This window comes from Nocardia albiluteola (genome assembly GCF_018860155.1).
In the GTDB taxonomy this organism is placed as follows: Bacteria; Actinomycetota; Actinomycetes; order Mycobacteriales; family Mycobacteriaceae; genus Nocardia; species Nocardia albiluteola.
On record NZ_JAHKNI010000008.1, the window covers coordinates 57,672 to 111,830 of the forward strand.

Annotated in this window: 61 protein-coding genes and 3 pseudogenes (2 of these 64 running past the window's edge); 33 read left to right on the forward strand and 31 right to left on the reverse strand. The window is 67.5% G+C overall.

Features of this window, described 5'->3' with window-relative positions; all coding sequences use genetic code 11:
* Together KO481_RS23530 and KO481_RS23535 are read right to left on the reverse strand one after the other, a co-directional pair.
* Positions 1-498, reverse strand: the start of a protein-coding gene (locus tag KO481_RS23530) for an ArnT family glycosyltransferase (RefSeq protein ID WP_308166758.1). 1,551 nt of this gene lie to the left of the window's left edge; only the first 498 of its 2,049 coding nucleotides appear in the window; the start codon lies at positions 496-498; its stop codon lies beyond the left edge, outside the window.
* A gap of 64 nt (positions 499-562) precedes the next feature.
* Complete coding sequence (locus KO481_RS23535) at positions 563-1,045, reverse strand: hypothetical protein (RefSeq protein WP_215919745.1); 483 nt, start codon at positions 1,043-1,045, stop codon at positions 563-565.
* Positions 1,046-1,270: 225 nt separating this feature from the next.
* On the opposite strand from KO481_RS23535, the gene KO481_RS23540 reads away from it, so the two are divergent.
* Together KO481_RS23540 and ald are read left to right on the forward strand one after the other, a co-directional pair.
* Positions 1,271-1,627, forward strand: a complete 357-nt coding sequence (locus KO481_RS23540) for a hypothetical protein (RefSeq protein ID WP_215919746.1) — start codon at positions 1,271-1,273, stop codon at positions 1,625-1,627.
* A 520-nt stretch (positions 1,628-2,147) separates the two neighbouring features.
* Positions 2,148-3,257 carry an alanine dehydrogenase gene (ald, locus tag KO481_RS23545; protein WP_215919747.1) on the forward strand — a complete coding sequence of 370 codons (1,110 nt, stop codon included), beginning with the start codon at positions 2,148-2,150 and terminating at the stop codon, positions 3,255-3,257.
* A gap of 62 nt (positions 3,258-3,319) precedes the next feature.
* Here ald and KO481_RS23550 read toward each other — a convergent pair whose 3' ends face one another.
* Entirely contained in the window at positions 3,320-3,817 is a 498-nt protein-coding gene (locus tag KO481_RS23550) for an Lrp/AsnC family transcriptional regulator (RefSeq protein WP_245401409.1), read from the reverse strand.
* 114 nt (positions 3,818-3,931) lie between these two features.
* Here KO481_RS23550 and KO481_RS23555 point away from each other — a divergent pair, with 114 nt between their 5' ends.
* From KO481_RS23555 to KO481_RS23570, 4 genes are all read left to right on the forward strand, one after another.
* A complete protein-coding gene (locus KO481_RS23555) occupies positions 3,932-4,387 on the forward strand; it encodes a MarR family winged helix-turn-helix transcriptional regulator (protein ID WP_215919749.1) in 456 nt (151 codons plus the stop codon).
* A 24-nt stretch (positions 4,388-4,411) separates the two neighbouring features.
* A complete protein-coding gene (locus tag KO481_RS23560; protein WP_215919751.1) occupies positions 4,412-5,815 on the forward strand; it encodes an MFS transporter in 1,404 nt (467 codons plus the stop codon).
* Between the two features lie 131 nt (positions 5,816-5,946).
* Positions 5,947-6,150 (forward strand): hypothetical protein, encoded by a 204-nt coding sequence (locus tag KO481_RS23565; RefSeq protein ID WP_215919752.1) that lies wholly within the window; start codon positions 5,947-5,949, stop codon positions 6,148-6,150.
* 32 nt (positions 6,151-6,182) lie between these two features.
* The gene (locus KO481_RS23570) at positions 6,183-7,361 is read left to right on the forward strand and encodes a damage-control phosphatase ARMT1 family protein (RefSeq protein ID WP_245401410.1); all 1,179 of its coding nucleotides are present in this window, start codon (positions 6,183-6,185) and stop codon (positions 7,359-7,361) included.
* A gap of 34 nt (positions 7,362-7,395) precedes the next feature.
* Here the strand turns inward: KO481_RS23570 and KO481_RS23575 are convergent, their stop codons facing one another.
* The 5 genes from KO481_RS23575 to KO481_RS23595 form a co-directional block, all read right to left on the reverse strand.
* Complete coding sequence (locus KO481_RS23575) at positions 7,396-8,433, reverse strand: LLM class flavin-dependent oxidoreductase (protein ID WP_215919756.1); 1,038 nt, start codon at positions 8,431-8,433, stop codon at positions 7,396-7,398.
* Between the two features lie 44 nt (positions 8,434-8,477).
* Positions 8,478-8,990 (reverse strand): SRPBCC family protein, encoded by a 513-nt coding sequence (locus tag KO481_RS23580; RefSeq protein WP_215919758.1) that lies wholly within the window; start codon positions 8,988-8,990, stop codon positions 8,478-8,480.
* Positions 8,991-9,069: 79 nt separating this feature from the next.
* Entirely contained in the window at positions 9,070-9,570 is a 501-nt protein-coding gene (locus KO481_RS23585) for a winged helix-turn-helix transcriptional regulator (RefSeq protein WP_215919760.1), read from the reverse strand.
* Between the two features lie 53 nt (positions 9,571-9,623).
* Positions 9,624-9,887, reverse strand: a complete 264-nt coding sequence (locus KO481_RS23590; protein WP_245401411.1) for a sigma-70 family RNA polymerase sigma factor family protein — start codon at positions 9,885-9,887, stop codon at positions 9,624-9,626.
* Positions 9,888-9,961: 74 nt separating this feature from the next.
* Positions 9,962-11,710, reverse strand: coding sequence for a sensor histidine kinase (locus KO481_RS23595; protein ID WP_215919762.1), 1,749 nt, complete (start codon positions 11,708-11,710; stop codon positions 9,962-9,964).
* 206 nt (positions 11,711-11,916) lie between these two features.
* Between KO481_RS23595 and KO481_RS23600 the strand changes: the two genes are divergently transcribed.
* The gene (locus KO481_RS23600) at positions 11,917-12,408 is read left to right on the forward strand and encodes a pyridoxamine 5'-phosphate oxidase family protein (protein WP_443678000.1); all 492 of its coding nucleotides are present in this window, start codon (positions 11,917-11,919) and stop codon (positions 12,406-12,408) included.
* Here KO481_RS23600 and KO481_RS23605 read toward each other — a convergent pair.
* Together KO481_RS23605 and KO481_RS23610 are read right to left on the reverse strand one after the other, a co-directional pair.
* Complete coding sequence (locus KO481_RS23605) at positions 12,396-13,043, reverse strand: response regulator transcription factor (RefSeq protein WP_215919764.1); 648 nt, start codon at positions 13,041-13,043, stop codon at positions 12,396-12,398. The two genes, KO481_RS23600 and KO481_RS23605, sit on opposite strands and share 13 nt — an antisense overlap.
* A gap of 249 nt (positions 13,044-13,292) precedes the next feature.
* Positions 13,293-13,625 carry a hypothetical protein gene (locus KO481_RS23610; protein ID WP_215919766.1) on the reverse strand — a complete coding sequence of 111 codons (333 nt, stop codon included), beginning with the start codon at positions 13,623-13,625 and terminating at the stop codon, positions 13,293-13,295.
* Positions 13,626-14,233: 608 nt separating this feature from the next.
* Here KO481_RS23610 and KO481_RS23615 point away from each other — a divergent pair.
* Both KO481_RS23615 and KO481_RS23620 read left to right on the forward strand, forming a co-directional pair.
* Positions 14,234-15,733, forward strand: coding sequence for a flavin-containing monooxygenase (locus KO481_RS23615; RefSeq protein WP_215919768.1), 1,500 nt, complete (start codon positions 14,234-14,236; stop codon positions 15,731-15,733).
* Between the two features lie 121 nt (positions 15,734-15,854).
* The gene (locus KO481_RS23620; protein WP_215919770.1) at positions 15,855-16,277 is read left to right on the forward strand and encodes an organic hydroperoxide resistance protein; all 423 of its coding nucleotides are present in this window, start codon (positions 15,855-15,857) and stop codon (positions 16,275-16,277) included.
* A 96-nt stretch (positions 16,278-16,373) separates the two neighbouring features.
* On the opposite strand, the gene KO481_RS23625 is transcribed toward KO481_RS23620, so the two are convergent.
* On the reverse strand, positions 16,374-17,705 hold the full coding sequence (locus KO481_RS23625) for a glycoside hydrolase family 1 protein (RefSeq protein WP_215919772.1): 1,332 nt from the start codon (positions 17,703-17,705) through the stop codon (positions 16,374-16,376).
* A 163-nt stretch (positions 17,706-17,868) separates the two neighbouring features.
* On the opposite strand from KO481_RS23625, the gene KO481_RS23630 reads away from it, so the two are divergent.
* Together KO481_RS23630 and KO481_RS23635 are read left to right on the forward strand one after the other, a co-directional pair.
* On the forward strand, positions 17,869-20,145 hold the full coding sequence (locus KO481_RS23630; protein ID WP_215919773.1) for a molybdopterin-dependent oxidoreductase: 2,277 nt from the start codon (positions 17,869-17,871) through the stop codon (positions 20,143-20,145).
* A gap of 164 nt (positions 20,146-20,309) precedes the next feature.
* Positions 20,310-20,999, forward strand: a complete 690-nt coding sequence (locus KO481_RS23635; protein ID WP_215919774.1) for a TetR/AcrR family transcriptional regulator — start codon at positions 20,310-20,312, stop codon at positions 20,997-20,999.
* Here KO481_RS23635 and KO481_RS23640 read toward each other — a convergent pair.
* Both KO481_RS23640 and KO481_RS23645 read right to left on the reverse strand, forming a co-directional pair.
* Positions 20,987-21,535, reverse strand: coding sequence for a hypothetical protein (locus KO481_RS23640; protein ID WP_215919775.1), 549 nt, complete (start codon positions 21,533-21,535; stop codon positions 20,987-20,989). The genes KO481_RS23635 and KO481_RS23640 overlap by 13 nt on opposite strands.
* Positions 21,536-21,648: 113 nt before the next feature.
* The gene (locus KO481_RS23645; protein ID WP_245401412.1) at positions 21,649-22,116 is read right to left on the reverse strand and encodes a MarR family winged helix-turn-helix transcriptional regulator; all 468 of its coding nucleotides are present in this window, start codon (positions 22,114-22,116) and stop codon (positions 21,649-21,651) included.
* 203 nt (positions 22,117-22,319) lie between these two features.
* Between KO481_RS23645 and KO481_RS23650 the strand changes: the two genes are divergently transcribed.
* The 3 genes from KO481_RS23650 (at position 22,320) to mgrA (ending at position 24,260) form a co-directional block, all read left to right on the forward strand.
* On the forward strand, positions 22,320-22,640 hold the full coding sequence (locus tag KO481_RS23650; RefSeq protein WP_215919776.1) for a DMT family transporter: 321 nt from the start codon (positions 22,320-22,322) through the stop codon (positions 22,638-22,640).
* Positions 22,641-22,690: 50 nt separating this feature from the next.
* Positions 22,691-23,107, forward strand: coding sequence for a DMT family transporter (locus KO481_RS23655; protein ID WP_215919777.1), 417 nt, complete (start codon positions 22,691-22,693; stop codon positions 23,105-23,107).
* Between the two features lie 109 nt (positions 23,108-23,216).
* Entirely contained in the window at positions 23,217-24,260 is a 1,044-nt protein-coding gene (gene mgrA, locus KO481_RS23660; RefSeq protein ID WP_215919778.1) for an L-glyceraldehyde 3-phosphate reductase, read from the forward strand.
* Positions 24,261-24,284: 24 nt separating this feature from the next.
* Here the strand turns inward: mgrA and KO481_RS23665 are convergent, their stop codons facing one another.
* Positions 24,285-24,452 carry a hypothetical protein gene (locus tag KO481_RS23665; RefSeq protein ID WP_215919779.1) on the reverse strand — a complete coding sequence of 56 codons (168 nt, stop codon included), beginning with the start codon at positions 24,450-24,452 and terminating at the stop codon, positions 24,285-24,287.
* Positions 24,453-24,736: 284 nt separating this feature from the next.
* Between KO481_RS23665 and KO481_RS23670 the strand changes: the two genes are divergently transcribed.
* A complete protein-coding gene (locus KO481_RS23670) occupies positions 24,737-25,456 on the forward strand; it encodes an oxygen-binding di-iron domain-containing protein (RefSeq protein ID WP_215919780.1) in 720 nt (239 codons plus the stop codon).
* Positions 25,457-25,552: 96 nt separating this feature from the next.
* Here KO481_RS23670 and KO481_RS23675 read toward each other — a convergent pair whose 3' ends face one another.
* On the reverse strand, positions 25,553-26,764 hold the full coding sequence (locus KO481_RS23675) for a site-specific integrase (RefSeq protein WP_215919782.1): 1,212 nt from the start codon (positions 26,762-26,764) through the stop codon (positions 25,553-25,555).
* A 205-nt stretch (positions 26,765-26,969) separates the two neighbouring features.
* Entirely contained in the window at positions 26,970-27,521 is a 552-nt protein-coding gene (locus tag KO481_RS23680; RefSeq protein ID WP_215919784.1) for a helix-turn-helix domain-containing protein, read from the reverse strand.
* Between KO481_RS23680 and KO481_RS23685 the strand changes: the two genes are divergently transcribed.
* On the forward strand, positions 27,506-27,706 hold the full coding sequence (locus KO481_RS23685; protein WP_215919786.1) for a DUF5808 domain-containing protein: 201 nt from the start codon (positions 27,506-27,508) through the stop codon (positions 27,704-27,706). The genes KO481_RS23680 and KO481_RS23685 overlap by 16 nt on opposite strands.
* Positions 27,707-27,823: 117 nt before the next feature.
* Here KO481_RS23685 and KO481_RS23690 read toward each other — a convergent pair whose 3' ends face one another.
* Positions 27,824-28,144: a YbjQ family protein gene (locus KO481_RS23690; RefSeq protein WP_215920368.1), complete on the reverse strand. Its 321-nt coding sequence runs from the start codon at positions 28,142-28,144 to the stop codon at positions 27,824-27,826.
* 286 nt (positions 28,145-28,430) lie between these two features.
* Between KO481_RS23690 and KO481_RS23695 the strand changes: the two genes are divergently transcribed.
* Both KO481_RS23695 and KO481_RS23700 read left to right on the forward strand, forming a co-directional pair.
* Positions 28,431-28,955 (forward strand): ArsR/SmtB family transcription factor, encoded by a 525-nt coding sequence (locus tag KO481_RS23695; RefSeq protein WP_215919788.1) that lies wholly within the window; start codon positions 28,431-28,433, stop codon positions 28,953-28,955.
* Positions 28,956-28,978: 23 nt separating this feature from the next.
* A complete protein-coding gene (locus tag KO481_RS23700) occupies positions 28,979-30,403 on the forward strand; it encodes an alpha/beta hydrolase family protein (RefSeq protein ID WP_215919790.1) in 1,425 nt (474 codons plus the stop codon).
* A 63-nt stretch (positions 30,404-30,466) separates the two neighbouring features.
* Here KO481_RS23700 and KO481_RS23705 read toward each other — a convergent pair whose 3' ends face one another.
* Positions 30,467-31,840, reverse strand: a complete 1,374-nt coding sequence (locus KO481_RS23705) for an FAD-dependent monooxygenase (RefSeq protein ID WP_215919792.1) — start codon at positions 31,838-31,840, stop codon at positions 30,467-30,469.
* A gap of 35 nt (positions 31,841-31,875) precedes the next feature.
* Between KO481_RS23705 and KO481_RS23710 the strand changes: the two genes are divergently transcribed.
* Entirely contained in the window at positions 31,876-32,562 is a 687-nt protein-coding gene (locus tag KO481_RS23710) for a TetR/AcrR family transcriptional regulator (protein WP_215919794.1), read from the forward strand.
* A 91-nt stretch (positions 32,563-32,653) separates the two neighbouring features.
* Positions 32,654-32,983, forward strand: coding sequence for a PH domain-containing protein (locus KO481_RS23715; protein WP_215919796.1), 330 nt, complete (start codon positions 32,654-32,656; stop codon positions 32,981-32,983).
* A 19-nt stretch (positions 32,984-33,002) separates the two neighbouring features.
* Here the strand turns inward: KO481_RS23715 and KO481_RS23720 are convergent, their stop codons facing one another.
* Complete coding sequence (locus tag KO481_RS23720; RefSeq protein WP_215919798.1) at positions 33,003-34,214, reverse strand: pyridoxal phosphate-dependent aminotransferase; 1,212 nt, start codon at positions 34,212-34,214, stop codon at positions 33,003-33,005.
* A gap of 93 nt (positions 34,215-34,307) precedes the next feature.
* Between KO481_RS23720 and KO481_RS23725 the strand changes: the two genes are divergently transcribed.
* Positions 34,308-34,886: a winged helix-turn-helix transcriptional regulator gene (locus KO481_RS23725; RefSeq protein WP_215919800.1), complete on the forward strand. Its 579-nt coding sequence runs from the start codon at positions 34,308-34,310 to the stop codon at positions 34,884-34,886.
* 54 nt (positions 34,887-34,940) lie between these two features.
* Here the strand turns inward: KO481_RS23725 and KO481_RS23730 are convergent.
* The 4 genes and pseudogenes from KO481_RS23730 to KO481_RS23745 form a co-directional block, all read right to left on the reverse strand.
* Positions 34,941-35,794, reverse strand: a pseudogene (locus KO481_RS23730) (class I SAM-dependent methyltransferase).
* Positions 35,787-36,143, reverse strand: a complete 357-nt coding sequence (locus tag KO481_RS23735) for a VOC family protein (RefSeq protein ID WP_215919802.1) — start codon at positions 36,141-36,143, stop codon at positions 35,787-35,789. Before KO481_RS23735 ends, KO481_RS23730 begins: the two are co-directional and overlap by 8 nt.
* On the reverse strand, positions 36,140-36,319 hold the full coding sequence (locus KO481_RS23740; RefSeq protein WP_215919804.1) for a ribbon-helix-helix protein, CopG family: 180 nt from the start codon (positions 36,317-36,319) through the stop codon (positions 36,140-36,142). The genes KO481_RS23735 and KO481_RS23740 overlap by 4 nt, the downstream gene beginning before the upstream one ends.
* A gap of 76 nt (positions 36,320-36,395) precedes the next feature.
* Positions 36,396-36,842: a nitroreductase family deazaflavin-dependent oxidoreductase gene (locus KO481_RS23745; RefSeq protein ID WP_215919806.1), complete on the reverse strand. Its 447-nt coding sequence runs from the start codon at positions 36,840-36,842 to the stop codon at positions 36,396-36,398.
* 108 nt (positions 36,843-36,950) lie between these two features.
* Between KO481_RS23745 and KO481_RS23750 the strand changes: the two genes are divergently transcribed.
* Positions 36,951-37,571, forward strand: coding sequence for a TetR/AcrR family transcriptional regulator (locus tag KO481_RS23750; protein ID WP_215919808.1), 621 nt, complete (start codon positions 36,951-36,953; stop codon positions 37,569-37,571).
* 99 nt (positions 37,572-37,670) lie between these two features.
* Complete coding sequence (locus KO481_RS23755) at positions 37,671-38,678, forward strand: alpha/beta fold hydrolase (protein WP_215919810.1); 1,008 nt, start codon at positions 37,671-37,673, stop codon at positions 38,676-38,678.
* On the opposite strand, the gene KO481_RS23760 is transcribed toward KO481_RS23755, so the two are convergent.
* Positions 38,641-39,750 (reverse strand): FAD-dependent monooxygenase, encoded by a 1,110-nt coding sequence (locus tag KO481_RS23760; RefSeq protein WP_215919812.1) that lies wholly within the window; start codon positions 39,748-39,750, stop codon positions 38,641-38,643. The genes KO481_RS23755 and KO481_RS23760 overlap by 38 nt on opposite strands.
* 95 nt (positions 39,751-39,845) lie before the next feature.
* Here KO481_RS23760 and KO481_RS23765 point away from each other — a divergent pair, with 95 nt between their 5' ends.
* Positions 39,846-40,277 carry a MerR family transcriptional regulator gene (locus KO481_RS23765; protein WP_215919814.1) on the forward strand — a complete coding sequence of 144 codons (432 nt, stop codon included), beginning with the start codon at positions 39,846-39,848 and terminating at the stop codon, positions 40,275-40,277.
* 6 nt (positions 40,278-40,283) lie between these two features.
* Here KO481_RS23765 and KO481_RS23770 read toward each other — a convergent pair whose 3' ends face one another.
* Positions 40,284-41,171, reverse strand: coding sequence for an alpha/beta fold hydrolase (locus KO481_RS23770; RefSeq protein ID WP_215919816.1), 888 nt, complete (start codon positions 41,169-41,171; stop codon positions 40,284-40,286).
* A 152-nt stretch (positions 41,172-41,323) separates the two neighbouring features.
* On the opposite strand from KO481_RS23770, the gene KO481_RS23775 reads away from it, so the two are divergent.
* From KO481_RS23775 to KO481_RS43250, 4 genes and pseudogenes are all read left to right on the forward strand, one after another.
* Positions 41,324-41,890 carry a dihydrofolate reductase family protein gene (locus KO481_RS23775; protein WP_215919818.1) on the forward strand — a complete coding sequence of 189 codons (567 nt, stop codon included), beginning with the start codon at positions 41,324-41,326 and terminating at the stop codon, positions 41,888-41,890.
* Between the two features lie 453 nt (positions 41,891-42,343).
* Positions 42,344-43,891 (forward strand): serine hydrolase domain-containing protein, encoded by a 1,548-nt coding sequence (locus KO481_RS23780; RefSeq protein WP_245401415.1) that lies wholly within the window; start codon positions 42,344-42,346, stop codon positions 43,889-43,891.
* A 90-nt stretch (positions 43,892-43,981) separates the two neighbouring features.
* Positions 43,982-44,776: a CPBP family intramembrane glutamic endopeptidase gene (locus KO481_RS23785; RefSeq protein WP_215919820.1), complete on the forward strand. Its 795-nt coding sequence runs from the start codon at positions 43,982-43,984 to the stop codon at positions 44,774-44,776.
* Positions 44,776-44,886, forward strand: a pseudogene (locus KO481_RS43250) (MerR family DNA-binding transcriptional regulator); the annotation flags it as partial. The gene KO481_RS23785 and the pseudogene KO481_RS43250, both read left to right, overlap by 1 nt.
* 120 nt (positions 44,887-45,006) lie before the next feature.
* Here KO481_RS43250 and KO481_RS44410 read toward each other — a convergent pair.
* A pseudogene (locus KO481_RS44410) lies at positions 45,007-45,159 on the reverse strand (Tn3 family transposase); the annotation flags it as partial.
* 8 nt (positions 45,160-45,167) lie between these two features.
* Here KO481_RS44410 and KO481_RS23800 point away from each other — a divergent pair.
* The 4 genes from KO481_RS23800 (at position 45,168) to KO481_RS23815 (ending at position 47,202) form a co-directional block, all read left to right on the forward strand.
* Positions 45,168-45,347, forward strand: a complete 180-nt coding sequence (locus KO481_RS23800; RefSeq protein ID WP_215919822.1) for a hypothetical protein — start codon at positions 45,168-45,170, stop codon at positions 45,345-45,347.
* Between the two features lie 25 nt (positions 45,348-45,372).
* On the forward strand, positions 45,373-45,783 hold the full coding sequence (locus KO481_RS23805; protein ID WP_215919824.1) for a nuclear transport factor 2 family protein: 411 nt from the start codon (positions 45,373-45,375) through the stop codon (positions 45,781-45,783).
* Between the two features lie 521 nt (positions 45,784-46,304).
* Positions 46,305-46,595, forward strand: coding sequence for a hypothetical protein (locus tag KO481_RS23810; RefSeq protein WP_215919826.1), 291 nt, complete (start codon positions 46,305-46,307; stop codon positions 46,593-46,595).
* Entirely contained in the window at positions 46,588-47,202 is a 615-nt protein-coding gene (locus KO481_RS23815) for a TIGR03086 family metal-binding protein (protein WP_215919827.1), read from the forward strand. Before KO481_RS23810 ends, KO481_RS23815 begins: the two co-directional genes overlap by 8 nt.
* A 139-nt stretch (positions 47,203-47,341) precedes the next feature.
* Here the strand turns inward: KO481_RS23815 and KO481_RS23820 are convergent, their stop codons facing one another.
* From KO481_RS23820 to KO481_RS23840, 5 genes are all read right to left on the reverse strand, one after another.
* Positions 47,342-48,265: a recombinase family protein gene (locus KO481_RS23820; RefSeq protein ID WP_215919829.1), complete on the reverse strand. Its 924-nt coding sequence runs from the start codon at positions 48,263-48,265 to the stop codon at positions 47,342-47,344.
* A gap of 51 nt (positions 48,266-48,316) precedes the next feature.
* Complete coding sequence (locus KO481_RS23825) at positions 48,317-51,109, reverse strand: aminotransferase class I/II-fold pyridoxal phosphate-dependent enzyme (protein WP_215919831.1); 2,793 nt, start codon at positions 51,107-51,109, stop codon at positions 48,317-48,319.
* 157 nt (positions 51,110-51,266) lie between these two features.
* Positions 51,267-51,536: a hypothetical protein gene (locus KO481_RS23830; protein WP_215920433.1), complete on the reverse strand. Its 270-nt coding sequence runs from the start codon at positions 51,534-51,536 to the stop codon at positions 51,267-51,269.
* A gap of 60 nt (positions 51,537-51,596) precedes the next feature.
* On the reverse strand, positions 51,597-52,346 hold the full coding sequence (locus KO481_RS23835) for a dienelactone hydrolase family protein (RefSeq protein WP_215919833.1): 750 nt from the start codon (positions 52,344-52,346) through the stop codon (positions 51,597-51,599).
* Between the two features lie 36 nt (positions 52,347-52,382).
* Positions 52,383-53,843, reverse strand: a complete 1,461-nt coding sequence (locus KO481_RS23840) for an MFS transporter (protein ID WP_215919835.1) — start codon at positions 53,841-53,843, stop codon at positions 52,383-52,385.
* A gap of 143 nt (positions 53,844-53,986) precedes the next feature.
* On the opposite strand from KO481_RS23840, the gene KO481_RS23845 reads away from it, so the two are divergent.
* Positions 53,987-54,159 carry the 5' portion of a MarR family winged helix-turn-helix transcriptional regulator gene (locus tag KO481_RS23845; protein ID WP_215919837.1) on the forward strand. Its footprint extends 322 nt past the window's final position, so the window shows 173 of its 495 coding nt (coding positions 1-173); it begins with the start codon at positions 53,987-53,989; its stop codon lies off the right edge, out of view.

The following is a 54,159-nucleotide window of genomic DNA, read 5'->3' on the forward strand; positions in this document are numbered from 1 at the left end:
CGCGTCGGGATTGTTGAACCGGAACATCATCGCCACCACGGGCGTGACCGCCAGTACCGCGCCCGCGAGCAGACCCGCGCCGCGGCTGTCGGTCGCCCGGGTGACCGCGCCGTACATCAGCGCGACGGCGGCGACCGCCATCAGGGCCTCGGGGATCAGCATGCTGGCGCTCGAGAAGCCGAACAGCTGGCCCGAGATCCCCATCACCCACTGCGAGACGGGCGGCTTGTCGACGGTGATGAAGTTGCCCGGATCCAGCGATCCGAACAGCAGGGCCTTCCAGTTCTCCGAACCCGCCCAGGCCGACGCGGCGTAGAAGCCGTTGCCCATCGCGTTGACGGTGATGTTCCACAGGTAGGCCGCGGCCGTGCCGAGCAGTAGCACGGCGAGCCCGATGCGCTCCCACAGGAGGGCGGGGCCGAGTACTCGTCCGGGAACGTCAGCGAGGGGAGGGGAGGTCGATTCGGGCATGGCCGTATCGGCAGTGGTCGCTGTCACCGAGCCAGCTTGTCCGGCCGATCGGTGAGAATTCTGGCCTGGGCCTGTGAGAACGCTGTGAATCTCAGCGGAAAATATCGTTGATGATGTCGTCGCCGATGCCGAATCCGGCGCCCATCGCCATCGCGCTGCCGAACGAACTACCCAGGAATCGGTGCAGCATGCCGCCACCCTGCTGCGGGTATTGCTGCGGGTAGCCGGGCTGGGGCTGAGCGTAGCCGGGCTGCGGGTAGCCGGGCTGCGGCTGGTATTGGGGCTGCGCCGGATACTGCTGCTGCGGGTAACCGGCCGGTGCGATCTGCGCGACCTGGTTGACGTGGTTGTCGACCAGCGCGTGCACCGACTGCATCACCTGCGCGGCCTGCGCCTCCTCCTGGTGCACCGACAGCGCGGCCTCCTTGAGGTCCAGCAGCCATTCGCGGGCGTTCTGATCCCCGGCAGCCGCGGCTGCCTGAAGTTTGCCCGCCAGGGTCTGGAACATCTGCGCGGTCTGCTGCGCCTGCTGCTGCAGGGCGTTCCAGTCCCGATCAACGGTGTCGGCATCCATATCGGCGATGCTACGCCGCAGGTTGCTGAATCGAGGCCGCAAAATGAGACCCGTGCCGGCGGTGTCGGAAGAACACCCGGCCGGGGACATCGAGGGAGACGCCGATGCGAAATGGTGGCGTACGAATCGGCATCCGGTCGCGGGACGCGCGCAGCGGCGCTTATATTGACCCGGAGACAACCCGTTGGGGGATTGCCGAATTCACCACTCACCGAAGGAGACCCGTTGCGCCGCATCCTGTTCACCGTGCCCGCGATCGTCGCACTCGCCGCCGTACCCGGCCTGGCCGCCGCGAATGGGCTCGGCGCCTCGGGCGTCCGGGTGCAGGCACTGGAAATGGGCCAGAACTTTCCGGTGACCGGCCTGGGTGCCTCGGTGACCCCGTGCTCCGGCGGCCGGGCCGCCGCGACGGTGACCACGGGCGCGGACGGCGCGGCGACCGCATCGGTCCCACTCGGCTGCTACCGGGTCGTGGTCACCACGGTTCCCGCGGGCTGCTCGCTCGACGGTCCGAATACCATCCAGGTCGGCACCTTCCCGGGGGTCACCCCGTCGGCCGTCTTCCACGTCCGCTGCGCGTAGCGCAAACGAGCGAGGGAGCCCGGACATCGGATCCGGACTCCCTCACCGGTGCCGGAACACCCTCGGACGCAACACTTCGTGCGCGCGGTGTGAGGCCCTACTGCCGGGCGATGTCCGAGAGCCAGCCGTGCAGCCAGGTGGTGGTGGCGCCGGAGTTGTCGACCACGTACGACGGATAGGCCTGGTGCACCGAGGATTCCAGGATTCCGGCGCACGCGCTCGCAGATCTTGATAGCCGGATGTCAGCCAAAACCTGCGGCGTTGCACGGGCGACGGGCCGACAACTCGCGACGGCCGGATGTCCGCCGCGGCACCGCGCCGGGGACGCCAGGGGTTCGGCCGAAGAAGGTTCGGCCGAACCCGATCGTCGGCGACCATTGTCGAGGATTCGGATAGAGAAATGGACAGTTTGAGAATTAAATTCACTATTCTAGCGCTCAGCCTGCAGATTCTTCATACTCGCTGTCGAAAGGTGGCATCCATCACCACCACCACCACCACTCGATGACGAGGAGAACCCATGAAGATCGGCATCCCCCGCGAGGTGAAGAACCACGAGTACCGCGTGGCGTGCACCCCGGCCGGGGTTCGCGAGCTGACCGCGCGCGGGCACGAGGTGTATCTCGAGGCCGGGGCGGGCGTCGGGTCGGCCTTCGAGGACGACGCGTACAAGGTCGCCGGTGCGCGCGTGCTCGATACGGCCGACGCGGTCTGGGACACCGCCGATCTGGTGCTGAAGGTGAAAGAGCCGGTGGCACAGGAGTATTCCCGGATGCGCGCGGGGCAGGTGCTGTTCACCTACCTGCACCTGGCCGCGTCGGTAGAGTGCACCGACGCGCTGCTGAAGTCGGGCATCACGTCCATTGCGTACGAAACCGTCACCGGCCGTGACGGATCGCTGCCGCTGCTGGCCCCGATGAGCGAGGTGGCCGGTCGGCTGGCCCCGCAGGCGGGCGCCTACCACCTGATGCGCAGCGGCGGCGGGCGCGGCGTGCTGATGGGCGGCGTGCCCGGCACCCGGCCCGCGAACGTCGTGGTGATCGGCGCGGGCGTGGCGGGGCGCAATGCCGCGGCCATCGCGGTCGGCATGCACGCCGAGGTGACCGTGCTGGATCTGAACATCGCGCCGCTGCGCGAGCTGGACGCGCAGTACCGGGGACAGGTGCGCACGATCATCTCCAACGCCCACGAGGTGGAAAGCGCGGTGCGCGAGGCGGATCTGGTCGTCGGTGCGGTGCTGGTGCCCGGCGCGAAGGCCCCCAAGCTGGTCTCGAACGAGCTCGTCTCGCAGATGAAGCCGGGCTCGGTGCTGGTGGACATCGCGATCGACCAGGGCGGCTGCTTCGCCGATTCGCGCCCGACCACCCACGACGATCCGACCTATCGGGTGCACAACTCGGTGTTCTACTGCGTGGCCAACATGCCCGGTGCGGTGCCCTATACCTCGACCGTCGCGCTCACCAATGCCACGCTGCCGTACGTGGTTTCGCTGGCCGACCGCGGCTGGCGCGCGGCGACGGCGGCCGATCCGGGCCTGGCCGCGGGCCTGAGCACGCACGCCGGTGAGCTGCTGTCCGAGTCGGTCGCGGCCGCGCACGGCTACGACTTCCGCACGGAGGCGGTCGCCTAAGCGCCGCAATGGATTTCGTCCGCCCGCGTCATCGCGGTCGCAGCTGCCGGGCCCTGGGGGCCTCAGCGCTGGGGCCACAGGCGCGGGCGGACGTGCTCGAAGATCAGGATCGTCTCGGTGCGCTCCACGGCCGGATGCGCACTGAGGTGTTCCAGCACGAACAGGCGCAGCCCCTCGGAGTCGGCGGTGGCGACGTGCACGAGATAGTCGTCCGCGCCGGCGATGAAGTACACGTTCAGGACCTCGTTCAGCGCGCTGAGCTGTTCGCCGAACTCGGCCAGGTGCGGGCGCGCGTTGGGCTGGACCCGCACCGCGATCATCGCCTGCAGGCTGCGCCCGACCGCGACCGGATCGATATCCGCGTGAAAGCCCCGGATCACCCCGCGCTCGACGAGCGCCCGCACCCGGCCGAGGCAGGTGGACGGCGCGATCCCGGCCGCGGCGGCCAGCGCGTTGTTGGTCATCCGCCCGTCCCGCGACAGCTCGTCGAGCAGGATGTGATCGATCTCGTCGAGGGGGACGGGCGTCCGCGGGACCGCGGGCCGGTCGGATGTGCGCATACTCGACACGGTACCGAAGATCATTCGGCACAGCTCGAGGACGATGAAGATTATTCGCGGACGAACTGCACAGGCAAACTGGACAGTTCAGACTGAATAAAGTATGGTCGAGGCATGGACCAGAAACCCGGCGACGTCTCCGAGTCCGCCGCCCGCGCCTCGCGTGAGCTCCGGACCCTCGTCGGCCGCCTGCGTCGTCGCCTCATCGAGCTCTCCGACAATCGCGAACTCACCCCGACGCAGACCGCGGTGCTCTCGCGGCTCGGCAAGCACGGAGACGCGTCGGCCAGCGAGCTGGCCGCGGCCGAGCGGGTGCGCCCACAGTCCATGGCCGCCACCCTCGCGGTGCTCGAGCAGCGGGATCTGATCCGGCGCCGCCCCGATCCGGAGGACGGCCGCAAGCAGCTGGTATCGCTGAGTCCGGCGGGCCGCGAATTCTTCGACGATCGTGCGCGAAGCGGGCGGGAGTGGCTGACCGGGCAACTGGAGTCCCGCTTCACCGAGCCCGAGCGGCAGACCGTGCTGGAGGCGCTGGCCCTGCTGGAACGGTTGATTCAGCCCGACCAGTAAAGGGGTGGGCCCTTGCCTCCCGTCATGGACCGTGTCGTCGCGCCGCTGCGCCGTTTGCGCGGCGGCGAGGACGGATTCGATCGCCGACTGATCGCCCCGATGATCCTGGGGTCGATCCTGAACCCGGTCAACTCCTCGATCATCGCGGTATCCCTGATCCCGATCGGCCGCGCATTCGGCGCGCCGCCCGCTCAGACGGCCTGGCTGATCTCCGCGCTGTACCTCGCGACCGCCGTCGGCCAGCCGGTCGTCGGCCGTCTGGTCGATCTCTACGGGCCGCGCAAACTATTCCTGATCGGCACCACGCTGACGGGCATGGCCGGACTGCTCGGCACCCTGTCGCCGAACCTGGGCGTACTGATCGCGGCCCGGGTGATCCTCGGATTCGGTACCTGCGCGGGCTATCCCGCCTCGATGTACCTGCTGCGCACCGAGTCCGAGCGGACCGGACGCAACAGCCCGGCCGGCATTCTGACCGTGCTGGCCGTAGCGAATCAGACCATCGCGGTGATCGGCCCGTCGCTGGGCGGGCTGCTGATCGGCCTCGGCGGGTGGCGTGCCACCTTCGCGGTGAACATCCCGCTGGCGATCGCGGCGTTCGTCACCGCGCGGCTGCGGTTCCCGGATGTGGTTGCCCCGCAGCGAGGGTCGCGTTCGGGGATGCGGATCGACCTGCCCGGAATCGTAGCCTTCGCGGCGATGCTGGTCTCGATGCTGCTGTTCCTCATGACACCGCGGCTGTCGAATCTGTATCTGCTCGCGATCGCCGCGGCGGCCGCGCTCGCGCTGGTGGTGCGGGAGTTGCGCACCGTGGAGCCGTTCATCGACCTGCGGGTGCTCGGCGGTAATCCGGCGCTGGTGGCCACCTACCTGCGCACGGTGCTGGCGGCCACGGTGTCGTACTGCTTCCTCTACGGATTCACCCAGTGGCTCGAGGACGGCCGCGGCCTGAGCGCCTCGACCGCGGGCCTGGTGCTGCTGGCCACGTTCGTCACCGCGATCCTGGTGTCCACCACGACCGGTCGGCGGCCCCAGATCCGCGGCAAGCTGATCGTCGGTGCGGTGGTCCAGGTCGCGGGGTGCGCGCTGATGCTGACCCTGCACGCCCGCAGCGCGCTCTGGATGCTGATCGGGCTGGCGTTGGTCGTGGGCGTGCCGCAGGGCCTGCTGAGCCTGGCCAACCAGAACGCGGTCTACCACCAGGCGGATTCGGCTCGGATGGGTTCCTCGGCCGGGCTGCTGCGGACGTTCATGTATCTCGGCGCGCTGGCCGCATCCAGCGCCGACGGCATGGTCTTCGGGCACTCGGCCGATACCGCCGGACTACACCGCCTGGCCATGTTCACGCTGGTGGTCTCGGGTCTGCTGCTGGTGCTCACGGTGGCGGACCGATCGCTGCGGCGGGTGGGCGCGGCCGAGAAGGGCTGAAAATGCCACGAGATTAGCTGAATGCTCGCTAAGCTCGGTGTGTCTCGATGATCGAGACGGCTCCATGGGGCGGGTCGCGATTGCCCCCGCGGCCCGCTTCGCCATGTGTACGGACATTCTGCGGGAGGAAAATGCAGGCGCCGGCCGATCCGAGATCAGCTGCTGTGCGGCTACTTTGGCAGATTCGGGCGGCGGGGTACACCGTCGAGGAATTCATCGCGCTGCTGCGGGTCGATCCGTTCTTCGATACCGCGCCCCTCGCGCCGGTCCAGGACTTTTGGACCATTCCTCCGTCGCACAGCGAGTGTGCTGATCAATTGCCGAAGCGCGGTTAGGTGCCTGGACGTCGATGAGACAGGATCGATTCATGACCGATGCGCCGCCGATCCTCGCCGGAATTCCGGGCACGTTCCCGCACAGCGTGTTCCACGAGCGCCATCCGCTGCTGATCGAGCAGGTGATCGCGGGGCGGCCCTACGCGCCCGCGCAGCGCGCGGCGCTGCACCGCCTGCTCGGCGAGAGCACCACGGGCGTGATCGAACACCTCGACACCGCCGCGCCGGACCTGTCGCACTGGCTGGCCTGGGGCCGGGAGATGTGGGGCCGCCCGTGGTCCGAGGCATCGTTCCTGTGGGCGGAGAGCTACTTCTACCGCCGCCTGCTCGAGGCCGTCGGCTACTTCGACGACGGGGTGTGGCGCGGCGTGGATCCGTTCGCGCCCAAGAAGTACGCGGAACTGCGCACACCGGAGACGGCCGCGGAGGTGTCCGCGCTGGCCCGGGTGTCGGGCGCCCCCGACCACGCGGCGCGTCAGGCGCTGCTGGCCGCGGCGCTGTGGGGCAATCGGGCCGATCTGGGTTTTCTGCTCACCGCGGCGCGGGACGGCGCGGAGGTCACCGAGCCGGCGCCATCGGAGCGGGGCGTGCTCGCCGACGACAGCGCGGCGCTGTGGGCGGCCCTGGAGGCGGCGAGCGACCCGGCGGTTGCGCTGATCGCCGACAACGCGGGCCGCGAACTGCTGCCCGATCTGGTGCTCGCCGATCACCTCCTGGACACGGGCCTGGCCGCCCAGGTGGTGGTGTACCTCAAGCCGCAGCCCTACTACGTCTCCGACGCCACCATGGGGGATCTACTGGCCGTGCTGCGGCTGCTTTGCGCGGCCGCCGACCCGCAGGCGCGGTTGATCGGCGAGCGGCTGTGGGCGGCGCTGAGCGACGATCGGCTGGTGCCGCGCACCCACGAATTCTTCTGCGCCCCACTGACCTACCATGAGCTGCCCGGGGATCTTTTCGTCGAACTGTCCGGTGCGGAGATGACGATCCTCAAGGGGGACCTGAACTACCGCCGCCTCGTCGGCGACCGCTACTGGCCGCCCACAACGCCTTTCGGTGAGCTGGTGGGTTACTTCCCGTCCCCGGTGACCGCGTTGCGCACACTGAAATGCGATGTTGCGGTCGGGTTAGCGGAGGGCAGGGCGGAAGAACTCGATGCGGCGGACCCCAATTGGCGTACCAGCGGCGACTACGCCGTGATCCACTGTGCGTGATCCCGGACAACGCGGCCTCGTTCCGGTGTGTGGCTCAGCCGATTTCGCGGACCAGCTCGATACCGCGCCCGAGTGTCGCGAGCTTGTCGTCGAGGGTCTCCCCGGCGGGGTACATGCGCACGGTGTCCACGCCCGCATCACGCCAGACCCGAAGGCGTTCGCGCACCATCGGTTCGGTGCCGATCAGAGTGGTGGCCAGCACCATCTCGTCGGTGACGAGGGCGGCGGCGCCCTCGCGATCCCCGGCCTGCCAGCGGTCCCGGATCTCGCCGGTGACCCCGGACCAACCCTGGCGGCCGTAGGCGGCGTTGTAGAAATTCGTTCCGGCGCTGCCCATCCCGCCGATACTGAACGCCAGTTCCATCGTTCGGCCCCGGATGTGCTCGCGCATCCGGTCCTCATCGTCGAAGAGCGCGATTTCGGCGCCCTGGCAGATGTCCAGATCGGCGCGGGTGCGCGCGGAGGCGGTCAGCCCGGCATCGAGATGGTCGAAGTAGGCGTGTGCCCCCTCGGGCACGAAACTGGTGCCCAGCCAGCCGTCCGCGATCTCGCCGGTCAGTTCCAGCATGCGGGGGGAGAGGGTAGCGAGGTAGATCGGGATGTCCGGGTTGGCGGCCTTGGACAGCCGCATCGGGCGGGCCTCGCCGGGCAGCGGGATCTGGAATTGCTTGCCGGAGAACGAGATCTTCTCGCCCGCGAACACCTGGCGCACGATCTGCACGGTCTCGCGCATGCGGGTCAGCGGACGCTCGAAGCGCACTCCGTGCAGCCCCTCGATGACCTGTGGCCCCGAGGCGCCCAGGCCCAGCAGGAAGCGCCCCCCCGACAGGTCCGCGAGTGTGAGCGCGGCCTGCCCGATCGCCACCGGGGTGCGCGTGCCGAGCTGAATGATGCCCGATCCCAGCAGGATCCGTTCGGTTCGGGCGGCCAGATAACCCAGGACCGACGGGGCGTCCGAACCCCACGCCTCGGCGACCCAGCAGACGTCCAGGCCCATCGCCTCGGCCTCGACCACGAAATTCAGTGTGTCCCGGGCATTGTCGGAGACCTCGACGGTCGTCGCGGTCCTCATTCGGGGATGGTGAGCCGCGGAGCTTGCGGAGTCGGCGGGGTGGGTCAACACCGTGCCTCCGCGCGGGCCTTGATCGCGGCGAGCGTGCCGGTCATAGCGGTCTCGAACTCCCGCATCCGGACGAAAACGATCTTCTCCTCCTTGTCCGGCATCGCGTCGATTGCCCGCGAGAGGCCCGAGCGGGCCGGGCCCATGCGCACCCACTGCCGCAGCATGGTCCCGCTGTCGCGCGGGTCGAGGGTGAAACGCCATGTCGCGGTGGGATTCTCGGGATCGCTGACCGCCCAGGCGAAGGTGTGGAGGGGATCGCATTCGATCACATGGGAAGTCGTCGACCATTCGCCCAGCGACGGGTGGGCGCTGCTGCCGAGGAAGGTGTTGCCGATCGCGGGGCGGGTAGCCCCGCCCAGCCAGTGCGCGGACCGCAGCTCATCGCTGAACTCCGGCATGAGCGTGATGTCCGAGACGATCTCCCACACCCGCTGCGGTGGGGCGTCGATCCAGGTCTCGACCTCGACGGTCGGACCGTCGGCGTACTTCGCGCCGGTCCACTCCATGCTGATCACCTCTCTCGCGGCATGCGCTCCCGAGATAGTCTCGTAATTAGACTTAGCATGTCAACCCCTGTTTATACGCCTAGTCGGCGGCGAAACGCCGCGCGATATCCGGTCGCGTGGCCAGCTGCTGCGGATATCCCGGACCGATCCGCATCCGGGATTCCGTGGCCGGGAGTTCCTCCCCGCAGTGCTCGCACACCACCCGCGCCCGGGTGTCGTGCCCGCAGCGCGTGTGGTGGACCACGACGGGCGGCCCGTCGTCGCTCGCCAGCCAACGGTCTCCCCACCGGGTCATGGCCAGCAGCACGCTCCAGAAATCCGCGCCCATCTCGGTGAGCACGTATTCGTACCGCACCGGTTCGTTCTGGTACGCGCGCTTTTCCAGCAGCCCCTCGGCGACCAGGCGCCGCAGGCGCTCGGCGAGGGTGGTGCGCGGAATGCCCAGCTGCTCCTGGAACTCGTCGAAGCGGCGGATGCCGTAGAAGCATTCGCGGAGCACCAGCGGCGTCCACCAGTCCCCGAGCAGATCCATGGTGCGCGCGACCGAACAGGGCCAGCGGGCGAAGGAGGTCCGTCTCATCATTCGAGAATACCGGGTCCAGGAATGAAACTTCGCTGGTTGACGGCGTTGATTCAGCGGTCCGGCAGCGACCGAGGCAGTCCGAACCAGGGCAGGGCGGTGTTGTCGAAACGGACCATGCCGCTGATCCGATCGCCGGTGAGGGTCAGGACGTAGAAGCCGGTGCCATGGCTGCCACCGCGCACTCCACGCAGATGTGCGCCGAATGCGGGCTGGCCGTTGGCGCGGGCCGGCACGAGGTCGAAGCGGCGACCCGCGCCGAACAGGGTGCCGCACAGGCGCGCAACGACGTCGCGGCCCTCGTATTCGAATGGCATCGGCGGCATGGAGACGAAGACGTCGTTGCCTATACCTTCGCGGATACACGAAATCGCCTGCGGGGTCCGCGGTATCAGCGCAGCGGCACGGACCAGTACACGCGGGTGCCGGCCGATGGTGCGGTGCTTGCCCGCACCTCGAATCGCCCACCCGATTGCTCGGCCCGGCGGCGCAGACCGTCCAGCCCGCCCGGCTCGGGCCCGCCGCCGTCGTCGGTGACGATCACCGTCAGATCGTCCGCCACGCCGATCTCGACGTCGATCCCCGTCGCCCCGGACTGCCGTGCGGCATTGCGGACCGCCTCGCGCACAACGGCTTCCACATGCTCGGCCAGCTCGCCGCCGACCACCGACAGCGGCCCGTTGACCCGCAGCGCGGTCCGGAGTTCGCCGTAGGCGCCCTCGCGCCGAATCGTCATCTCGAGGCGTTCGCGCAGCTGGGTGCTTTGCTGGTCGCCGCCGTGCAGTTCGAAGATGGAAGTGCGGATCTCCTGCACCACGTCCTGCAGACCGTTGGCAATGCCGGTGAGCAGGTCCCGCACCTCGGTCGACTGGGTGCGCGGAATGGTCGCCTGCAGGCTGAGGCCGATAGCGAACAATTGCTGGATCACATGGTCGTGCAGATCGTGGGCGATGCGGTCGCGGTCGGTGAGGATGTCGACCACGCGCATGCGCTGCTGCGCCTGGGCCAGCCGCATCGCCAGCGCCACCTGATCGGTGAATGTCGTTGCCAGCTCCACGATTTCGGCGGTGTAAGGCGCCGCACCGGCCTCGCGCAGCACCGCCAGCACGCCGAGGGTGGAACCGGAGGTGAGGAGCGGGACGATCAGCGCGGGACCGGCATCGGGCAGCAGGTCGGCCAGATCGGCGGGGGCGGCGTCCAGGGCCGCGGCGGTGCGCCCGAGAAAGGCCGCGCCGATGGTCGTCCCCTCGGTGCTCAGCGGACTGTCCGGCCGCAATCCGGGGCCGGGCCCGGACCACTCGGAAACCACCAGTTCGGTGATGTCCTCGAGGGCGCTGTCCGGATCCGGTGCCACCGCGAGAAATGCGCGCAGGGAATGGGTGAGGGTGCGGGCGGTGTCGGTGAGATGCGCCAGCACTTCACCGCTGGGCGTGCCGGCCAGCAACTCGGTGGTGATGTCGCGGGTGGCGGCGATCCACGCCTGGCGGGTGCGCGCGGACTCGAACAGGCGGGCGTTGTCGATCGCGATGCCCGCCGCCGCGGCCAGCGCCTCGGCGATCACCTTGTCGTCCTCGCCGAACGGGAGCTGATCGGATCTGTCCGCCAGATAGAGGATTCCGAAGGTCTCGTCGCGAATGCGTACCGGCACGGTGAGAAACGATCGGCTCGGCGCGAATCGGGCGGGGCGTTCGTCGGGGCCGACGCGCCGCACCGGATCCGGGAAAACCCCTAGCGCGCCGAGTCGTTCGGGGGGCGTGCCGTTGTGCTCCCGGGCGACCCCATCGCTGTCCTGGCAGATGAACCGGTGCAATCGCCGGTCATGGCCGTAGACCGCGAGCGCGCCGTATTCGGCATCGACCAGGGCGGTGGATGCCCGTACGACGGTGCGGAGCGTGTCGTCCAGATCCAGGATCGAATTGATCGCGAGCATGGCCTCGACGAGCGCGTCGATCCGGTCGCGCATGTCGATGACCTGGTCGACGCGATCGCGGACCTCGGCGAGCAGTTCGCGCAACCGCAGCTGGGACAGCGTCTGGCGGACCGAGTACGAGCCGATGCTGGAGGGTTGCCCGGGTCGCGTCGTCACCTCGGACGGTGCGACTTCGGGGGGCTGTTCTGCCGGCTCGGGCAGTTCGGCCATCTGGGCAATCCTGACGATCGGCGGGACCACGCTGGCGCGTCGAATCATACGCCCGGCGTGTCATTTTCGATCTTCATTGCACAGATGTCCGGCGTCCGAGCTGAAGGGGACCTTGTTCTCTGTCGGCGCCGGCCCCGCCGATGATCGGATAGGGATCAAGGGGTTCCGGGCGTATCGGCGCCCGACAGATTGGAGGCGGTCGCGACGTGGTGTGGATCGAGTGGAACTCCACCGGCGAGATCGCGGAATCGCTTGCCGGTTATCGCGGCGGCCCGGAGGGCAGCGTCGTGATCGACCTCGATCGCGCCGAGTCGATGCAGTTGATCGCCGACACGCCCTACGGGCGGGTGGTGTTCACCCGCGACGCGCTCCCCGCCATCCGGCCGGTGTTCCATCTGGTCGAGGAGGGCCAGATCATCGTGCGCACCCGTATCACCTCCCGGCTCACCGGCACGGTGCGGCCGGAGACCACCGTGGTGGTCGCCTACGAGGCCGACCAGATCGACCCCGCGACGCACACCGGCTGGGCCGTCGTGGTGACGGGCCTGGCGCATCCGATCACCGACCCGGCCCGGGTCGCCCGGTACGAAAAGATCCTGCGGCCGTGGATGGACCGGAATATGGATTCGGTGATCGCGATCGAGCCGACCATGGTCAACGGCATCCGGCTGCTCGGGCCGTGCGGTCAGGACAAATGACGTTGCCCACCATGAAGTTTGGACGCGTAGACCGCCGCCTGAGTGCGGCGCTCCAGGCCCAGTTTGGTGAGCAGGCGCGAGACATAGTTCTTGACGGTCTTCTCCGCCAGGAACATCCGCTCGGCGATCTGACGGTTGGTCAGGCCCTCGCCGAGCAGGTCCAGCAGCTTGCGCTCCTGGTCGGTGAGCGAGGCCAGGGGGCCGTCGGTCTCGGTGCTGCTACGCAGCCGTGCCATCAGCGCCGCGGCGGCGCGATTGTCCAGCAGCGAGCGGCCCGAGCCGACCTCCTTGACCGCGCGCGCGAGTTCCATTCCCTTGATGTCCTTGACGACGTAGCCGCTGGCGCCGGCGAGGATGGCGTCCATCATGGCCTGTTCGTCGGTGAAGGAGGTGAGGATCAGGCAGCGCAGGCCCTCGAGCTTGGACAGCAGCTCGCGGCACAGTTCGATGCCGTTGCCGTCGGGCAGGCGCACGTCCAGGACGGCGACGTCCGGTCGCAGCGCGGGTACGCGCGCCATGGCGGTGGCCACGTCGCCGGCCTCTCCGACGACGGTCAGCTCCGGATCCTCCTCGAGCAGGTCTACCAGGCCGCGACGCACGATCTCGTGGTCGTCGACGAGGAACACCTTGATCATCGGTGGTGTCCAATCTCCGTGCGGTAGTTACCGCAACCATAGTCCGTCCACAGCGCCCGCACACCCCACTTACTGATCTTGGTCGGTCGGCGGTCACGGGTCGTGGTGGCACGGGGGTGTGGAGTGTCCGGTTCACAGGAGCCTCGGCCGCCGGGGTGGCGCACCCGGCAGGGTCCTGTGTCCGTCCATTGTGGGGCCAAAGTCCCGGCGCCGAAGTTGCGGATATCCGACTTGTGATGTCGCCCAGCGCTATTCGCTGCCAGCAGTGGGATGGGGTTCGCAGTGGCGGGCGAGCTCGAGCATCTTGGCGCGATATTCGCCCGGGGTGATCCGTCCGGACAGCCGCGCCGCCAGCAACGTGTTCTCGGCGGTCAGCGCGGGCCAGACCTGGGTGGGGGAGGCCCACTCGATGGTGAGCTGGGCGTCCACCTCCGGGGCCGGACCGCGCGGTGTCGGCGGTGTGGGCCGGGCGGGGGGTTTGTGCAGGTGGATGCGGTGAATCCGCCCGGTGATGCGCAACGCGATCATGCACCAGGAGACCAACACGGCCATCGCACACCCGGCGAAGATAACGATGTCCATCCCTCATCACCTCGTGCCTCAAGGTTACTTCGAAAAGATGTGCCCACGAACGGTTTCCATCCAAAGATCAGAATCCGTTGGCGGATCGTTGCGACCGGGGCGTCGTCGACGGTCACGGGCCGAGTCTCGGCCCGCATCTCGGTGCTTCGCAGGCGGTTGCGATAGATCCAATGCCCATATCTATACAGGAATATGCGCATTGGAATATGCGATTTGGATCGATCGTGTTTCGTCGGCCGGGGGAGCGCCCAGCACCTCCAGTGCAGGTCAGACCTGGAGAGCTCGACGACGAGCGCGGTGGGGTAGGGGCGAGGTGACCCGACTCGGGCGAGGACGGGGGGCTTGCCGTAATCGCGGCCCGAGGCTGGAAGGCCGCAGGTCGCCGTCCGATTGTGGAGACTGTCGAATAGGAAGATAACAAACTGTGGTACCGCCCTATGCGCATTTATGCATGAAACTCAACTCCTTCAATCGACAACGCAAAACCCTGCACCGACAGGGAAGGGGGTGGCCGTCGGGGAACTAGACGTAACCGCAGATAACATGTAATCTTCGGGTGTGCCCGGTCAAGGTCGTCCGGGCAGGTCTTCCACGGAACGGATACCTCAATGGCGCGGCATGTCGACGTACTGATCATCGGCGCGGGTCTGTCGGGAATCGGCATGGCCTGCCATCTGACCCGGGAGACGTCCGGCCGCACCTACACGATCCTGGAGCGCCGGGAAGCCGTCGGCGGTACCTGGGATCTGTTCCGGTATCCCGGTATTCGGTCGGATTCGGACATGTACACCTTCGGGTACGGGTTTCGCCCGTGGACCGGCACCAAGGTGCTCGCCGACGGGCCGCACATCCGGCAGTACGTCGCCGATACGGCGGCGGAATACGGTGTGACGGACCATATCCGCTTCGGCCGGCGGGTCGTGCGGGCGAGCTGGTCGAGCCGAGAGCAGATCTGGACCGTCACCGCGGTCGACGAGCGCAGCGGCGAAACCGAGGAGTACACGAGCAATTTCCTGGCCGGCTGCACCGGTTACTACGACTACGACAACGGTTATCGCCCGCATTTTCCGGGTGAGGAGATCTTCCGGGGGCCGATCGTCCATCCGCAGCACTGGCCGGAGGATCTGGACTACCGCGGCAAGCGCGTGGTGGTGATCGGCAGCGGGGCCACGGCGATCACGCTGATCCCTGCGATGTGCGACGAGACCGCACACATCACGATGCTGCAGCGTTCGCCCACCTACATCACCGCGCTACCGGCCGATGATCCGGTCGCCGTCGGATTGCAGGCGGCGAAGGTTCCCACCGCCATTGCGTACCGGACCGGGCGCGCGCGCAATATCGCGCTGCAGCGGGCGAGTTTTCAGCTTTCCCGGACGAATCCGGGGCTCGCGCGCCGGCTGCTGCTGGCCGCGGTGCGCGCGCAGGTGGGCTCGGGAATCGACATGCGGCACTTCAGCCCCCGCTACAACCCGTGGGATCAGCGGTTGTGCGTGGTGCCGGGCGGCGATCTGTTCCGGGTGCTGCGCTCGGGGCGCGCCTCGATCGAGACCGACCGGATCGAGACGTTCACCGAATCGGGTATCCGGCTCGAGTCGGGCCGAGACCTCGATGCCGATATCGTCATCAGCGCAACGGGTTTGACGGTGCAGATGCTCGGCGGTGCGGAGCTGGTCGTAGATGGTGAGCCGCTCGCGACGCGGGATCTGGTGTCGTACAAGGGGACGCTGCTGGGTGGGGTGCCCAATGCGATGATCGTGCTGGGCTACACGAACGCGTCGTGGACCCTGAAGGCGGACTTGGCCGCGGAATACTTCTGCCGCCTGCTCGAACACATGAAGTCGCGGGGATATTCGACCGTCGTCGCAGTGCCGCAGGAGGGGGACAGGTCCGAGCAGTCGGTGATGGGCGGGGCCCTGACATCGGGTTATATTCAGCGCGGGGATGCGGTGATGCCGCGGCAGGGGACGCGTGGGCCGTGGCGTGTGGTGAACAACTACTTCCGGGATCGGAAGTTGTTGCGCAAGGGCGCGATCGAGGACGGGGTTCTCGAATTCGGGCGGCGTGGAGCGGATGTGCGTCAGGCTCCGGAATCGCAATCGGCCTGATCGGCGGTGGCCGGTCGGATCTCGGCTGGACATCTGCTGCGGCGCAAGATATATGTTGTGCCCAATAATATTGCTCACTAGGGTATCGGTCGTATCGACCCGTGCTCTAAGGAGAATCTGAATGAACGTGGTGTACACCGCGGAGGCGCTGGCCACCGGTGACGGGCGCAACGGCCACGCCAGGACCGCCGACGGCACGCTGGATCTGGATCTGGCCCGGCCCAAGGAGATGGGCGGCAGCGGCGAGGGCGCGAATCCGGAGCAGCTGTTCGCGGCGGGGTACGCGGCGTGCTTCCACCAGGCGGTCAAGGCCGTGGGCGGCAAGGGGAATTTCGATACCGGCGATTCGGCGGTCGGCGCGAAGGTGGGTATCGGGCCGAACGAGTCGGGTGGGTTCCAGCTGCGGGTGACCCTCGAGGTGTCGCTGCCGAATCTGTCGCGCGAGCAGGCCCGTGAGGTCGCCGACAAGGCGCATCAGATGTGCCCGTACTCCAATGCCACGCGGGGCAACATCGAGGTGGACGTGCTGATCGCCGAGGACTGAGTCGCGTTGTCCGACGTCGGGTCCCGGGCATGCGGGAATCCGGTGTTGTTCCGGCCGGGGGCGCAATCGCGTTCCCGGCCGAAACGGTTCGGGGACTCAGCCGGGGATCGTGACGGGGTCTGCACAGCTGTCCGGCGCATCGACCAGCGAGCAGGCGACCGGCCTGCGGGTCGGCCGGTATCGGGCGGGTACGCCTGCGGCGCGGGTGATTTCGGCGTAGGCGGCGACCGCGTCGGTAGGGCGGCGAGTGAGCGTGGGATCGGTGAGCACGTCCACGGTGTAGAGGCCGAATCGCGGTGTGTAGCTGCCCCATTCGTAGTTGTCGGTGATGCTCCAGTAGTTGTAGCCGATGACGGGCATGCCGTCGGCCTTGGCGCGCTGGATCCAGTAGATGGTGTCGCGCAGGTCGTTGCCGCGGGTGTAGCCGTCGGCGCGGGGCTGTCCGTTCTGGGTGGGAATGCCGTTCTCGACGATGTAGAGCGGTTTGCCGGGGAAGCGGCGGGCGTAGTACTCGAGTGCGTAATAGATGCCCTCGGGCTGGAGCGGCATTTTCCAGAGGGCGTTGAAGTCGACGTTGCCGCTCAGGAGCGATTGCGGGCTGTAGCCGTAGTAGTAATCGATGCCGACGTAGTCGAGTTTGGCTGCGATCGCATCGAGCATGGGCCCGTTGACGACCGGTTCGGTGGTTCCGGCGACATAGGCGATATTGCTGGTGACCTGCGCTCCGTGCTGGCGCTGGTGAATGTAGTCATAGATGCTGTTGTGCGCCTGGGACAGTCGCTGCTGCATCGCGGGGATCTGCAGCGGGGACAGCTCTCCGTTCTGGGTTTCGTTGACGATGTAGAAGGCGGGCTCGTTGAAGGTGATCCAGAGCGGATTGCGGGATGCGTAGCGGTCCACCACTTTTCGGGCGTTGGTGAGCCAGAGCTCGACCATTCCGGGGTTGCCCCAGCCGCCGCGGTCGGCGGCCCAGCCGGGGTAGACCCAGTGGTCGAGGGTGAGCATGGGGCGCAGGCCATGGGCGGCCATGCTGTCCAGGACGCGGTCGTAGAAGGCGAAGCCGTTCTCGTCCCAGGTGCCGGGGCGGGGCTGGATTCGTGCCCATTCGATGCTGATGCGGTAGACGCCGACGCCGAGCTGCCGGGCGAGGCCGATGTCCGAGGCGTAGCGGGTGTAGAAGTCGACCGCGTTGTGGTAGCGATCGTAACTGGCGTTCTTGGCGACGTAGCGGGTCCAGTTGCTGTCGGGGGCGTGGCCCTCGCATTGGAATCCGGCGCTGGCCACGCCCCAGAGGAAGTCGTTGCCCAGCGGCGGCACGGTCGCGGGGGGTGCGGGCCGGGCGGCGGCGGTGGCGGCCGGGCCTGCGAGGGCGGCCGCGGTTCCGGCGGCGAGGGCAGCCAGGGCGTGGCGTCGGGTGAGCGGGCGCATCGAACTCCTCTGCGTGGGGTGTGCGGGTGGTCGTGCTGAGACGCTAGCTGTCACGTCGGCGGCTAACCGAGTGATCGCTCGGTGTGGTGCCATTCTGTGCTCGAAGTGGGCGCTTGTCCAGTATCGCCACGGCGGAGGCGGCGTTCCTCGCTACGGTGGTGTCATGATCACGCATCTGACGCACTGGGGAGCGTTCGAGGCCGTCAGCGATGGCCACCGGCTCACGGAGGTGCGGCCCTGGGCGGGAGATCCGGAGCCCACGCCGCTGATCGAGAATGTGGCTTCGGCGCAACATCATTCGACTCGGATCTCGCAGCCGTACGTGCGCCGGGGCTGGCTCGAGCAGGGGCCGGGAGCTCCGGGCCGGGGGACGGATCCCTATGTGCCGGTCTCGTGGGAGCGGGCGAGCGAGCTGCTGGCGGGGGAACTGCGGCGGGTGTACTCCGAACATGGGGCCGAGGCAGTGTACGGCGGGTCCTACGGGTGGGCCAGCGCGGGGCGGTTCCATCACGCGCAGAGCCAGGTGCACCGGTTCCTGAACTGCCTGGGCGGCTATGTGCGGCACGTGAACAGCTACAGCATGGGAACCTCGGCGGTACTGCTGCCGCACATCCTCGGGGATCTGTGGTGGTTGCTCGAGCACGGCACGTCCAAGGAGGTGCTGGCGCGGCATGCCGAGTTCGTGGTCGCCTTCGGCGGGCTCTCGCCCAAGAATTCCGCGGTGACGCCCGGCGGGGTCTCGAGCCATCACGCCCGTGGCTGGGTGGCCGCGGCGCGGGCGCGCGGGTGCCGGTTCGTCTCGGTCAGCCCGTTGCGCGACGACACCCCGGGCGAGGCGGATGCGGAGTGGGTCGCGCCGCGTCCGGGCACCGATGCTGCGCTGATGCTGGCGCTGGCACACGTGCTGGATGCCGAAGGCTTGGCCGATCGGGATTTTCTCGATCGATACACGGTGGGCTTCGAGCGCTTCGCCCGCTATCTGCGCGGCGAGCCGGACGGTGTGGTGAAGGATCCGCGATGGGCCGCGGCGATCACCGGCGTGCCCGCGGAGCGCATCGCGGCCCTGGCCCGGGAGATGGCCGCCGCGCGCACCTTCGTCACCGTGAGCTGGTCGCTGCAGCGTGCCCGGCACGGCGAGCAGCCGGTGTGGCTGGGCGTGGTGCTCGCGGCGATGCTGGGCCAGATCGGGCTGCCCGGGGGTGGCTTCGGGCACGGCTACGGGTCCTCGGCGATGGTGGGGGAGCCTAAACGGCGCCTCTCGGCCCCGGGTCTGCCGCAGGGCAAGAATCCCGTTGAGGCATTTATTCCGGTCGCCCGCATCGCCGATATGCTGCTCAATCCCGGTGCGGGTTACGACTACAACGGCCAGCACCTGGTGTATCCGGATATCCGGTTGGTGTATTGGTGCGGCGGCAATCCGTTCCACCACCATCAGGATCTGGCGCGGCTGATCGAGGCGTTCGACCGGCCCGAGACGATTGTGGTGCACGATCCGTTCTGGACGGCCACCGCGCGCCGCGCCGATATCGTGCTGCCCTCGACGATGACGATCGAGCGCGACGATTTCGGCGCGGGCAGCAACGATCGCATGTTCTTCCCGATGCCCGCGCTGACCGGTCCGCACGGCCAGGCCCGCGATGATTACACGATTCTGTCCGAGGTCGCCGAAAGGCTCGGTGTCGGTAAGGAATTCACGCAGGGTCGCACCGCGCGCGAGTGGCTGCGCGAGCTGTACGAGCAGTGGCGCGCGGGCCTGCGGGTCCCGGAGATTCCGGATTTCGACGAGTTCTGGGCCGGTCCGGGGCTGGATCTGGGCGCGGCCGAGGCCGAACAGGTGGTTTTCGCCGATTTCCGCGCCGATCCGGACGCGCATCCGCTGCGCACCCCCAGCGGGCGGATCGAGATCTTCTCCGAGACCATCGATGGTTTCGGCTATGCGGACTGTCCCGGGCATCCGGTGTGGCTCGAACCCGACGAGTGGCTCGGAAGCCCTGCGGCGCAGCACTTTCCGCTGCAGCTGATCGCCAATCAGCCGCGCACCAAGCTGCATAGCCAGCTGGATGTCGGCGCGCACAGCCAATCGGCCAAGGTGTCCGGCCGCGAGCCGGTTCGCTTGCACCCGAGCGATGCCGCCGCCCGCGGCCTGCGCGACGGCGACATCGTGCGCATCCGCAGCGCCCGCGGCAGTTGCCTGGCTGGCCTGGTGATCTCCGAGGCGGTGGGCCGCGGCATCGCCCAGCTGTCCACCGGCGCCTGGTACGACCCCGACCCGGCCGATCCGAGCTTCTGCCGCCACGGCAATCCGAACGTCCTGACCGCCGACCACCCCTCCTCGACACTGAGCCAGGGATGCACCGGCCAGCTGAGCCTGGTGCAGATCGAGCCGTATCGCGAGCCGGCGCCGGACGTCACCGTCACGCGCCCGCCCGTCACGACGTGATCAGCGCGCGGCTGGGTGTCCTGTCGCTCGTTCTCCGAAAGAGCGTGCAGCGTAACGAGTCGCGACACCTGTTCTGATCCGCGGTCAGGTAGCCCGCTGCCGGGAGGACCCGGCGGACACGGCGTTCCCGAATTTGACGTTGGGGCTGGGTACAGTGACCGATTGTGCCGCGAGAGACCTTGACCAGGGAGCAGATCGTCACCGGGGCGGTCGAGGTGCTCGATGCCGAGGGTGTCGACGGACTGAACGTGCGCCGTCTCGGTACTCAGCTGGGCGTGGCGTCCACGGCCATGTACTACCACGTCAAGAACAAGGAAGAGCTGGTCACGCTGGCCGCCGACCTGGTGTGGCAGGAGATCGCGCTTCCCGATCCCGGGCGCGGCGAGTGGCGTTCGGCCGCTGCGGCATTGGCGCGCGAGGTGTACGGGATGATCGGCCGGCACTTCTGGTTGTTGCCGGCCATGAGCACGCACCTGGTCTACGGTCCGGGCAAGGCGCGGTTCGACGAATGCTGCCTCGGCGTCTTCGAGGGCGCGGGCTTCTCCGGAGACGATGCGGATCATGCCTCGGCGACCGTGCTGATGTACGTGATCGGTGCGGCCCACGGCTCGGCCGCGGAGCAGGCCTGGCGGGCGCGATTGCGGCGGGACGGCGCCGAGGAAGCGCCCCGGATACGTGAGACGCTGACCTACGTCACCGACATCGCCCGGCAGTTTCCCCGGCTCCGCGCCCGCCTGGCCGCGTCGGAGTCGAACGACGTCGAAACACTTTCCAGCGATACCAGTTTCGAGTTCGGTCTGCAGACCGTGCTCGATGGTCTGCAGAGCCGGCTCGAGGCCGGTCAGGAGAAGTAGCGGTCGCTCGCGGGCAGCGCCAGCAGGACGATCACCGCCACCGAACCCGCGGTGGCGAGCAGCCACCGCGCCACGATGGCCGGTCGGTACCAGGACGGCAGCGCTTCGGCCGCGGCCTGCAACGCGGCGCGAATGTCGAGACCCTGGACTCGTGGATCGCCGAGCTCGGCGAACGCCGAGACGGTCAGCGGCACGGCGAACACCTGAATCGTGGTGACGTAGCCGACGCCGACTAACACCAGCGGCTCCGCCACCCAGGACAGCAGCCGCCCGAGCTCGTTGCCGCTCAGGGTGAGAACGCCCAGCACCACCAGGGCGGCCGCGATGGCATAACCGACGAAGAATGCCGACCGCCCCTCGGTCAACCGGACCCCGTGCTCCGCGAGCACCTCCGGAGCCACTTCCTGCCGTGCTGCCGCCGCATCCACCGCCCGCTGCGCGCGGGGCCCGGCAGTTCGGTAGGCGAGAAGCATCACCACGAACATCGCCGCCAACAGCAACTGCAGCACGCCGGCGAGAACCACATAGACAGGCACAGCACCTCCTCGAACAAGTTTGAACTAAGATAAAATACAAGCTAGCCATGATTTTATCTTTGTTCAAGAGTTGAGCTGTGCCCCTGGCTCGTCGCGTTCGGGCCCGCGATCGTTCAGGGTATTGCGGCGATGATCTCGCGCAGGCTGGTCGCGGCTTCCGGAGTGGAGAACTCCTCGATGCTGGCACGCAGTGCGCTGTCATAGATTTCGGCGGCGGCTTCGAGGGTCTCGAGGCCCTTGTCGGTGATGCCGGTGTAGACCCCGCGCCTGTCGATCTCGCAGGTGCGGCGCTCAGTCAACCCGGTGTTCTGCAGTCGTGAGACCAGGCGCGATACCGAACTCTGATTGAGGCCGGTGGCCTCGGCGAGCTCCTGGATGCGCAGCTCGCCGAGCTCGTTGTCCGAGAGTGCGCGCAGCGCAACGAATTCGGAGAAGGTGATGCGGACCGCGTGCTGCAGTTCTCGCTCGATGCATCCCTGGACGGCGGTGTGCAGCAGCGATAACGCCATCCAGCGCTGTCCGTCGGGGGACAGGGCGTCGGCATGCGTCGACGATGGTGGCACCGACCGGGTAGCGCTCATGCAGCTGTTCCTTTGCTCGCCCCGAAACCAGTATGCGCATACATCCATTTCTCGGGCAAACCCGCGTTCGGGACGGAACGATGCCCGGGGGCTCGCATCGAGACGGGTTGCCCAGACGCGAAGTGAACCGCTACATTTCTATGTATGTACATGTATCTATTTGCTGAGGCGGAGAATCCGCAGCTCAACCGGAAGGATCGATCGTGAACTGGCTCTACCTCGCGATTGCGGTGACCTTCGAGATCGTGGTCGCCATCGCCGCCGGCAAGGCCGAGGGCTTCAGAAACCTTCGGTGGACGATCGCCACGCTGGTCAGTGGTGGCGTGGGTACCTACTTTCTGAGCCTGGCGCTGCTCACCTTCGACGTCGGTGTCGGCTACGCGATGTGGACCTCGGTGGCGGGGATCGGGATCGTCGTGCTCGGGGCCCTGCTGTTCGATCAGCGCCTCACCTGGCGCAAGGCGCTCGGCATCGCGATCATTCTCGGGGGAGTCGCCGGGCTGCAGCTCACCGGCGCCGCGTAGCGCGACCGAATCCGCACGCATCCACCTCACCGCATCGAAAGGACTCAACGATGTCCACCGGCATCGCTCGTGACAGCAATCTCGGCGCCTGGCTGGTTCTACTCCTGGCCGGAGGATTCGAGATCGGCTACGCCCTGTCCGTGGGCGGCAGTCACGGCTTCACCGTGCTGTCCTGGTCGCTCGTCGCGATCGTGTTCTTCCTGCTCACCCTCTTCGCCCTCAGTGTCGCCCTCAGGCACATCGACGTGGGTATCGGTTACGCGGTCTGGGCCGGAATCGGTGCGGTCGGGGCCGCGCTGCTCGGGCCCGTCCTGTTCCGCGAAACCCTGAGCCCTGGCAAGGCATTCTGGCTGGCGGTCATCGTCGCGGGCGTGGTGTGGCTGAAGCTCGCCGACCGGCCCGGTAAGGCGCCCGACCCGTCGTCGGCCCACGCCGAGGCACCGCTGCCGGACCCGCACGGTGCCTGACACCCGGCCGGCGACGCTGCCGGTGCGGTCGCACCGGCAGCGTCGCCGTAGCGGCGGCGACCGGCACGGTCCCGTGTTTGAATGATCGTGCCGAATGGAAAGGATCGCGATGACCTACCGTGCCGAACCCACCCGCTACGAGGGCTCGATGCAGTACCGCCGCACCGGCCGGTCCGGGCTGGATCTGCCGATGCTGTCGCTGGGCTTCTGGCACAACTTCGGGGATGATCGCCCGTTCGCGGTGCAGCGCGAGATCGCCTTGCGCGCATTCGATCTCGGCATCACGCATTTCGATCTGGCCAACAACTACGGCCCGCCGTACGGTGCGGCCGAGATCAATGCGGGGCGGCTGCTGCGGGAGGATCTGCGGGCATATCGCGACGAGCTGATCGTCTCGACCAAGGCCGGGTGGGACATGTGGCCCGGGCCCTACGGGCAGGGCGGTGGCTCCCGCAAATACGTGCTGGCCTCGCTGGATCAGTCGCTGTCGCGACTGGGACTGGATTACGTCGATATCTTCTACTCGCACCGCTTCGACCCCACGACTCCACTCGAGGAGACCGCCGCGGCGCTGGATACCGCGGTGCGCGGGGGCAAGGCGCTGTATGTCGGCATCTCCTCCTACGACAGCGAGCATTCGGCGCGGATGGCCGCGATCCTGCGCGAGCTGGGCACCCCGCTACTGATTCACCAGCCGTCGTATTCGATGCTGAACCGCTGGGTGGAGACCGAGGGCCTGCTCGACACCGCCGCGGCCGAGGGATTCGGGATCATCGGCTTCACCGCACTGGCCCAGGGCCTGCTGACATCCAAATACCTGGACGGGGTCCCGGCGGGATCGCGCGCGACGCAACACAAGTCGTTCCAGAACGACCTGCTGACCGACGCCATGATCGATCGCCTGCGCAAACTCGACGCCCTCGCGCAGCGTCGCGGCCAGACCCTGGCCCAGCTGGCGCTGGTGTGGGCGCTGCGCGATCCGCGGGTGACCTCCCTGGTGATCGGCGCGTCCTCGGTCGGCCAGCTCGACCAGAATGTCGCGGCCCTGGGCAACGCGACGCTGAGCCCGGAGGAGCTGAACGAGATCGATGCGCTGCTCGACGACGACGGCGCGGTCGACCTGTGGCGTTCCGCGCGGCAGGGGACGCTCTAGCGGAAAAGCGCGCCGGGGTAGTGGCTAGGACCCCTTCAGGAATCTGAGGTAGAACGCGCCGAATATCAGGACGATGCCCACATTCACCATCAGGCGTGCCCAGAAGTGCTGGCGGAAGAACAGAACGTCGAGCCCGACCACGACGACCACCATTGCGAGCACATAGAGCACGATGGTTGCCTTTGTTCCCATGTGCGGGAGAGTACCCGCGTTCGCCCCACGATTCCGGGGACGCGGAAGGAAGTTATGTGGCGTACATGGTGTCGTCTTCGCGTCGTCGAACGGTGGGCGCGGGACGATTCATTCGCGCGAGCCGATTCCGACCGGCACACGTGCCGCAGTGCTGCGAGTGCATTCATGCACGAGGTGAATTGTGTTGGGCCGGGGGACCTTGGGACCTGTTCCGGCGGTGGGCGCGGCGGTAGGCTGCCAGGATCCGCATGGTTCTCGGGGGAGGCATCAGGAGGTGCCGAGTCATGGAGACCAAGACCGATGAAATCGCCGACGGCATCTATCGACTGTCCACGTTCATTCCCGATGTCGGGCCGACCGGGTTCACCTTCAATCAGTTCTTCGTCGACGCCGCGGAACCGCTGCTGTTCCACACCGGTATGCGGGCGCTGTTCCCGCTGGTGTCCGCGGCGATCGCGCGGATTCGGCCGGTCGAGCAGCTGCGCTGGATCACCTTCGGCCACGTCGAGGCCGACGAGTGCGGCTCGATGAATTTCTTCCTCGCCGCCGCACCGCAGGCCCAGGTCGCGCACGGAGAACTCGGATGCGCGGTGTCCCTGGACGATATGGCCGATCGGTTACCGCGGCGGCTGGCCGACGGCGAGATGATCGACCTGGGCGATCGGCAGATTCAGCACCTGGATACTCCGCACGCGCCGCACAACTGGGAGTCGCGGGTGCTGTACGAGCTGGCCACCGGCGTGCTGTTCTGCGGGGATCTGATGACGCAGCTGGGTGACGGCCCGGCGCTGACCGGCGCCGACCTGGTGGAACCGGCGACGATGGCCGAGGACGTGTTCCATCCGACCTCGCTGGGCCCGGCGGTATCGGCTGCGTTGCGCCGGTTGGCGCGGCTGCGGCCGACGACCCTGGCGATCATGCACGGTTCCAGCTTCAGCGGGGATTGCGAGACGGCATTGAATGATCTGGCGAGCGTCTACGACGATCGGCTCGCACGCGCCTGAACGATTCGGCTCGGCGTTATCCTGCGGTGAAGGCCGAGCGGGCAGCCGTATGCGCGAGACGTGCGTCGTTGCATCACATCGCCCGGCAGTGCGGGCTTACAGCCCGAGGCGAGTGACAGCGTTGTCCTCCAACGGATTCGCGGTCCGGATATAGCCGTGCACCGTGCGCGGATTGGCCCAGCGCCCCTGGCGCATGATTTCGCGGTCGCTGGCGCCGCCGAGCGCGGCCTGGGTGGCGAAACCGGCGCGCAGCGAGTGGCCGGAGAACAGCTCCGGATCCAGGCCCGCCTTGGCCGCATAGCGTTTGACGAGTTCGGCGACCGCGCGACCGGACATCGCGGTGGCGGCGATCGTCCCGTGCCGCGAAATCGACGGGAACAGCGGCAGTTCCGGGTCGGTCAGGGTGGTGCCGGTGAATCCGTGGCAGCGGTGGATGGCCGGGTCGGTGGCGGGCAGCTGCTCGAGCCACGCGCGCAGGCCGGCGGGCCCGTGCTCGATGTGTGCCTCGCGCAGTCGAATCCAGTCCGCGCAGGCGCAGACCGGGCAGGTGCGCGGGCGCTGGCCGCGGGGCAGGGCCACGCGCTGTGCGGCGACGCCGGTGGGGTCGGTCTTGGTCGCGGGCAGCTGAATCAGCAGGATCGGCTCGCCGCTGGCGTGATCGGTGTCCACGCGGATGTCGGCCAGGCGCAGGCCCGCGATCTCGCTGCGGCGCAGCGCACCCGCGAAGCCCACCAGCAGCACGAGTGCGTCGCGGCGGCGGGCCGGTTCGGTCGGCCAGCCGGACTCGGGCAGCCCGTCCAGGAGTTGCCCGAGGGTGTGCAGCAGCACCGGGCGCTTGCGATGCGGCTGGGTGCGGCGGGTGCGGCGGATGCCGCGCAGGGTCAGCCGCACCACATCCGAACGGGTCGGGGAAGCCAGGCCGTTGGCCGCGTGCACGGCGGCGATGGCGGCGCTCTTGCGTTCCAGGGTGGCCGCGCCGAAGGCCCAGCCGCCCGCGGGTTTGCGGGCGTCGGCGGCCGCGGCCAGATACACCGCGACGTCCAGGGGATCGGCGGGCAGCGCCACGCGGCCCTCGCCGGCGCACCATGCCGACCAGGCGATCCAATCGGATCGATAGGCGCGCACCGTATTCGGCGACTGCGAGGCCTCGAGATAGCGGCGCAGCGCGGCGGCCTGCTCGTCATCGAAACGCTCGCGAACCCGTTGCAGCGCAACCGCATCCACCAGCACGCTGCGCACCCCGCGCCGCAGCTGCGACCGCACCGGCTCGGGCACCGCCACATGTCCGCTCTCACCCGCTGTGCTCATCGCCGCCCACCGTACCGCGCGGGCGCCGGTCGAACGGATCTCCCGGGCCCGGTTTCGGTAATGGCCACCGGAATTCGTGACGGCTCGTATCGGCGCGAGATGAGGAAGTCGAGGCTGGCGTGGGAGATCCGGTCGGCGTCGAGGTGGGCGCCCTCGCGAATGACGGTGGACGGTGCGGGGAATCGGCCGGTGGCGAAGGTCCGCTCTAGATGGGGTGGTCGTTGCCCGGCAGGTTGATGGTGTGCCGGTAGTGGAGGCGTCGGCCGGGGGCGGGGGTCTTGGCCAGGTAGGGGGCCAAGGCGCGGGAAACATCGGCGATCATGTCGCGGAATTCGTTGTCGTCCAGCCAGAATCCGGCGGTGCGGTAGCCGACGCCGTCGCGGCGCAGGTCGATGTCGCCGCGATCGAGGTAACGGTCGAAATCGCCCAGGACGCCGGCGATGTAGGCCAGGAAGGCGCGGCGGTGGTCCTCGGCGGACATCGCGGCAAGCTGCTCGTCGGTGATGTGTGTCGCGGCCAGGTGCAGCCGGTAGGTGCGTTCGACGGTGCCGCGCACCCGCCGCTGGTCGACCACCTGCAGAACTCCGGCCTCGACCAGCCGCGCGATATGACGGTAGAGGCTGGCGGGGGAGACATCGCCGAGTTCGGCGCCCAGCTCCGCGGTGGTCAGGGTGCGATCGCCGAGGAAGGCCTGCACGATCCGCAGCCGGACCGGGTGGAGCAGGAGTTCTGCACACCGCCATGACCGACCCGACACCGGAGGTTCCGGACGTGCAGGGCAAGGTTGCAGGCATCCCGTACGACTGGCGGCGTCCCACCTGGGCGCGCCTGCGTGCCCGCTGGTGGAACCCGAACGACCCGCGCCTGTTCACCCCCAAGTCGTTCGGCTGGGGCTACGACGTGAACTTCTATCGCCTGCTGCACGCGGGCCGCCGCGACTGACGGGCCTCCTTCCGTCACGCGAGAGGCGGGGCAATGCTGCCCCCGCGCCGCCGGGCGCGGGGGCAGCGCCCGTGGCCGCGCGTCATCGTGCCGCGGTCGATCAGCTGACCTTCCGCTCTACAGCTTGCGGATCCTGACCGCGGTGCCGTACGCGCAGATCTCCTGGCCGTCGCCGCCGAAGTCGTTGGCGTCGAAGCGCATTGCCAGCACGGCGTGCGCGCCGCGCTCCCGGGCATGCTCGATCAGTCGCTGTTGAGCCTCGATTCGGCTGTCGTACAGCATCTTCGTCATGCCCTTGAGCTCGCCGCCGAACATCGACTTGATCCCGGCCCCGAGTTGCGAGCCGAGGTTCCGGCTGCGCACCGTCAGCCCGAACACCTCGCCCAGCACCTCGACCACCTCGTATCCCGGCAGATCGTTCATCGTGCTGAGCAGCATCGCGTCGGCATCGGTCTGTGCGCTTGCGTCGATCTCGTTGACACTCATGTCCTGTCCCTCCTGAAGTCGATCTTTACCCCTCGATCCTCGGCAGTCCGCGGCGATCCCGCATCACCCCCAGGTCCCGATCGAGGTCATCCTTTGGTCGCTGCCCAGGTATGACTCACGCCCGCCCTGGGGTTGCGCGAAGCGAGCAGCCCGATGCAAAGAGGCTTTGCAAAGACTATTTGCATGATTTAGGCTGACTGCCGTGGCCGATCAGTCCATCCCTCAGACGATTACCGACGTGACTGTGCTGCGACTGCTCACGCATCCGGTACGCCGGCGCATCGAGGAGCAGTTGCGCCGCGGGCCGGTCACGGCCACCACCCTCGCGCAGGTGCTTGGCGAGAGCACCGGGCTCACCAGCTATCACCTGCGGCAACTCGCCAAATACGGGTTCGTCGAGGAGGTTCCGGAGCTGGCGACCGGCAAGGAACGCTGGTGGCGCGCGGTCCCCGGCGACCGCCGGTTCCCGCCGTACAGCGCGCAGACCGCCGACATGCGCGCGGCGAGTGCGGAAATGAGCCGCAACAATCTCGCCGAACTCGTCGAGCTCTACGAAGTATTCGAAAGGCAGGCGCCCGACCTCGGTGAGTGGGCCGATGCATTCCTGTTCTCCCGCGCCACTATTCGCGTCGATCTGCCGCAGCTGCGGGAGTTCTTCGAGGAATACATCCAGCTCGTCCAGCGCTACGGCCTCGCTGCCGACGACGCCGGAGACGAGCGAAAACCCGTGCTGGTAAGGCTCTTCGGGTTTCCCGAGACCTGAGTCGGCTTCGAAAGGCATCGAACATGCGTTCTCCGCGATCCCGCGTCCTGGCCCTGCTGGTGATGTCGTTCATCGTGCTGTTGACCCCGGCCGCCGGTGCCGATCCCGAGTCCGGCACTGTCTCGTCGCCCCCGGGGCGGGACGTCACCTTCACCGGCGGTGGCGGGCTGCGGCTGCACGGCACGGTAATCGCCTCGGCTGCACCGCATTCCACCGCACCCGGCATCGTCCTTGTCGGCGGTTCCGGCCCCGGGCCCCGCGCGGAATACCTCGCCGAGGCCCGCGCCTTCGCCGCGGCCGGAATCACCACGCTGATCTACGACAAACGAACCACCGGCTACTCGCGCACCCACCGCGACCTGAATCTGCTCGCCGACGACGCCCAGGCCGCGCTCGAAACGCTGCGCCACACACCGGGAGTGCGGCCCGACCGGGTCGGGCTGTGGGGATTCAGCGAGGGCGGCTGGGTCGTACCACTGGTCGCCGCGAGATCCGCCGACGTCGCATTCCTGGTCACACTCGGAGCCCCCGGGTTCACGCCGTTGCGCACCCAGACCTGGAGTCTGGCCGAAACCCTGCGCCACCACGGCGATACCGGTCCGCTCGCGGCCACCGTCGAGGGGCCCGCCGCCCGACTGGTCGGCGAGACCGGGGCATTCCCCGCGGCCGAATTCGATCCCCTCCCGGCACTGCGCGGTGTGCACGTCCCGGTACTCGCGCTGTGGGGCGATCACGACGTGCAGGCCGTACCCGCGGAAAGCGCTGCGGTGCTAAGGAATACGCTCACCGGATCCGATTCGGTCACTATTCGCTTCGTCGCCGGCGCCGCCCACAACGGGCGCTCGACCACCGACGGCTTCGACCGCGTCGGCGCCCCGGCGGGGCCGGGTGCGCCGAAGGGCGCCTTCGCTCCCGGCTACCTCGATGCCATGACAACGTGGGTCAACCAGGTCGCGAACGGCACCCCAGCGGTCTCCTCGGCGCAACCGTATCCGGCTCAGGCCCTGTCGAGCGTCGACCCCGGCCACGGCTGGTGGACCTCGGCGTGGGTGCAGTCGATCGTGCTGGCCATGGTGCTGGTGGTCTTCCTCGGATACCTGCCGGTGTCGTGGATGAACCACCGTCCCCATCGCGCCCGCCGATCCGCCCGGCTGCTGGCAGTGTGCGGGCTGGGCTCGCTGGTCGCGACCGTGGTGTACGTGGAGTCGATCGTTGCCGACGATGCCCGGACCGTCGGCCCGGTGGTGGCCGATCGACCGCTCGTGTGGTTGATACTGCAGGGCCTCGCCGTACTGACCGCCGTGTTGCTGGTCGTTACCGCGAGCACCGCGGTGCGCGGCCGGGCCGGGGTAGCCGCGATGTCACGCGCCGGGCTCGGTGTCCTACTGGTCACCGGGTGCGCCTGGCTGGCCTGGGCGATCGCCTGGGGGTTGTTCTCGATCCGATGATCGCGGACCGGGGGCGTCCGAAGCTGCTTCGAACCTCGTGGGCTGCAATAGTGCGGGGGCGCGTCAGCTGTACGAGCGGCTCACGAAACCGTCGGGGCGGACCAGCACCGTCCCATACGGCCAGCCGTCCACGAGGTGCACCGGAACGTCGGCCTCTATGCCGGGATCGGCCGTGAATACGCACCACTGCGATCCGATGAGATCCAGCGTGGACACCCCGTCGGCCACCCACATATGCGGTAGGCGCGATCCTGGGGACCCGTCGAGGTTGAGGGCGACGTCCTCGGTGGAGGGAAGTTCCGCGCCGCCGTACCGGTAGCCCAGGTGCACCACCGGCGCGTTGATCGCCCCTGCCGCCTTGCGCGCCGCTGCCATGTCCTTCCCCCAGTGCAGGGACGGATCGTTGACCCGCAGGCGCGCCTGCTCCATCGTCATCAGGGCCACCGGATGGCGTTCGGTGTGATAAGTCTCCAGCAGTTCGGGTCCGGCCTCACCGCGCAGCACATGCGCGAGCTTCCACGCCAGATTGTGCGCGTCGGCGATGCCGGCGTTCAGCCCGAACGCGCCCAGTGGCGGAATCGCATGCGCCGCGTCGCCCACCAGGAAGACCCGCCCGACGGACAGGCGATCGGCCACCTGGCCGCGCCCCCGGAACCTCAGCACGCTGCGAATCTCCACCTCGATCGACGGGTCGCCGAGCGCGGTGCGGATGAGCTCGGGAGTCGGTTCGGTAGCGAGCCCGGTGAGGAACACCCATTCGCGTTGGCCGTCGACGGTCACCAGTAGGCCGGTCGCGTCCGGATGCTCGATATTGCACATGGCGAACGGTTCGCGCGGACGCAGATCAGCGCGGAACAGGACGCTCGTCGTCTCCCTGCCCATCACACCGGGACCGGTGAGGCCGACGCCGAGGACCCCCCGGACCCGGCTGCGCACCCCGTCGGCCGCCACCAGGTAGCGCGCTCGCACGACACGCCCGTCGGACAGGCTCGCGGTGACGCCGTCGGAGTCCTGCTCGAACGAGTCGAGCGCAACGCCGAACTCCACGTCGCCGGCTTTGGTGATCAGCACGCGGTCGAGCAGGTTCTGTCCGCATGTGCCGCGGATACGGGCCGGTGTGTAGGTGAGTTCGGCCGCGGTTTTCACCTTCCAATCCACGCCTTCGGCGAAGTCGGCCTCGGCGAGCGTGCGCCCCCGGATCTTCCCTGCCCGCAGGTCGACCGCTACCTCGTTGACCGCCTGATCCAGGCCCACCTCGCGCAGGATCTCCACGGACCGCGACCCGATGCCGGTGGCCCTGGGGTGGGGCGAGAGCTCCGGCTTCTCGTCGACGACCAGGGGCTTGACGCCGTGGTGGCACAACAGCACCGCCAGCATCAGCCCGACGGATCCGCCGCCCGCGATCAAAACATCAGTGGATACAGTGTGCCCGTTCATGGGCACACTGTACCCACTTCTGTAGACTCCTGTCCATGTCGCTGATCTGGGAGCGTGACCCGTACCGTTCGAAAAGGCAGGCCCTGAGCGTGGAGCGCATCGTGGCCGCGTCCGTCGCCATCGCCGACACCGAGGGGGTCGACGCGCTGTCGATGCGCCGCGTCGCCGCCGAACTGTCGACCGGCACGACCACGCTCTATCGCTATGTGGACAGCCGCGACGACCTGCTCGACCTCATGGCCGATGCGGTCCATGACGACCATGCGCCGCTGACGGGAGATTGGCGTGCCGACCTCGAGGCGTACGCCCACCACGAACGCGAGCTGTGGCTGCGGCACGTTTGGCTCGCCCCGCTGCTGGCCACCCGGCCATCGCTCGGCCCCAACTGGTTGCGCGGCCTGGAACACGCACTCACCGCAGCCGCGCCGCTGACCTCCGACATCGCCGCCGCAGCCTCGGCCGTCGGGCTGATCAGGGACTACGTGCGCGGCGCGGTCATTCGCGAGCTCGCCGAGAAACAGACCCAGCAGCGCACCGGTCAGACCGAGGACCAATGGCGCGCCGCCGTCGCCCCCTACATGCGCAAGGTCATCGACAGCGGCGCATATCCCTTGGTTTCGGGCATGATCAAATCCGCCGACCTGAGCCCGGCCGAACAGTTTTCGTACGGGTTGCGCCGGATCCTCAGCGGGATCGCGGACTCGCAGCAGAGGGCGCAGTGATCACCAGTATCGAGGCCGACCCGGTGTGATACACCCGCTCCGAAGGCGATTCACTCGGGATCCGGCTCCGGCATATGGTGAACTGATTCCCATGACTCGCACCGTGCTCTACGACGACGGCCTGGTCGAGCTCGACCAGGAGGGAATCACCCTGCGCCGCTACTACTTTCCGTGGGCCGGCAGCAAACGTATCCGGTACTCCGACATCCGCGGCGTAGAGCAGCACGAGATGGGCACCTGGACCGGTAAGTGGCGGCTGTGGGGCAGCGGCGATCTGCGGCACTGGCTGCCGCTGGATGTGAATCGGCCCCGCAAGGACATCGCGATCGAGCTGGACCTGGGCGGATACGCGCGGCCGACGTTCTCGCCCGAGGATCCCGCGCGGGTGACAGCGCTGCTGAGCGAGCACGTCGGGGGCTGACTCCGCCCGGGGCGCATGGCTACTGCCGATAGGTGGCCAGGAATCGGCCGATGCGTTCGATGATGGCCTCCAGGTCGTCGGCGTGGGGGAGGGTCAGGATCCGGAAGTGGTCCGGGCGCGGCCAGTTGAACCCGGTGCCCTGTACGATGTGCAGCTTTTCCTGGAGCAGCAGATCCAGCACGAACTGCTCGTCGTCGTGGATCGGGTACATGTCCAGATCGATGCGCGGGAAGGCGTAGAGCGCCCCCTTCGGGGTGACGCACGAGACGCCCGGGATCGCGTTCAGGGCCTCCACCGCGCGGTCGCGCTGCTCGCGCAGCCGCCCACCGGGCAGCGTCAGGTCGAAAATGCTCTGATGCCCGCCCAGGGCGGCCTGAATCGCCTGCTGCGCAGGAACATTCGCGCACAGGCGCAGGCCCGCGAGCATCGTCAGGCCCTCGAGGTAGCTCTGCGCGTGCTGGGTGGGGCCCGAGACGACCAGCCAGCCCGAGCGGAATCCGGCGCACCGGTAGCTCTTGGACAGCCCGGAGAAGGTCAGGCACACCAGATCCGGCGCCAGCGAGGCGGTGGCGGTGTGGGTGAGGTCGTCGTAGAGGATCTTGTCGTAGATCTCGTCGGAGAACACCACCAGGCTGTGGCGTCGGGCGATCTCGAGGATCTGGCGCAGCACCTCGGGCGGATACACCGCGCCGGTGGGATTGTTCGGATTGACGATGACGATCGCGCGGGTGCGGTCGGTGATCTTGGCCTCGATGTCGGCCAGATCCGGGTACCAGTCGGAGGATTCGTCGCACAGGTAGTGCACCGCGCGCCCGCCGTTGAGGGTGGTCGCGGCGGTCCACAGCGGGAAATCCGGCGCGGGGATCAATACCTCGTCGCCGGTCTCCAGCAGCGCGGTCAGCGCCATCATGATCAACTCGGAGACCCCGTTGCCCAGGAACACCTCCTCCACGTCGACCCCCTGCACGCCCAGGGTCTGGTAGTACTGCACCACCGCGCGCCGCGCGGGCAGCAGTCCCTTGGAGGTGCAGTAGCCGCTCGAGGCGGGCAGGGCGCGCACGATGTCCTGCAGGATCTCCGCGGGCGCCTCGAAGCCGAACTGCAGCGGGCTGCCGGTGTTGAGTTTCACCACGTGGTGGCCCTCGGCCTCGAGGCGCGCGGCGTGTTCGGCCACCGGACCGCGGATCTCGTACGACACACCGGCGAGCTTGCTCGACTGCTTGAGCTGCATGAACGTCCCTCCTTGAAGTTGCTGACGCACACTCTACTTGGAAATTCCAAGTTTGCACTTGGAATTTCCAAGCGTTCGGCTACAGTGAGGATCGTGCCCCGCCGCAACTATGACCACTACTGCTCGGTGAGCCGCGCCCTCGAGGTCGTCGGCGACCGCTGGAGCCTGCTGGTGGTCCGCGAATTATGTTCGGGCCCCAGGCGATACAGCGATCTGTTCGCGGACCTGCCCGGCATCAGCACCGACATACTCGCGGCCCGCCTGAAGGATCTCGAGCACGACGGCATCCTGACCCGCCGCCGTGTCGGCCCGCGCGCGGCCACCGCGGTCTACGAGCTGACCCCCTCCGGAGCCGCGCTGCGCCCGGTGCTCGCCGCGCTCTCGGACTGGGGCACCGCACGCCTGGGTCCGCGCCGCACAACCGATGCGATGCGGGCGCACTGGTTGGCACTGCCGCTGGGCCGCGCGGTCGCGAACGAGGTGCCCGACGGCACCGTCACCGTGCGCATCGGCGAGGCGGCGTTCCACTACGTCATCACCGAGACCGGCATCACCCATCACGACGGCCCCGCCACCGCCCCGGACCGCGAATACCGGCTCACCCTGGACGACGCCATCGATATCGCACAGGGCACGCGCCCCCTGGCCGAAGCGGCGGCAAGCAGCGAATAGCCTTACATCCGAGGGTGATCGGTGCGGACGATCGACGCCTGCGATGCGGGGGCGTCAGAGGGTAGCGATCAGCAGTTCCTCCGAACCGGCCGGGCGCAAGCCGTCGGTGCGGTCATGGAAGTAACGGTTCGTCAGGTCGGCGGCCGCGGCGGTCCGCGCTGCACCGAATCCCGCTTCCCCGGCCAGATCCCGGAATCGCTCGGGGGAGTAGAAGCTGATGAACGGTGTGCCGGAGGCCTGCGCGCCGCGCTGGGCGTACTCCCGCAACGTGCGCTCGGCCGGATCTATCAGATCCATCGGGAGCATATAGGTCATCGCCAGCGTGGATCCCGGTGCGAGCGTGGCGATCTGGCGCAAGGTGGCGAGATTCGTCTCGTGGGTGAGATACATCGACACACCGGTGGAGGCCACGACTGCGGGGCGTGCCGGGTCGAAACCGGCCGCCAGCAGCCGCTCCCACCAGGAATCGACCTCGAAATCGCAGGGGACCAGCCGCAAACCCGGGGGAACGCCGAATCCGAGCTCCTCGAGCCGCTGCCGTTTCCAGGCCTGCGGCTCGGGCTGATCGATCTCGAAAACCGTGACGGCCGAGGCGATCTCGGGGCGGCGCTGGGCGAAGGTGTCCAGCCCCGCCCCGAGCAGGACGCACTGCTCCACCCCGCGCCCGGCCTGCTCGGTGATCAGATCCTCGATGAACCGCGCCCGCGCCACGACCCAGGCGCGCATCGGTGCGGTGGACGCGGGATCCATGTCCCGCGCTCACGCCAGCCGTCCGCGGGATCGACCAGGCGCAGCCCGATGTCGTCCTCCAGCACGTGCGGGGCCGGGTCGACCAGGGTGTGCAGGGCGCGCCACAGCGCGACCCGGACCGCGGTGTCCTCCGGTGCGAGTACCCGATCCTCAGGCATGGTCGCGCTCGATTCCGGGTGCGGCCTGCAGCGTCCACAGCCGGCCGTCGGGATCGCGGACGGTCATCTCCTTCGTCCCGAAGTGGGTCTCCTCGAAATCGGTGACGACCTCGGCCTCGCCGTCGAAGCGGACCGCCGCGGGATCGGGAACCCGCAGCACCAGCTGTGCGGTGGGCTCCTCGTGCGGGACCTCGGCCACGAAGATGTAGGGCCCGTCGCCGTTGCGGAACAACCCGGAGTTGTGATCGGTGGTGAAATCGGGTTCGTAGCCGACGGCCTGCATGAACCGTGCGGCCTTACCCCAGTTGCGGGTGGTCAGGTAGACCGCCTCGATGCCCTCTGTCGTCATGCTCGTTCCTTTCCGGACGGTGCGTCGTCTGCGGGGGCGGCGTCGTCGAGATAGGCGCGCAGCGCCTCGGCCACCAGCGCCGACAGCGACTGCCCGGACTCGATGGCCCGGAATTTGACCTGCTTGATCAGCTCGACCGGCAGATACACGTTGAACTGCTTCACCTCGTCGCCCACACCCCGACCCTAGCATGCTAGCAAGCTAGGGTGCAACGGGATGTGGGGCTCCGAATCGCGTTCTCGGGCGACGGCCTCACACCGTCTCGACCCGGAACACCGCGATCCGCTCGGCGCTCGCGGCGACGTCGTCGGGCGACGGGCTCGGAGACAGGCCATTGTCGGCGTAGCGCTTGCCGACGCTGGCCGGGCTTTCGGTCACCAGTTGACGCAGCACCGGACGGCGCGCCTCGACCGGCAATTCGACCAGCCGGGCCAACCGCGAGCGGCGGCCACGGGTCAGGGTGACCTGGTCGGCGGCCCGGGCGTTGGCCACCCAGGCGGCCTTCGGGAAGGCCTGCACGATGTAGTGCTGACCCGCCACCGGTACCACCGCGATCGCGAACGTCCGTAGTTTGCCGGTGCGTCGGCCGGCGAGGGTCAGCAACTGCATCGGGCCGAACGCTATGCCGACTCGCTGCAGCCCGATCATCATGAAGTTCGCGGCGTTGACCAGGCGTCGCTTGCGTTGCTGGCTCGACATGAGCTGCACCTCCAGTGGGTAGTGAGTGTTTACTAACCGTAGTGTGGGTGAGTACTTGCTAACCTGTCAAGAGATGATCGGACATTCCGACGCCGCAAGGAGGACAGGATGAGTGCAGACGCGCGGGCGGCATCGCCACGGGCACGGTCGACCCGGATCCGGATCCTCGATGCCGCCTCCACGGTGATGACCGAGCGCGGTCTGGCCAATGCCACCACCAAGGAGATCGCGCGCACCGCAGGCTTTTCCGAGGCCACGCTGTACAAGCACTTCCAGGACAAGGAGGAGCTGTTCCTGACCGTCATGCGCGAACGGCTGCCCGCCGAATTCGTGGGCTATCTCGCCGCGCTGCCCGGCCGGGCCGGTGACGGTTCGGTCAGCGGTCGGCTGCGGGAGGTTGCCGCCCGCGCGGTGCCGTTCTATCGGGAGCTCGCGCCGATGCTGGGCGCGGCGTTCGCCCAACCGGACCTGCTGGCCCGGCATCAGGAAGCGTTGCGCGCCACCGGATTGGGCCCGCACCTGGCCCTCTCGGCGCTCGCGGACTACCTGCGCGCCGAGCAGCGCCTGGGCAGGCTCACCGGGAAGGCTCAACCCGACATGCTCGCCGCGCTGCTGCTCGGCGCCTGCTTCCAGCGCGCCTTCCTGATCGCGTTCGAGGGCGAGCATCTCGCCGATCGGCCCGCCGACGAGTTCGCCCGCAGCCTGGTCGACAGCCTGCTATCGGAGTAACCGGATGTCTCCCGGGAAGTGCTCACGCCGTGGCGAAGATTCCGTCGACGGTACGGGTGAGCCCGGAATACCGGGGGACCGTAACGAATTGGGACGGGCATGACGAGTCACGAGATCTTCGAATTGGGTGATTTCGCGATCGGCGGCACGACGCTGCCCGATGCGCGACTGGCCTTCCGGACCTACGGCGAGCTGAACGCGGACAAATCCAACGCGATCCTCTTCCCGACGTGGTTCGCCGGCACGCACGAGGCCAACGAGTGGCTGATCGGCGCGGGCAAGGCGCTGGATACGGCGCGTTATTTCGTGATCGTGCCGAGTCTGTTCGGCAACGCGCTGTCGAGCTCGCCCAGCAACACCCCGCCTCCGTACGACCGGGCCCGGTTCCCGCACGCCACGATGCTGGACAACGTGCGCGCCCAGCATCGGCTGGTCACCGAACGATTCGGCATCTCGCGCCTGGCGCTGGTGCTGGGCGCGTCGATGGGAGCCGGCCAGACCTACCAGTGGGCGGTGAGCCATCCCGGCATGGTCGAACGCATCGCGGCGATCACCGGCTCCCCGCGTACCAGCCCGCACAACCAGGTGTTTCTCGAGGGCCTCCGGGCCGCCCTGACCGCCGACTCCGCCTTCGCGGACGGCCAGTACGAGCAGCAGCCACGTCGCGGCCTGCGCGCGTTCGCCCGCGTCTACGCCGGATGGGGCCTGTCGCAGGCGTTCTACTGGCAGCGGCTGTACGAGCAGATGGGTTTCGCCACCCTCGAGGATTTCCTGATCGGGGTGTGGGAGGCCAACTTCGCCAGCTGGGACGCCAACGACCTGCTGGCGATGATCCACACGTGGGAGCACGCCGACGTCGGCCGCACCCCGGGATTCGACGGCGACACCGCCGCCGCCCTGGCCTCGATCACCGCGCGCACCCTGTCGTTGCCCTCCCGGAAAGACCTGTACTTCCCGCCCGAGGACGAACAGTGGGCCGTGGACCATATCCCCGGCGCGGAACTGCGTGTGATTCCCGGGATTTGGGGACACCTTGCCGGGGGTGGTGCCGACCCCGACGGTGCGGCATTCATCGACAGCGCCTTGCGGGAGCACCTGACCCGCTGAGGCGGCCCTGCGAGATCTTGATCAGACTCGTGGTGTCGCGCCGCTGATGATGCTGGTGGCGTCGTGCTGGTAGAGCCAGTTGTGATCGGTCGAGGTCGGCGAACTCGGCCAGGCACGCGGCCACTGTCGCGGCGTCCTCGATCGCTTGGTTCACGCCTTGGGCAAGGAACGGCAGCATCGGGTGCGCGGCATCGCCGAGGAGCACGATCCGGTTACTCACCCACGAGGCCAGCGGCGCCCGGTCGTGCAATGCCCAACGGCTCACCGCGTCGGCGGCCTGGAGCAGCTCGAGAACCTGCGGACTCCACCCGGCGTAGCAGGCAAGCAGATCGGCGAGTTCGCCGCGGGCCGTCCACGATTCCTCCTGCCAGTCGGCAGCGGGCATCGTGGCGCCGAAACTCAGCACCCGCCCGCCGGAGACCGGATAGCAGACGCAATGCTGCTCAGGCCCCATCCACAGATTCACCGCCGGATCCGGGGACAGCGTCGAGGCCACCCGGTCGGCCGGAATCAGCGCTCGATAGACGCTCTGCCCGGAATAGCGGGGCTGATCTTCGGCCAGGGCGGTCCGCACCGTCGAGTGAATGCCGTCGGCACCGATCACCAGCCCCGCCGTTACCGTCCGGCCGTCGGCGAACTCGATCAGGACGCGGTCACCGTCCGGGTGAACCGCCGCACACCGGCTGCTCAACTGCACCGTTTCCGCCGGCAGGGCCGCGACCAGGACGCGATGCAGGTCGGCGCGGTGCACGGTGTAGTAGGGCGCGTCCGGTGCGCTGACCCGCATGAGAGCCAGTGGCGAATCGTCGTCCCAGCGACGCAGGGTGAGCGCAGCAGGCCGCACCGCCACCTCGGCCAACGCGTTCGCCAACTCCAGCCGACGCAGAACCCGGCTGGCGTTCGGCGCCACCTGCACACCCGCGCCCACCTCACCCAGCACGGCGGCCTGTTCGAACACGGCGCACGACAACCTCTTCCGATGCAGAGCCAGGGCTGCGGTCAGCCCGCCGATACCTCCACCGACCACCGCGATCGGCACATCCACACCCTGCGACGACAGCACCACAGACATCAGAACCTCCTCCTGGATCCACCCGGTCATCTCAGCGGCCGGGCGTGTCCGACACAGGTTGCAAGTTGAAGTCGGGTTGAAGTCAACTGGGGGACATGACCGATTCCCTGCACACCATCGGAGAGGTCGCCGGCCGGTTCGGCATCGCCACCTCCACCCTGCGCTATTGGGAAGCGCACGGCCTGCTGAAACCGGCTGCGCGGCAGGGCGGACAGCGCCGCTACAGCGACACCGACATCACCCGCGTCGCGCTCATCCAGATCTGGCAGAACACCGGACAGATGAGCCTCGACGACATCGCCGCCGTATTCGCCGGCAGCCAGACCTCGACCGATTGGCGCACCCCGGTCCGCAACCGCGTGTCCGCGATCGAACAGGCCGTCGAACAACTCCACATCGCCAAGCACTACCTGGAACACATGCTCGGCTGCCCCCGCGACAACCCCGTCGACGACTGCCCCAAACTGCGCGCCGAGATACGCGAGCACGGCGAAATCGGCCTACGATCGCGGGGGCTGCGCCAGTAGCGGCGATCAGGTGGTGGCGCGGAGGTGGGGCAGCAGGTGTGCGGCCACCTCGGCAGGCCGTTCGGCCTGCAGGAAATGCCCGCACCTGGGTAGCTGGGCGTGGGTGGCGCCCGCCTGCTTCGACATGATGGCCTGCAGGGTAGGGGACATGCACCCGTCGTGGGCGCCCGCGAGCGCCAGGGTCGGCAGCGCCGCGGGTGGCGCGCCCAGGATTCCGTGGAATGCGCGGGTGGCGGGGCGCTGCACCGTGAACAGCGAACGGTAGTAGCGCGTCGCGGCCCAACCCAGCTCGCGGTCGGTGAAAACCGCTGCGGTGTGCGCGAATTCGGCGTCGGTGAACTCCCAGTCCGGCGACCAGCGTCGCCACAGCCGGCGCACGAAGGCGGCATCGTTGCGGGCCAGCAGCCGCGGGGCCGCGCCGGACTGCATGAGCGGGATGTAGGAGGACAGGACCGTCTGGCGGGGGAGCAGGCGCAGGATGTCCGGTGCGAAACCGCCCCCGATCGGCGGTATCGCCAGCAGTGTGAGTGAAAGCCACTGCTGCGGTTGCTTTTTGGCGAGAATCATCGCCGCGAACGCGCCCCAGTCGTGGCCGATCAGATGCGCCGGCGGCGCGCCCAGGTGTTCGTGCCAGGCCTCGATGTCAGCGGCCACCGCCATCAGGTCGTAGCGGGCGTGCCGACCCGCCGAACCGCGGGTGTATCCGCGCAGCCACGGCGCGATCACCTGATACCCCGCCTCCAGCAGCAGCGGAATCAGCCCGTCCCAGGTGTGTGGGGTATCCGGAAACCCGTGCAGCAGTATCACCAGCGGCGCCTCGGGCGACCCGGCATGCCACGCCGACAACTCGAGCCCGTCACGGCCCAGGGTCACTGTCGTAGCGCCGGACGGCATGCGAGTACCTCTTCTCTACCGGTTCGGACGATCCCCGTCACGCTAGAACATGTTCTCGTTTTTGGCCAGAAGTCTCCCGTCGACCGCGCCGAGCGGTCGATATCTCGTGCGGCGTCGCGATGAGTTTTGCCTTCCGACGCAGTCTGACCTCCATGGGCACACTCATCTATGGCTTCAACGTGTCGGTGGACGGGTACATCGCCGACGCGCAAGGCCGCATCGACTGGTCCGAGCCGAGCGAAGAACTGCACCAGTACTGGAACGACTTCGAGCGGGAGACTGCCCTGTCGTTCTACGGGCGGCGGCTCTACGAACTGATGTCCGCGTACTGGCCGACCGCCGACCAGGCTCCGGACGCCACCCCCGCGATCGTCGACTTCGCCCGCATTTGGCGCGACATGCCCAAGGTCGTGTTCTCACGCACCCTGGAGTCCGTCGACTGGAACTCCCGCCTGGAACGCGGCGACCCGGTCGAGGTGGTGAGGAAACTGAAAGCCGAAACCGACGGCAGACTGGAGGTCGCCGGCGCGACGCTGGCCGCACCGATCGTGCAGGCCGGACTGGTGGACGAGTACCGGATCGTGGTCACGCCCACCGCCGTGGGCGGCGGCACCCCGTTCTTCCCGACACTGCCGTCATGGATATCGCTGCGACTGTTGGAGAACCGCACCTTCCCGGGCGGCACGGTCCTGCTGCGCTACGAGGCGAAACACGACTGATCGGACATACATTGCCAGGGGACGAGTTGCAGGCCGCGGTGAATGGTACCGGCCTTCGGAGAAACGAACTATCCGGTGACACCACCTCGACGACCAGGGGGGTTCCGGTAGTAACCGGGCGGAAAACAACGACAATGACGTGACCGGCGGTGATGGCGTGTATTCGGTGGCGGGGTTGCCGAAGGCGTCGGAATTCAGGCTCGTGGTGGGGTGCCGCTGATGATGCGATGGATAGTGCAGCGGCCGACGCTGTATTCGTCGGCGAGGTCGGCCAGGCTCGCGTCGTCGTCGGGGTCATGGTAGCGGCGGTGGATCGTTTTGCGTGCGGCCAGGCTGGCCTCGAACTTGCTATGAGCTAGATCACGGTTGTAGTTGACCTTAGGTCAGGGTGGACGCTCCTCTCATCGGCACGAAGCCGACCGGGACACAACCGATCCAGAGGAGCAAACCACCATGTCGATCGAGCTTTCTTCCCAGGACAAGAGCACCTTGCGGACCGCCGCGTACGGTGCGGTGTCGCTGATGGCCGCCGCTACCGGTTCGCCCCGCAGCACCGCCGCGAACGCGACTATCGCCCTGACGTCAGCGACCGGTCTGATCGGCCACGTGCTGGCCGCGAACGCCAAGGACATCGAACTGAAGGGCAAGACCGTCGCCGAACTCGCCGACCGGGTACTGCCTGCGCTGACCGCGGCGATGAATCTGCTCGGCGAGCAGGATCCGACGGAAGCCGACAATTTCCGCGGCACCATCCAGCGCGTTCTCGATGCCGCCCAGGGTGATTCCGAAAAGCCCAGCGCCACAATGGCCGAGATAGCTCGCAAGGTCGCCGCCGCCCTCGACGCCGCCGATCTGGTGGCCGGGGCAGCGGTGCCGAATGCCGTTGCTGGACAGGATCGCCCGGAGCTGCAGCGGGTGATCGAGGAGATCGTCGAGTCCGGGTTTGTGGGGGTGTCGCTGCGGGTGAACGACGAGCGGGGCGAGTGGGTCGGCAGCGCCGGGCTGGCCGAGCTCGGCGGGACCGCGAAGCCGCCGATCGACGGGCATGTCCGAATCGCCAGCAACACCAAGACCTTCACCGCTACCCTCGTGCTGCAACTGGTAACAGAGGGCAAGATCGGACTCGACACCCCGGCGGTGGACTACCTGCCCGAGTTCGCGCTGGACGAGGCGATCACCGTGCGAATGCTGTTGCAGCACACCAGCGGGATCTTCAACTTCACCGGCGACATCTACGGCGATGGGACGGTGGTACTGGGGATCCCCGCCCCCGGTACCCCACTGGGTGAGAAATGGGTGGATCACCGGTTCAAGACCTACCGGCCGCAGGAACTGGTGGAGCTGGCACTGTCCAAGCCCGCGCGTTTCGCGCCCGGCACGGGCTGGAGCTACTCCAACACCAACTACGTGCTGGCACGACTGCTCATCGAGAAGGTCGCCGGCCGATCCTTCGCCGAGGAGATGCGCGGACGAATCCTGGGCCCGCTCGGGCTGTCGGACACCGTGGCGCCGGAGACTTCGCCCGAACTGCCCGAGCCGCATGCCCACGCCTACTACCGGTACAAGCAGGACGGCACCGAGAAGATCGTCGACGTCACCCGCCACAACCCTTCCTGGAATCCCTGTGGTGGTGACATGATCTCGACCACCCGAGACCTGCACACATTCATCTCCGCGCTGCTGCGCGGTGAACTGTTGCCGGCCGAGCTGCTGGCCCAGATGTGCACGCCGCATCCGACGGGCATCCCGACCATGGACTACGGCCTCGGGGTGTTCGTGCGGGACCTGGGTGCCGACGGCGGCATCGTCATCACCCACAACGGCGGCCACGCGGGCTACGCGACGCTGATGTACAGCACCCCAGACGGCGCCAAGACCATGACCGCCGCCCTGACCTGTGTCGACGACTCGGCCATGTCGATCGGCATGCCGTTCCAGAATGCACAGCAGCGGCTGCTCACCGAGGTGTTCGGCGGCGGGCAGACCGATCTCGCTGACTAGCAAGCGATTCCGGGCCGCACCGAACCGACTCGGTTCGGTGCGGCCGGGCCGACCCACGTCCAAACACGAACTGGTCAAGGAACTTTCGTCATGCACACCCTGGAAAACACCCAACCGACCGGACTGGTCGACCGGCTGCTCGGCGACCGCCACTCTCTGCCGCTGTCGGTCATGCTGCATCTTGTCCCCGGCGTCCTGATCGTCGCCATCTACCTGCTGGTCGCGCAACCGTTCGTCGACGCGGTCGGCTATCCGGCCTTCCTCGGCTGGGCGATCGCCTTGTGCCTGGTGCTGATACCGGTCCTGGCGGGGTTGGCGTGGCTGGGCCTTTGCCGCAACGGCCGCTTCTCGCTGCACGGTGTGCTGCATTACATCGACAGGCCGGTCCCGCGCGCGAGGCTGGCAGCGATGGTCGCCGGGCTCATCGCATGGATGATGGTGCTCGGGTTCGTGCTGGCACCGCTGAACAACTTCTGCAAGCGCTTCTTCACCTGGCTGCCGTACGGGAACACCGGCGGCAGCGGCAACAACACCTACCTCGACCTGCACGGCTACTCGCATTCGATGCTGCTCACCACCATGGTGATCTGTCTGCCACTGACTGGAATCTCCCTGCCGCTCATCGAGGAGCTGTACTTCCGCGGTTTCCTACTGCCCCGCATCCCCCAGCTAGGTCGAGGGGCGCCGGTATTCAACACGGTCCTGTTCGCGCTCTACCACCTCTGGTCACCTTGGGTCTTCCTATCGCGGGTGATCTTCACATTCCCCGGGTACTGGTTGGCATGGCGGTACAAGGACATCCGGCTCTCGATCGGGATGCACGTCGGCGGCACCTCGATCGTGGCGACCCTCAGCACCCTCGCGTTCGCGCTGAACTGGATCTGATGAGGAAAACCGTGCGGCACTACCACAAGCTCGGCCTCGTCGCCGAGCCCGAACGCGACACCTCCGGCTTCCGGCGTTACGGATCAACCGAATTACTGCGGCTGGTACAGGTCCGCACCCTGGCCGCCGCCGGAGTTCCCCTCGCCGAGATCGAGCCCATGCTCGACGCCGACCCCACCTCATTCGCCACTGCACTCGCCGACACCGAGCGCCAACTCACCACACGCATCGCACCAGGCTCGTTCGGTCTGGGCTTCCAAATGACGGGCACGGAAGGCACCTTCGTGAGCGTAGATGAGGCCGCGTTTGAGGGCATGGATGGACTCGCCCTTGTTGAGCTGGCGGGAGATCTTGCGCCGGTAGTCCGGGTCGGTGGCACGGCGACGGTCTCGTGGTAACCGCTCTGGTCGACGGCGTCGCCACCGAGATCGTCCGCCACCGTCGCTCCACCCCGGGCAACCCGGTGGTCCTCGACGAGCTCTATCCGTCCGCGCCCTGGGCGCCGCAGCTGATGAACGCGCTTATGAGAGTATGGAATACCGGCTATGTGAAATCGTCGTTTGTCGCATAGCTGCGCTGTCCGTAGTTTCGCCGATATGAGCACTAATGAGAACAAGGCACTGATCTGCAGCATTTTCGACGAACTGGCCCAGGGCAACGGCCGCGCGCTTACCGAAGCCATGTCCGAGGACTGCATGTGGACATTTCCGGGCCAGTGGTCCTGGTCGCGTAGCTGGGGCCCGAAATCCGTTGTGGTAGAGGGGCTTCTGCGGCCGCTGATGGCGCAGTTCAAGGGCGATTTTCGTATGGTCGCAGATCTGATCCTGGCCGATGACGATCGAGTGGTGGTGCAAGCACACGGTCGGGGCACCACCCTCGACGGCGCGACCTACCCGCAAACCTACTGTTTCATCTTCCGGATCATCGATGGCCGCATAGCAGAGGTCGTCGAGCATTGCGACACCGCTCTGGTCGAGCGGGTGCTGAAACCCCTGACCCCGGCCTGAGTTCGGAAGTCCAGATGATCCAGCCAGCATCTTCACCCTCGCCACGAGGACCGCTCGAGTAGCGTGTCAGCGCTCTTCGAATACTGGATCCGGCACACACTTGGTGATTGACCCTGGTCGGGATGTGTTGGGGCGCTTGATGGTTGATCGGGTGGTCGACGCTCCGATCTTGGGGTGCTGAGTGCTTGTGAACAAGCTGCTCATCGAGGAGTCACGGGGTAGTGCGGCTGTACCAGGGTTTGACCGCGTCCCCGTATGGGCCGAACTCGTCGGTGCTGTTCGGGCAAGGCGGTTCCACACACCTGGGACATCCATTCGGCCTGGCATCGCAGCAGGCGCGTGGAGTCGATGCTCTTTCATTCGGGGCCGTCGGCATTGCCACGAGTGATCCACGGGACGGGCCGGCCGTCCATCCTCGGCCGCGGGAGACCTGCCGCAGAACCGATTTCGCAGATGTCCATCGAGATATCTTCCATCATCTGTCCGACAACGGTGTGAGGCTGCGGATCACTCGGGAGACAATGAACGAAATCCTCACCGAGGCCGACAGACTCGAAGACCCGGAGGCGGTGGCGGGCGCTGTTGTTGCAGATGGCCGGTCGGTGATCCGGGCGGTCTTGGTGCCGCAGCATGTGACGGGGATGGATGCCGCGGCGGTGCTGCCGAGCGACTACATCGAAGGCGGCGACAGCAAAGGTCGCGGCATGCGAGAGCGGGACCATCCCTCGGAGATTAGCCGTTGTGACAAATGCGAGGTCCGATCTCCGCCGGTGCCGGACGTGGAAGGGAGGCAGGCTGTGTTGTGTGAGTGAGGTTTTCGACGGGATCATCGACCGGTTCGTGCTGGCGAGTGCCGAATTCGAGCGACGATTGCAGACGGTTCGGCCCGATCAATGGGATTGGCCGACACCTTGCACCGAGTGGAATGTGCGACAACTAGTCAACCACATGGTTCGAGGAAACCTCAACTACCTGCTGTTACTCGAGGGTGGCAGCCGCGATGAATTCCTGCGCCTGCGAGACGTCGATGCGATGGGCGACGATCCGATACTCGCCTACACCGAGTCCGTGCGAGACTGCCGTGCCGCGTTCGCTGCTCCTGGAGTCCTGCATCGGGTTTTCGACTACCCCATGGGGCAGGTTCTCGGGCAACAGGCTCTTGCTGTACGCACCACCGACACCGTCATTCACACCTGGGATCTGGCTCGGGCCATGGGTATTGAGGATGAACTCGACACCGACCTGATCGCCTGGATCGACAACCATCTCCACGAGATCTACGACGGGCTGGACGAAATGCCTACGTCCGTGGACACAACCCACCGGTTCTTCGCCGCACCTGGCAGTGTGAATACTGCCGCCGGGACGCGGCAGGACCGGCTGCTACGGCTGATGGGCAGAAACCCCGACATCCGCTGAGCGTCAATGTTATTCAGGGTTGCCTGCCGATGTCGGGGCGGGCCACAGTGGGCTGGCTTCGGAGCGGTTGCGGCGGAGCATCATCGCGTGAGCACCAGATCCCGTTCAGTTACACCACTAGAGGGCCGGCCGGAATACGTCAGAAACCTGCCGTGAGTTCAGTTTTCGCTGGTGACGGCTGCTGGTCTGCGCCGGATCGGCTGGCCCCCGATGTGGCGTGGTCGTGGTCTCGGAGTAGCCGCAGGACTGTGGCTGGGGAGGGGTGCCGGCCTTTCTTCTTGCCTTTGGTGATGACGAGGCGGGCGGCGATGTCGCGCAGGCTGTGGTTGTGTTCGCGCAGGTGCAGTGCCATGGACAGCATGGCGTCGTCGGCGACGGCGGCACCACCGATGGCTTTGCCGCGTTGGCGGGCGGATTCGTGGCCTTCGAGGGTGCGGTCGCGGATGTATTCGCGTTCCATACCGGACAGGGCGGCCAGAACGGTGAACACGACCCCGGAGGGGTCGTGGGAGCCTTGCAGTTCGCCGGTGAGGAACTCGAGGCCGATGCCGGAGGCTTTGAGTTGTTCAGCCAGCACCGCCAACTCGATTCCGCGGCCGAGGCGTTTGTGTTCGTGCACGACGAGGGTGACCGCGATGCCGGAGGCGCGCATCTCCCGGGCGAGGGTGACGGCGTTGTCGAGTTCGGGGCGGGTGGTGGCGCGGGTGGAGATCTTCTCGGCGAAGACTCGGCCGACACCGGCGGCCCGCAGCGAGTCGAGCTGGGTGTCCAGGGACTGGCGAGCGGTGGAGGCGCGGGCGTAGCCGATCCGCACGTGCCCGGCCGGCTCCCCGTCCGCAGCGGGCGGGCGCGGCAACTCTGTCCAGACGGTTCCTGGCTTGCGCAGTGCCGGGGTGGGGACGGTGAGTGCTTTGGCCAGCAAGGGCACGAGGCGGAACCGGGCGGTGTGATACTGGACGGCGACTTTGCCCTTGCCGGTGCGGCAGGCGGACCCGGCAGGGGCGGCGCAGGTCGACATGGGGCAGTCGTGGGCCTCTACCAGGAGGAAGTCGCCGTCGCTCACCCCGAGAGTGTTTCATGTGGGTGTTTCACACGTCCAGCCAAACTGCGCCCCCTACCCGGGGGTGGGCGACGTCGATGCTGGAGCTGCCTCCAGCGCACCGCCTGCCCCGGCACTTACACACCGAGCCGCGACCAGCCGGGCGAGCGCGGCCTCGGTGAAGACCGACAACCCGAGGTCGGGGTTGTATCCGTGAATTTCCTTGACGTCGAGTTCGGCCAGGAAATACAGGATCTCCCGCGAGATCACCTGACCTGGGACCAGCACCGGGAAGCCGGGCGGGTACGGGACGACGAAGGTGGTGGACACCAGGGTCTTCCCCTTGGCGAGCCGTCGCCCGGCGTCGCCGAGCAGGACGTGTTCGCGGTCGGACTCCTCGTACCCGGCGTAGAAGGCCGATCGCATATCGCCGAACGAGCTGGCACCGTCGGGACGAAATACGCTGTCGAACTCACTGAAGTCGGGCAGTGCCGGCAGCTCCTCGGTGATCTCGTGGACCCGTCGCTGCTGCAGGGCACGATCGGCCGCACCGGCCGCGTTCCGGCTGCGCTCGAGGTCGGTAGCCACTCGTCGCAGCACGTCGAGCAGGTAGTGCACGCTCGACCAGGTGACGCCAATCGTGAAGATCAGCAGCACACTGTTGATCGAGGTCTTGTTGATCTGGATGCCGAACCGGTCCATCAGGACGTGCTCGCGGAACTCGAACCCATTCATGCCCGTCTCACCGATGAACAGGGTGACCCGGGTCGGATCGAGCACGAACTGATCGGACCGCCACGCCTCGTTCCACTCCGCCAAACCACCCAGCCTGACCTGCTGGTACGAGCTGACCGCAGAGCGCCGGAACTCGTCGGGCACGAGGTCGGCCTCGTCGAGGATGCGGAACCACTTGCCGATCAGCCGGTCCTTGCGGACCCGGTGACGGAAGACCAGCGCCATTTCGTAGACGTTCCGGACCAGCTGGAAACCCTCGATGTCGACCTGCCGCCGCGCCAGGTCCAACGATGCCAGGAGTTGCTGGTTCGGCGAGGTTGAGGTGTGGGTCAGGAACGCCTCGGCGAACATATCCTGGACGAGAGCCCGGAAATCCTGGTCGCGGACATGGATCATCGACGCCTGCCGAAGCGCCGAGAGCGACTTGTGGGTGGAGTGCGTCGCATACACGCGTACCCGCGCCCGTCCGGGATCGGGAAGCAGTCGGCGCTCGCCCCACTCGGCCCGGTCGACTTCCCGCATCGAGGCACGCCATGCGTGGTACATCTCGGCATACCCAGGCGAGGACAGTGCCGATTCGAGTTGCTCGGCGGCCACCATCGCGGTCCGCTGCCGCGCCCACGGCACCGCGGTCGCGAACGCGTACCACGCCTCGTCCCACAGGAAGCAGATGTCCGGCTTGATCGCCAGGACTTCCTCCATCACACGCCGGGGGTTGTAGACGACGCCGTCGAACGTGCAGTTGGTGAGCAGCAGCATGCGTACCCGGTCTAGTTGTCCGGCCGCTTCGAGGTCCAGCAGCGCCTTCTTGATGGTGTACAGGGACACCGCTCCGTAGATCGCGAACGGCGTGAGCGGGTAGGCGTCCAGGTACATCGGGTACGCCCCGGCGAGCACTAGGCCGTAGTGGTGCGACTTGTGGCAATTGCGATCGATCAAAACGATGTCGCCCGGCCGGGTCAGGGCCTGCAGCACGATCTTGTTCGCGGTGGATGTCCCGTTGGTGACGAAATACGTCTGATCGGCGCACCATGTCTTCGCGGCTTTATTCATCGCCGACCTGATCGTGCCGTGTGGATCCAGCAGTGAGTCCAGCCCGCCGGAAGTGGCCGACGTCTCGGCCATGAAGATGTTGCGGCCGTAGAACTCGCCCATGTCCTGCAGCGACCTGGAGTTGAAGATGCTGGCGCCGCGCGCGACGGGAAGGGCGTGGAATTGGCCGACCGGCGCGGCCGCATAGGCACGCAGGGCGTCGAAGAACGGTGTGGCGAAGCGGCTCCGGAAGCCGGCGAGCACCGTGCTGTACAGGTCGGTGACATCGTTGAGCCGATAGAACGTGCGGTCATAGACGTTCGGCTGGTCCTCGGTCTCCGCAGCGATCGACTCGTCGGTGAGCAGGTACAGGTCGATGTGCGGTCGCAACTGCTTGATCCACTCACCGCATTCGACCCAGCTCTTCGTGCGCTCGGTCACGATCACGTCCTCGTTCGCGCCGAGCAACGTGGTCATCAACGGCACCCGGTCGCGGGAACGCAGCGGCAGGTCGTGCCGGATGATCGCCGCCTGAATCTCGCCGTTCAGCGCGACGGCGGTGATGGCGTCTTCGATGCTCGCCACCACGAGCAACTCGAACTGAACATCGTCGGACGGGTCACGAAGTGCCCGCAGGCTCACCGCCAGGCCCTCGGGAGCTTCGGGCAGGGAGTCGTCGCCGAGCAGGACGGTGAAGAACTGCTGCTGTTTGGTTCGCGCCACGAGTTCCTGATCGGCCAGCAGTGCGGAGGTGTCGAACACCACTGCGCCGTCGCCGTACTCCGAGAGCAGGCGGACAGCCAGCGCCACCCCCTCGGTGAGCTGCACCGTGGCCAGATCGGCGATATATCCGTTAAACGCCGCCAATCTGGCCGCACCCGGGTACAGCCAGTACCGCTCGTAGGCGCCGAGCCGATCGAGCAGGCGCCGCACCCGGGCGGCTTCGTGCGTGGTGTCCAGCCCGGCGCTGTTGACCTCGGCGAGCCGCTGACACGCGTCGTCGAGCAGATTCCACGTGTCGATTCGCGAATACGACGGATTCGCCACCGCCGCCAGCGCGGAGACAGTAAGCCCTTTCGCGCGTTCGCCGTCTTGGTGCATGTCCTCGGTTTCGCCACCAATCAGTGCATGTGAGGCGATCTGTCGACAACATCGGATCACCCTGGAACATTCATCCTGCAAATATTGTGTCCCGCCATCGAGCGAATTCCTAGCCACAGTCCCAGGGCCGCACCGGCGAATTTCCACTCCCCGCCCGTCACCGAACGCAATAACCGATCTCGCGAGCACTGTCGAAAAGGTCGGCCCGGCCGGGCGCGATTCCCGAGCCGAGTCGCATTGCAATGGGTGGGCCATATGCGGTGGGGAACAGAGCGCGCGGCTCGAGGTCCAGACGGGTGACCGGCTCCCCCTCGGGTGGGGTGAGGTTGAGTACCCAGTCGCCGAAGCGGCGGATCGTGCGCGTGGTGTACGGAGTGATGGTGGCCAGGTCGTCCGGATCGGGCGCGCCGGCCCGGGACTGCTCCAAGGCGAGCGAACCTGCGATGGCCTGGTGAGGCTGCGGGCAGTTGTGTATGCCGGTGGAATCTCAGACGGTGGTGAGGGTTCGGTCGAGGAGTGGGAGCAGGCGGTCCCAATGGCGTTGTAGGGCTTCGGGGTTGAAGGCGTCGGTGTCGGACATGGTGTAGCCGTGGACGGTGTCGGGGTAGATCTCGGTGGTGTGGTCGATGCCTGCAGAATCGAAGGCCTGGTTGAGTTTGTCGATCGTCTCGGCGCGCATGTCGCCGACGGCGAGGCCGAGGTGGACTTGGGCGGTGAGCTGTGAGAGTTGCTGATGGGGGCTGTCGGGGGCGTCGGTGACGAGGAATCCGGGGTGGAATCCGGCCAGGGCGGCGACGCGGTCGGGGTGGGCTGTCGCGGTGCGCATTGCCAGGGCGGCGCCGAGGCAGTAGCCGATGACGCCGACGGGTCCGGTGGCGGCTTCGGGCTGGGCGGTGAGGAATTCGAGGTAGGCGTCGGCGTCGCGCAGGACGCGTTCGGTGGTGTGTGCCTGGATCAGCGGCCACAGTTCGGCGATGATCGTGGGCCGGATCTCTTCGCTGATGTGGCCGGGGAGGGTGATCACCGGTGCGGGTGCGTGCCGGTAGTAGAGATTGGGGACGAGCACGTAGTATCCGTGCGCGGCCAATTCGCGGGCCCTGTCCTTCAATTCGGGTCGCAGGCCGAAGGCATCGGTGTACAAGAGCACTCCCGGAAACCGGTCACCGTGGTCGGGATAGGCGGCGAAGGCGTCGGCGTGACCGTCTGTGGTGGGGATGTGCAGGGTCTTGGTGGGCATGGATTCTCCTGTGGTGGTTTATGTTTCGAGCTGATGTCAGTGCGCGGCGGCCGGGGCGGGGTGTCGGTGCGCTGCAGCCTCGGGGCGGGGCAGGGCGTAGCTGATTGCGAAGGCGGCAGCGAGCAGCCCGACGCTGACCCAGAGTGTCTGTTCGAAGGCGTGGCCGTAGGCGGCCGGGCGATCTGTGCCAATGTTGTGGTGGAGTCCGCCGAAGAAGAGGGTGCCGATCGCGGCGACGCCGATGCAGGCGCCGAGTTGGCTGACGGTGTTGAAAAGGCCCGAGCCCGTGCCGATTCGATCGGGCGCGAGGTCGGCGAGGGTGAGCTGGGCGATGGGGGCGACGACCAGTCCCATGCCGGCCGCGCCGACCAGGATGCCGGGCAGTAGATCGAGTGTTCCCGTGTGGCTGTGGGCATGTGCGGCGACGGTGGCCAGTAGCGCCAGGCCGATCGCGGTGATGACGAGTCCGAGTTGGACTGTGCGCCTGCCGATCCGGGGCAGGAGCACGGTGGCGGCCAGTCCGGCGAACACGGTGACGGTGATCGACCAGGCCAGCATGGTCGATCCGGCGTGCAGCGGGCTCATGGCGAGTCCGCGCTGCAGGAACTGCATGACGGTGAGGAAGAACCCCATGATCGGCACCAGGAACAACAACTGGACCGCGAGCCCGCCCGCCAGGCAGCGCTGCGCCAGGACGGTTAGGTCGATGAGCGGCCGCCCGCCGCGCGCTGCGATGCGCCGCTGCCGGACATAGAGGAGAGCAAGCGCTGCAAGCCCGGCTGCGATGACCAGGTAGGCCCAGGACGGCCAGCCGGTGCCCGCCGATGCGGTGATGAGCGGGTAGATCACCAGTGCCAGACCGGAACCGGCGAGCAGGACCGACATCGGATCCAACTGCTGATCGTTGTCACGATACCCATCGGGCAGCAGCCGGGCCGCGGCGATCGCGGCGAAGACGCCGACCGGCACGTTCACCCAGAAGACCAGTCGCCAGCCCTGCCCGGCGAGGTTCCAATCGAGCAGCACCGGTCCGAGGATCGGTCCGAGGGTCGCGGCGATTCCGGACAGGGCCGAGAACGCGGCCATGGCCGGCCCGCGTTCCTCTGCGCGATACAGCAATTGGATCTGCGAAAGCACCTGCGGAATCATGGCCGCGGCGAAGAGTCCTTGCCCGACTCGCGCCGCGATGAGCATGCCGGGATCGATCGAGACCGAGCACAGCGCCGATGCGGCGGTGAATCCGGCGATACCGATGATGAACACGCGTTTGTGTCCCCATCGATCGCCCAGGCGGGCGCCGGCGATCAGGCCGGCGGTCAGCGCGAGCGTGTAGCCGGACAGCATCCATTCCAGCGCCGCCGGACCGGCGTGCAGATCGGCTTCGATCGTCGGCAGCATCACGTTCAGGATCGTCACGTCCATCAGGTCCATGAATGCCGCGAGCAGCACGACCGTGAGCGCGATCGTGCGGGTGGTTCCGGTGATTCGTTGTGGCATCAACATCCTTCTCTGAATTGCGCCACGCACTAAGTGCGTGGCGCAATGAGTGTGTCACGAACCTAGTGTGTTGCACAATAGTTGCATGGCACACTTATTTAGGGTAGGTTCGCGGACGTACCCGAACCACAGGGAGGCCAAGGGTGAGTCACAGTTCGCGGCGGGAAACCGAAGATCGAGTGCTGGCCGCATTACCCGGATGGGTCAATGCGCTCGCGCAACTCAATCGGCTGATCGCCGACCGGATGGGTGTGGCCCCCAGTGATCTGGACTGCCTGCATGTGCTGAACCAGCACGGTCCCGCCACCGCCGCCGA

Bases quoted from the DNA above. Each gene is read 5' to 3' on its own strand.
- KO481_RS23620 (WP_215919770.1), top strand. From the start codon at position 15,855: ATGAACGTGGTGTACACCGCGGAGGCGCTGGCCACCGGTGACGGGCGC.
- KO481_RS23550 (WP_245401409.1), bottom strand. From the start codon at position 3,817: ATGCGCACATCCGACCGGCCCGCGGTCCCGCGGACGCCCGTCCCCCTC.
- KO481_RS23595 (WP_215919762.1), bottom strand. From the start codon at position 11,710: ATGGCCGAACTGCCCGAGCCGGCAGAACAGCCCCCCGAAGTCGCACCG.
- KO481_RS23555 (WP_215919749.1), top strand. From the start codon at position 3,932: ATGGACCAGAAACCCGGCGACGTCTCCGAGTCCGCCGCCCGCGCCTCG.
- KO481_RS23700 (WP_215919790.1), top strand. From the start codon at position 28,979: ATGCGTTCTCCGCGATCCCGCGTCCTGGCCCTGCTGGTGATGTCGTTC.
- KO481_RS23705 (WP_215919792.1), bottom strand. From the start codon at position 31,840: ATGAACGGGCACACTGTATCCACTGATGTTTTGATCGCGGGCGGCGGA.
- KO481_RS23770 (WP_215919816.1), bottom strand. From the start codon at position 41,171: ATGCCGTCCGGCGCTACGACAGTGACCCTGGGCCGTGACGGGCTCGAG.
- KO481_RS23655 (WP_215919777.1), top strand. From the start codon at position 22,691: ATGTCCACCGGCATCGCTCGTGACAGCAATCTCGGCGCCTGGCTGGTT.
- KO481_RS23685 (WP_215919786.1), top strand. From the start codon at position 27,506: ATGACCGACCCGACACCGGAGGTTCCGGACGTGCAGGGCAAGGTTGCA.
- KO481_RS23605 (WP_215919764.1), bottom strand. From the start codon at position 13,043: ATGATCAAGGTGTTCCTCGTCGACGACCACGAGATCGTGCGTCGCGGC.
- KO481_RS23580 (WP_215919758.1), bottom strand. From the start codon at position 8,990: ATGGAGTGGACCGGCGCGAAGTACGCCGACGGTCCGACCGTCGAGGTC.
- KO481_RS23615 (WP_215919768.1), top strand. From the start codon at position 14,234: ATGGCGCGGCATGTCGACGTACTGATCATCGGCGCGGGTCTGTCGGGA.
- KO481_RS23710 (WP_215919794.1), top strand. From the start codon at position 31,876: ATGTCGCTGATCTGGGAGCGTGACCCGTACCGTTCGAAAAGGCAGGCC.
- KO481_RS23745 (WP_215919806.1), bottom strand. From the start codon at position 36,842: ATGTCGAGCCAGCAACGCAAGCGACGCCTGGTCAACGCCGCGAACTTC.
- ald (WP_215919747.1), top strand. From the start codon at position 2,148: ATGAAGATCGGCATCCCCCGCGAGGTGAAGAACCACGAGTACCGCGTG.
- KO481_RS23785 (WP_215919820.1), top strand. From the start codon at position 43,982: ATGCACACCCTGGAAAACACCCAACCGACCGGACTGGTCGACCGGCTG.
- KO481_RS23835 (WP_215919833.1), bottom strand. From the start codon at position 52,346: ATGCCCACCAAGACCCTGCACATCCCCACCACAGACGGTCACGCCGAC.
- KO481_RS23670 (WP_215919780.1), top strand. From the start codon at position 24,737: ATGGAGACCAAGACCGATGAAATCGCCGACGGCATCTATCGACTGTCC.
- KO481_RS23755 (WP_215919810.1), top strand. From the start codon at position 37,671: ATGACGAGTCACGAGATCTTCGAATTGGGTGATTTCGCGATCGGCGGC.
- KO481_RS23735 (WP_215919802.1), bottom strand. From the start codon at position 36,143: ATGACGACAGAGGGCATCGAGGCGGTCTACCTGACCACCCGCAACTGG.
- KO481_RS23775 (WP_215919818.1), top strand. From the start codon at position 41,324: ATGGGCACACTCATCTATGGCTTCAACGTGTCGGTGGACGGGTACATC.
- KO481_RS23765 (WP_215919814.1), top strand. From the start codon at position 39,846: ATGACCGATTCCCTGCACACCATCGGAGAGGTCGCCGGCCGGTTCGGC.
- KO481_RS23625 (WP_215919772.1), bottom strand. From the start codon at position 17,705: ATGCGCCCGCTCACCCGACGCCACGCCCTGGCTGCCCTCGCCGCCGGA.
- KO481_RS23715 (WP_215919796.1), top strand. From the start codon at position 32,654: ATGACTCGCACCGTGCTCTACGACGACGGCCTGGTCGAGCTCGACCAG.
- mgrA (WP_215919778.1), top strand. From the start codon at position 23,217: ATGACCTACCGTGCCGAACCCACCCGCTACGAGGGCTCGATGCAGTAC.
- KO481_RS23565 (WP_215919752.1), top strand. From the start codon at position 5,947: ATGCAGGCGCCGGCCGATCCGAGATCAGCTGCTGTGCGGCTACTTTGG.
- KO481_RS23575 (WP_215919756.1), bottom strand. From the start codon at position 8,433: ATGAGGACCGCGACGACCGTCGAGGTCTCCGACAATGCCCGGGACACA.
- KO481_RS23840 (WP_215919835.1), bottom strand. From the start codon at position 53,843: ATGCCACAACGAATCACCGGAACCACCCGCACGATCGCGCTCACGGTC.
- KO481_RS23760 (WP_215919812.1), bottom strand. From the start codon at position 39,750: ATGTCTGTGGTGCTGTCGTCGCAGGGTGTGGATGTGCCGATCGCGGTG.
- KO481_RS23690 (WP_215920368.1), bottom strand. From the start codon at position 28,144: ATGCTGCTCAGCACGATGAACGATCTGCCGGGATACGAGGTGGTCGAG.
- KO481_RS23750 (WP_215919808.1), top strand. From the start codon at position 36,951: ATGAGTGCAGACGCGCGGGCGGCATCGCCACGGGCACGGTCGACCCGG.
- KO481_RS23590 (WP_245401411.1), bottom strand. From the start codon at position 9,887: ATGCCATTCGAATACGAGGGCCGCGACGTCGTTGCGCGCCTGTGCGGC.
- KO481_RS23570 (WP_245401410.1), top strand. From the start codon at position 6,183: ATGACCGATGCGCCGCCGATCCTCGCCGGAATTCCGGGCACGTTCCCG.
- KO481_RS23610 (WP_215919766.1), bottom strand. From the start codon at position 13,625: ATGGACATCGTTATCTTCGCCGGGTGTGCGATGGCCGTGTTGGTCTCC.
- KO481_RS23805 (WP_215919824.1), top strand. From the start codon at position 45,373: ATGAGCACTAATGAGAACAAGGCACTGATCTGCAGCATTTTCGACGAA.
- KO481_RS23630 (WP_215919773.1), top strand. From the start codon at position 17,869: ATGATCACGCATCTGACGCACTGGGGAGCGTTCGAGGCCGTCAGCGAT.
- KO481_RS23720 (WP_215919798.1), bottom strand. From the start codon at position 34,214: ATGCAGCTCAAGCAGTCGAGCAAGCTCGCCGGTGTGTCGTACGAGATC.
- KO481_RS23665 (WP_215919779.1), bottom strand. From the start codon at position 24,452: ATGGGAACAAAGGCAACCATCGTGCTCTATGTGCTCGCAATGGTGGTC.
- KO481_RS23645 (WP_245401412.1), bottom strand. From the start codon at position 22,116: ATGAGCGCTACCCGGTCGGTGCCACCATCGTCGACGCATGCCGACGCC.
- KO481_RS23560 (WP_215919751.1), top strand. From the start codon at position 4,412: ATGGACCGTGTCGTCGCGCCGCTGCGCCGTTTGCGCGGCGGCGAGGAC.
- KO481_RS23535 (WP_215919745.1), bottom strand. From the start codon at position 1,045: ATGGATGCCGACACCGTTGATCGGGACTGGAACGCCCTGCAGCAGCAG.
- KO481_RS23675 (WP_215919782.1), bottom strand. From the start codon at position 26,764: ATGAGCACAGCGGGTGAGAGCGGACATGTGGCGGTGCCCGAGCCGGTG.
- KO481_RS23810 (WP_215919826.1), top strand. From the start codon at position 46,305: ATGAACGAAATCCTCACCGAGGCCGACAGACTCGAAGACCCGGAGGCG.
- KO481_RS23825 (WP_215919831.1), bottom strand. From the start codon at position 51,109: ATGCACCAAGACGGCGAACGCGCGAAAGGGCTTACTGTCTCCGCGCTG.
- KO481_RS23585 (WP_215919760.1), bottom strand. From the start codon at position 9,570: ATGAGACGGACCTCCTTCGCCCGCTGGCCCTGTTCGGTCGCGCGCACC.
- KO481_RS23780 (WP_245401415.1), top strand. From the start codon at position 42,344: ATGTCGATCGAGCTTTCTTCCCAGGACAAGAGCACCTTGCGGACCGCC.